The sequence below is a fragment of the Micromonospora sp. NPDC049275 genome, from assembly GCF_043197115.1.
Taxonomy (GTDB): Bacteria; Actinomycetota; Actinomycetes; order Mycobacteriales; family Micromonosporaceae; genus Micromonospora.
Genome location: NZ_JBICSN010000017.1, coordinates 57,672 through 114,716, shown reverse-complemented (window position 1 = coordinate 114,716; position 57,045 = coordinate 57,672). Strand labels below are relative to the sequence as shown.

Genomic DNA, 57,045 nt, shown 5'->3' with positions numbered 1-57,045 from the left:
CCTCGACGACGTACAACGAGCCGTTCAACCTGGCCCGCCGGTTCGCGTCGCTGGACCACGTCAGCGGTGGCCGGGCCGGCTGGAACATCGTCACCACGGCCGGCGAACAGGCGGCCCGCAACTTCAACCTGGACGCGCTGCCCGCCCACCGGGAGCGGTACGAGCGGGCCGCCGAGTTCATCGAGGTGTCGCGCAAGCTCTGGGACAGCTGGGACGACCGCGCGCCGCTCGGCGACAAGGAGGCCGGGCGGTGGGGCGACGACGACCTGCTCTATCCGCCGGAGCACGTGGGACGGCACTTCCGGGTCGCCGGCGCGCTCAACGTCCCCCGCTCACCGCAGGGCTACCCGCTGCTGGTGCAGGCCGGGTCGTCCGAGGACGGCAAGGAGTTGGCGGCCCGCTACGCCGAGGCCGTCTTCACCGCCCAGCAGACCCTCGCCGAGGCGCAGACCTTCTACCGCGACCTCAAGCAACGCGCCGCCCAGGCGGGCCGCGATCCGCAGACCATCAAGATCCTTCCCGGCATCGTGCCGGCGATCGGGTCCACCGAGGCGGAGGCCCGCGCGCTGGAGGACGAGCTGGACCGGCTGATCAAACCCGAGTACGCCCGGCAGCAGCTCGCCACCACCCTGCGGGTCACGCCGGAGGACCTCGACCTGGACAAGGAACTCCCCGCCGACCTGCCCAGCGAGGACGAGATCGAGGGCGCGAAGAGCCGGTACACGCTCATCGTCGGCCTGGCCCGACGGGAGCGGCTGACCGTACGCCAGTTGATCGGTCGGCTCGGCGGCGGACGCGGTCACCGCACCTTCGCCGGCACTCCCGAGCAGGTCGCCGATGCCATCGAGGAGTGGTACCGCGCCGGCGCTGCGGACGGCTTCAACATCATGCCGCCGGTGCTGCCGTCCGGGCTGGAGGTCTTCGTCGACCACGTCGTGCCCCTCCTGCAGCGGCGCGGGCTGTTCCGTACCGAGTACACCGGCACGACCCTGCGGGATCACTACGGCCTGCCCCGCCCGGCCAACCAGCACGCGCGGCAACTCGCCGCGACCGCTCGCTGAATTTCCTGGAGAGGACAATCGATGGTGGACCACAGGCCCTTCGGGCACACCGGCGTACGGGTCAGCGCGCTCACGCTGGGCGCGATGAACTTCGGTCAACGGGGCAACCCGGACCACGAGGACAGTATCCGGATCATCCACCGGGCACTCGACGAGGGCATCACCTCGATCGACACCGCGGACGTCTACTCCGACGGCGAGTCGGAGGAGATCGTGGGCAAGGCGCTCGCCGGTGGGCGACGCGAGGACGTCTTCCTCGCCACCAAGTTCCACGGCCAGGTCGGCGACAATCCGCAGCACCGGGGCAACTCTCGCCGCTGGATCGTCCGCGCGGTGGACAACAGCCTGCGCCGCCTGCGCACCGACTGGATCGACCTGTATCAGGCGCACCGGCCGGAGCCGGGCACGGACTTCGACGAGACGCTGGGCGCCCTCACCGACCTGGTACGCCAGGGCAAGATCCGCTACCTCGGCACCTCCACGTTCGAGCCGTCGGCCATCGTGGAGGGTCAGTGGATCGCGCAGCGGCGCGGCCGGGAGCGGGTGGTCAGCGAACAGCCCCCGTACTCCATCCTGGCCCGTGGTGTGGAACGCGAGGTCCTGCCCGTGGCCCAGCGCCACGGCCTGGCCGTGATCCCGTGGAGCCCACTGGCCGGCGGCTGGCTGTCCGGGCGCTACCACGCGGGGCTCGACGCCCCGATCTCCCGCCGGGCCGACCGGCTCCCGGCCCGGTTCGATCCGCGACTGCCGGCCAACGCGGCCAAGCTGGTCGCCGTCGAGAAGCTGTCCGCCCTCGCCGACGAGGCGGGGCTGTCCCTGATCCACCTGGCGATCGCGTTCGTCCTGGAGCACCCGGCGGTCACGTCGGCGATCATCGGGCCCCGCACCCTGGCGCACCTGGAGTCCCAGCTCGGCGCCACGAAGGTGACGCTGTCCGCGGACGTGCTGGACCGCATCGACGCCATCGTCGCACCCGGCACCACGCTCAACCCGGCCGACGCCGGCTACCAGCCGCCCGCGCTCACCGATCCGGCGTACCGCCGTCGCGGCGGGTCGTCGACGCCGCCGGCCCGGGTGACCCCGTGAGCGACGGACCGGCACAAACCACGCCGACCCCGCACCGAACCTCCGAAAGGAAAACCCCCACCATGGCCCTGCTCACCCGTCGTGGCTGGCGCCGCGGCGCGGCCGGGATCGCCGCCGCCGCGCTGACCGCCGGCATCTCCCTCGCCGCGCCGGCCACCGCCGCCACCGCCGCGATCGACACCACCCTCGAGTGGTACGACGTCACCGCGACCGCCGTCGCGACCGGCACCCGACCGCAGGTGACAAACAACCGCGCGTGGGCGATCAGCTGGCTCGCCGCGGCCCGCGCGGTCCGGACCGCGCCCGCCTCGCCTGCCTACCAGGACGCCGCGCTGGCGTCCGCCGTGCACACCGCGCTGAGCGCCCTGATCCCGGACGCCACGCCCACGCTCGACGCGGCGCTGCGCACCACGCTCGACCGGATCCCCGACGGCCGCGCCAAGGACCGTGGGCACGCCGCCGGCCAGCGCGAAGCCCTCTCGCTGGTCGCCGAGCGGTCCGGCGACGGGCTCGACCCCGCCTCCGTCAACACGCCCTACCCCGCTCCCCCGGCCGCACCGGGGATCTGGCAGCCCACCCCACCGAGCTTCACGGCCGCCCAACAGGCCGGAAACCGGTTCGCCACGCCGTTCCTGCTCGACCGCGCGGACCGGTACCGCCTCGGGCCGCCGCCGACGCTGGGATCGGCGCGCTACCGCGCCGACATCGCCGAGGTCCGGGCCTACGGCGCGGCCGACAGCACGGTACGCACACCGCGGCAGACCGACACGGCGACGTTCTGGCTCGGCTCCTCGCTGACCCTCTACACAGGCATCCTCCGCGCCGCGCTCGCCCAGTCCCCCCGATCGACCGCCGGGCGGGCGGCTCTCGTGGCCGTCTTCCACGTCGCCCTCGTCGACACCCAGATCGCGACCTCCGACACCAAGTACGCCTACCTGCGCTGGCGGCCGGTCACCGCGATCCGGGCCGACGGCGACCCCGGCTGGACGCCGCTGCACGACACCCCCGCTCACCCGGACTATCCCAGCGGGCACAACACCTACGCCGGGGCCGCCGAAGGGGTGCTCACCGCCCTGACCGGGGCGCGGGCACGGGAGGCGTACACCATCTCCAGCCCCACCCAACCCGGCGTCACCCGCACCTACACCGACTGGCATCGGCCCACGCAGGACAACGTCGACGCCCGCGTGTGGTCGGGCATCCACACCCGTACGGCCGACGAGGCCGGCGTCCGGCTCGGTCGGGACGTCGCCGCGCACACCGTCCGCACCGCGGCCCGCCTGTTCGCCTGATCCTGCGCACCGGCGGGGCGGCACGTCGCCGCCCCGCCGGCCACGCCCGGTTCCACCTCCAGGAAGGCCGTCGCTGATGAGCGCTCAATTCCTCTGGTACATCCCGAATCAGGTCGAGCCCGGCCATCGCGGCGACGACGTCGTCGAGCACCACAACAGCCTGCAGACCCTCACCAGCCACGCCCGAGCCCTGGAGGAACACGGGTGGGACGGCGCGCTCCTCGGCACCGGCTGGGGACGACCCGACACCTTCACCGTCGCCACCGCGCTGGCCGCCCGGACGACGACGTTCCAGCCGCTGATCGCGATCCGCCCGGGCTACTGGCGGCCGGCCAACTTCGCCTCCGCCGCCGCGACGCTCGATCACCTCAGCGGCGGCCGCGTCCTGATCAACATCGTCTCGGGCAAGGACAACCTGGCGGCGTACGGCGACGGCGAGGGCGACCAGGCCCACCGCTACGCCCGCACCCGCGAGTTCCTCCAGCTCGTGCGCAGACTCTGGACCGAGGAGAACGTCACCTACCAGGGCGAGCACTTCCGCGTCACCGGCTCCACCGTGGCGCTGCGTCCGGTCGTCCGAGGCGATCGCCGGCACCCCCGGCTCTACTTCGGTGGCGCCTCCCCCGCCGCCGAGGAGGTGGCCGCCACCGAGGCCGACGTCCAACTCTTCTGGGGCGAGCCGCTCGACGGCGTTGCCGAGCGGATCGAGCGCCTCAGACTGCTCGGCGAGAAGCTGGGGCGCGAGCACGCCCCGCTGGAGTTCGGGCTACGGATCACCACTGTGGTGCGCGACACCACCGAACAGGCGTGGGCCGACGCCGAGGCCAAGGTGGCGCAGATGGCGGCGGGCCACGGCGTCGCCGGGCGAGACCGGACCTGGCGGGCCGCCGTCGGTCAGCAGCGGCTGCTCGACCTCGCCGCCCGCGGTGACGTGCTCGACGACAACCTCTACACCGCACCCGGCAGGTACGGCGGCGGCGGCGCGGGCACCACCTGGCTGGTCGGCTCCGCCGAGGATGTGGCGAGGTCGCTGCGGAGGTACCAGGCGCTGGGCGTCAGCCACTTCGTGCTCTCCGACACGCCCTACCTTCCGGAGATCGGACGCCAGGGCGACCACCTGCTGCCGCTGCTGCGCGACTGAGCCGGGCTGCCCGCGGGCCGGAAACGTTGGACGCGGTGCGGGGACGCCGGATCACTGTCACCCCACCGCCGCCGCGTCCGACGCACCGGCCGGCTCACGCACCGCGGCGAAGCGCAGCCGGTGGTAATCGGCGTACCAGCGGCCGTCGCGCAGCAGCGTCGGCGCGGCCAAATCGTTGATCCGCGCCAGGACGGCCTCGCGCCGGTCCGCCGGCACATGGCCGATCAGGGACGCGCCGAACATGACAACCCAGTCGGCGACGCCGCGCGGACAGTCGGTCAGCTCGGTGGGCCGAGCGAAGTAGTCCATCCGCAGCACCTGGAAGCCGTGCTCCTCCAGCAGGGTGGCGTACTGTCCGGGGCTCGGGAAGTACCAGGGCATCCGGGCGCCCTCGGTCAGGCCCAGCTCGGCAAGGGCGGCGCGGACGGCGGCGAGGATCCCGGCCACGTTGTGTGCGCCGCCGAACTCGGCGACGAAACGCCCACCCGGACGCAGCGCGCGACGGACCGCGGCGACGACCTCCGCCGGACGGGTCATCCAGTGCAGCGCGGCGTTGGAGAACACCGCGTCGACCTGCTCGTCGATCCGGAAGTCGTGGCCGTCGGCGAGCAGCACGCCCGATCCCAACCGGCCGGTGGCCGCGGCGACCATGGCGGGGTCACCGTCGACAGCGATCACCCGGGCACCGCGCGCCGCGATCGTGGCGGCCAGCTCACCGGTGCCGCACCCCAGGTCGAGGACGGTCTCGCCGGGCAGCGGGGCGAGCAGGTCGACGACACCGCCGGCCAGCGCGGACACGTAGCCGAACTGACTGTCGTAGCGGTCGGCGTCCCACCCGGCTGAGGGCTGGGACTCGTGGACGGAGTGCTGTGTCATCGCGTCATCCTCGATCGATCTGCTGAAGGCTCTGCCCGGCCATCGCCCACACCCCCTGGACGTCGGCGTCGAGCCGGGCGAGCGTGAACCGGCTTCACCTCGCTCCGCTCACGGTAAGCCCACCGGCCGCCCCGGCGCGCGGACGCGACCGGGTGGCTGAACGTGAATCTCGCCTGAGCCGACGGTTCTCCCCCTAGGTTCGGTGCGCAGGACGCAGTCGAACCGGGGAGAGACGTGGACAGCTATCCGGCGATCGAGGATCACGGACTCATCGGCGACCTGCAGACCGCCGCGCTGGTGACGTGTGACGGCACGGTCGACTGGTTCTGCGCGCCACGCTTCGACTCGCCGAGCATCTTCGCGGCCCTGCTGGACAAGGACAAGGGCGGCTACTTCCGCATCGCGCCACACGACGTCCGGTACGTCACCAAACAGCTCTACCTCCCCGGCACCCCCATCCTGATCACCCGGTTCATCAGCGCCGACGGCGTGGCCGAGGTGATGGACTTCATGCCTGTCACGGGCGAGCGGGCCACCGACGCGCACCGCCTGGTCCGCATCGTCACCATGGTCCGGGGCAGCATGCGCTTCCGGGTGGAGTGCCGGCCCCGGTTCGACTACGCCCGGGAGGAGCATCAGCTGGAGCGCCACCGCAACGGCTACGTCTTCCGCGGCCGAACGGCATCGCTGACCTTCAACCCGGTCGACCCCACACGGCGGTTGATCTCCGAACATGGAGACATCCGCCTGGAGGGCGGCGACCTCGTGGCGTACGGCACCCTGAACGAGGGCGACACCGGCGGCGTGGTCCTGGAGACGGGCGCCACCGAGCCGCGGGTCATCCCGGCGGACGAGATCCAGGGCATGTTCGAGTGGACCCGGGACTACTGGCGGCGCTGGCTGGAACGCTCCCGCTACACCGGCCGCTGGCGGGAGATGGTCGAGCGTTCCGCCATCACGTTGAAACTCATGACGTACGCACCGACCGGCGCGATGATCGCCGCGCCCACCGCCGCGCTGCCCGAGCTGGTCGGTGGCACCCGCAACTGGGACTACCGCTACACCTGGGTCCGCGACACGTCGTTCTCGGTGCACGCGCTGCTCGGCCTCGGCTTCACCGAGGAGGTCAGCCGGTACATGGACTGGTTGGACGAGCGGATCCGCGAGGCCGGCGACCTCCAGGATCCACTGAAGATCATGTACCGGGTGGACGGCTCCTCCGACCTGCACGAGGAGGTCCTCGATCACCTGGAGGGCTACCGCGGCTCGTCGCCTGTGCGGATCGGCAACGGCGCGGCCGACCAACTTCAGCTCGACATCCACGGCGAGGCGCTCTACGCCATGCATCTGGCCGACGAGCAGGGCATCCGCGTCTCGCACCAGGTGTGGAAGAGCACCGTCCGGCTTGTCGACTGGCTCTGCACCCACTGGGATCAGGCCGACGCCGGCATCTGGGAGAGCCGTCACCACCCCCGCAACTACACCTTCGGGCGGGTGATGTCCTGGGTCGCCCTGGACCGGGCCGTCCGCCTCGCCATGCGGACCGGCCGGCCCGGCGACACCGCGGGCTGGACGGCGCAACGCAACCGCATCTACGACCAGGTCATGGCCCGCGGCTACGACCGGGGTCGGGGGACCTTCGTGCAGGCGTACGGCGAGACCGTGCTGGACGCGGCGTTGCTCGCCATGCCGTCGGTAGGCTTCGTCACGCCGAGTGACCCACTGTGGCAGTCGACCCTGCACGCGATCGAGCGCGAGCTGGTCTCCGACAGCCTGGTCCACAGGTACGACCCGGTCCACTCCCCCGACGGCCTCCCCGGCCACGAGGGCACCTTCAACATGTGCACCTTCTGGTACGTCGAGGCGCTGGCCCGTTCCGGCCGCCTCGACGACGCCCGACTCACGTTCGAGAAGATGTTCACCTTCAGCAACCACCTCGGCCTCTACGCCGAGGAGATCGCCGCGACCGGGGAGCAGATCGGCAACTATCCCCAGGCGTTCAGCCACCTCTCGTTGATCAACTCAGCGCTGACGCTCAACGACCTGCTCGACACCGAGGCCGACGCCCGCAGGCGCCGGTAGCACGAGCACCGCGGCCGACGTGACCTCTCAGGCGACGGCGAGGGCCATTCGGCGGACCGCCTCGGTGATCAGCTCCGGCGCGGTGGCCAGGTTCAGCCGGACGTGACCGCCACCGCCGGTGCCGAAGGTCGCACCGGGGTTGAGCGCCACCCGGCCGCGGTCGAGGAACACGGCTGCGGGGTCGTCGCCGAGGCCCAGGGCGCGGCAGTCGAGCCAGGCGAGATACGTGGCCTGACCGGGCTGGTAGCGGATGGCCGGCAGGTGTTCGGCGAGCAGCGCGGCGAGGAGCCGACGGTTGTCGTCCAGGCCGGTCAACAGGGCGTCGAGCCACTCGCCGCCGTCGCGGAAGGCGGCGGTGTGGGCGATCACGCCGAGGTGGCTGGTGCCGATGCTGACCCCGATGGGGACGCGGCTGAGCTCCTCGGCCGCGGCCGGTCCGGCAACGAGGAGTCCACCGCGCAGGCCGGCCAGGTTCCACCCCTTGGAGGCGGACATCAGCGACAGGCCGTTCTCCGCGCCGGGCACCGAGAGGTACGGCACGAACCGCGCACCACCGGCCACCACCGGAGCGTGGATCTCGTCGGCGACCACTCGCACCCCGTGCCGTTGGGCCAGACGGGCGACGGCTGTCAACTCGTTCGCGCTGTGCACGACACCTGTCGGGTTGTGCGGGCTGCACAGCAGGTACGCTGCCGGCCGTCCACCGGCGCGAGCCCGCCGGAACGCATCCTGCAGCGTGCCGAAGTCGATCCGCAGGTTCTCGCCGAGCGGCGCCTCCACGATCCGGCGGTCGGCGTGCGCCACGGACTCGTAGAACGGCGGGTAGACCGGGCAGTTGACGACCACCGCATCCCCCGGCTCGGTGACCAGTCGCAACGCCTCGACGACGCCGTGCATCACGTCGGGTACCAGCGCGGTGCGCTCCACGGCCAGCCCGTCCCAACCCCACCGCCGCCTGGCGAACTCCGCCAGGGCCTGCGGGTACGCCGTCCCGGCGGTGTAACCGGTGTCGCCGCGCGCGACGGCGTCGGTGATCGCGCGCGCGACCGGCTCGGCCAGCGGCACGTCCATCTCGGCCACCCAGAGCGGCAGCACGTCGTCGGGGTACTCCCGCCACTTGAGGCTCGTTCGTTGCCGGAGCTGGTCGATCGTGAGCTGGCGAAGGGGATTCACCGCGTTTCGAGCACCACTCAGCACACCACTCATGGCCGAAGCCTATTCGGCGAGCCTTCGTCGCGTCGGACGCCCTGCACGCCGCAGTCGACTACGCGGTGTCGCGCGTGGACCTCGTTCGCGCCTCGAGGGCGGTGATCACGCCGATCATGTCGATCGCGCCGTGGCCGCCCTCGACCGCTTCCTGATACAGCTCCCGACTCGCCCGCAGGAGGGGATGCGCCGTCCCCGTGGCCACGGCGGCGTCCTCGATGAGGCGAGCGTTCCTGAGGACGTCGGCGATCGCCGCCTGGGGGGCGAGGTCACCTTCGGTGAGCTTCAGCGCCTTGCCTCGGGAGACGACGGACGCCATCGGCCCGGATTCGAGCACGGCGCGCAGCACCTCCGTGTCCGCGCCGGTCTGCGCCGCGAAGTGGAACGTCTCGGCCAGACCCGTCACCATGGTGATCAGGAACGTGTTGACGGCGAGCTTCATCGACAGCGCCGCCGGCACTGGGCCGCACCGGAACCGTTGCGCACACATCGCGTCGATGAGGGGTTCGACCTGCTCGATCGCCTCGTCGTCGCCGGCGAGCATGGCCACGAGCGTTCCCTCCGTGGCGGGTCCGCGCGACCCCGACACCGGCGCCTCGACGTACCGTCCGCCGGACTCGCCGACCTCCACGGCGAGCCCTTGGGAGTACGCGGTCGTGAAGGTGCCCATCCCGACGATGGTGTGCGCGCGTACCCGACGGACGAACTCGTCGGTCCCCCGCCCGAGCACGGCGTCGACGGCCGCCTCGTCGCGCAGCATCAGGATGACTGTCTCCGCCGCGTCGAACACGCCCGCGAGGTCGTCGGCCGCGCGCGCTCCGGCGGCGACGAGTTCCGCGACGGGCCCGGGCGTACGTGCCCAGACGATCACGTCGACGCCCGCGTTGACGAGGTTCGTCGCCATGGGCACACCCATGATGCCGAGCCCGACGAATCCCACCGTGCGAGCGCTCATCCCGGCTACCTGCTTCCCGTCGCGCTGTCGGTCACGCTAGTGTCCACGTCCCACAACCGCGATGCCACGTTCGCCCTGGTGAGAAATCAGGCTGCCGGCTGTTTGTCACGAACGACCTTGGGTAGGCGCGCCCGATGAGCGGGCCAGACACGAACCTGAGCACTCGGTCGGACACCAGCCGCGCCGTGGCGTTCAGCGATGCCATCTTCGCCATCATCATCACGCTGCTGGTCCTGGACCTCCGGGTGCCCGACGTTCCACCCGGCCGCCTCCTGTCCGGCCTGCTCGACCAGTGGCCGTCGTACGTCGCGTATCTCGCGTCCTACTCGTACGTGGCCGTCGTCTGGCTCAACCACAAGGCGGCGTTCAACCGCATTCGAGAGGCCGATCGCGGCCTGCACTGGGTGAACCTGTTCGTGCTGTTCACCACGGCGCTGCTGCCGTTTCCGACGATTGTCGTGTCGCACGCGCTGCAGGAGCACAACAACGCAGACCAGCGGGTGGCCATCGCCTTCTACGCGCTGATCGGCGCGTTGCTGTGCGCGACGTGGCTTGCGTTCTACCACTACCTGGCCCGCAACCCCGATCTGTTGAAGGACCAGGGCAAGGGCGGCTTCTTCCACGTCGAGCGGTTCCGTGCCCTCGCCGGGGTGGTCCTGTACGTGCTCGCGGGGCTGGTCGGCTACCTGGTGGCGCCCTTGATCGGCCTGGTCATCTTCCTCCTCCTACCCGTCTTCTACGCCATCACCAGCGCCGGCCTGTACCAGTTTCCAGTGGCCCGCCGGATCACCCACCGCCCTCCGCCAACCGACTGAGGGCGAGCAGATCACCGTTCCACCCCGTGAACGCCCGGTACCTACAGCATCTCGAGTGGTTGCGGGCCGGCCGGCGGCGGGAACGCCGTGTCGAGTGCCGCCAGGTCCTCCTCGGTCAGCTGCACGTCGTGCGCTTCGGCGTTCTCCCGGGTGTGTTCGGCCTTGGACGATCGGGGGATGGCCGCGACCATCTCTTGGCGCAGCAGCCAGGCCAACGCGACCTGGGCGGCCGTGGCCTCGTGCCGCGCGGCGACCTCCGCGACCTGGGGGTGGCCGAGCAGTCGACCCTGCTCGATCGGGGAGTACGCCATCACCGGGATGCGGTGCTCGCGTAGCCACGGCAGCAGGTCGTACTCGGGACCGCGGCGGGTGAGGTTGTAGAGGATCTGATTCGTCGCGCAGGCGCTTCCGCCCGCATCGAGGAGATCGGTCATGTCCGAGAGATCGAAGTTGCTCACACCCCACTGCCCGATGTCGCCGGCGTCGACGAGTTCGGCGAACGCCTCGATCGTCTCCGCGAGTGGATGCGAGCCGCGCCAGTGCAGCAGGTAGAGGCCGATGTGGTCGACGCCGAGTCGTTGCAGGCTGCGACGGCAGGCCTGCACCGTTCCCCGTCGACTGGCGTTGGACGGCACCACCTTGTCGACGAGAAAGACGTCGGCGCGTCGTCCGGCGATCGCCTCGCCGACGAGTTCCTCGGAAGCGCCGTCACCGTACATCTCCGCGGTGTCGATCATGGTCATGCCCAGGTCGAGCCCGGCGCGCAGGGCGGCCATCTCGTCCTGTCGTCTCTCGGGGCGATCGCCGAGGTACCAGGTTCCCTGGCCCAGCGCGGGCATGGTCTGACCGGAGGGCAGCTCGATCGCGCCGATAGCGAGAGTCATGTCGACCTTTCCGGAGGCTCGAATGCCGTCAGGTGCCTGCGTTACCCGCTGGGACAGGCAGAACACCCTCGCAGCCGCCACCTTTCGCGCGCCAACGCGGGCAGGTGAGCGCCCTGGTGCGGCATTCGGTGGCCGTTTGCTGCTGCCCGTACCCGGGAAGGCGACCGCGAGCGAGACGCCGCCGACGGGGCGGCGCCGCGAAGGGAGGCCGCACACGATGGCACAGAGCCAGCAGCCGTTGACCGGCAAGCGAGTCGCTTGCCTCGCCGCCGACGGGGTCGAGGACGTGGAGTACACCCAGTCCCGGGCCGCCGCGGAGCAGGCAGGGGCCGAGGTTCACCTGATCTCGTTGCAGTCCGGCGAGATCCAGTCGATGAACCAGGACATCAATCCGGCCAACCACTATCGGGTGGACCGGACCGTGGACGAGGCCAATGCGGCCGACTACGACGCCCTGTTGCTACCGGGCGGGACGGTCAACCCCGACCGGCTCCGGATGAACCCGCAGGCGATGGACTTCGTCCGGGCGTTCTTCCAGCAACAGAAGCCGGTGGCGGCGATCTGCCACGGCCCCTGGTCGTTGGTCGAGACTGGCATGGTCAACGGCCGGACCGTCACCTCGTTCCCCAGCCTGCGCACCGACATCCGCAATGCGGGCGGCAACTGGGTGGACCAACAGGTGCAGGTCGACAACGGCCTGGTCACCAGCCGCAACCCCAGCGACCTTCCGGCCTTCTGCGCCAGGATGGTCGAGGAGTTCGCCCAGGGGGAACAGGTACGCCAGATGGCGACAGCCTGATCCGCTGGGGCTCAGGGCCGGGAGGAGCAGGCCGAGCGCCAGAATCAGGCCTGCGCGGGCCACCCTTTATGAAAGGGTTTGTACCTGACGGTGCCAATCATCGGTGGCACTCACCGGAGCAGGTCAAGCGACAGGGGCGGACATGAGGTGGCTGATCGGCGGAGCGGTCGTGGTTGGCGGCGTGCTGGTCGCCCGGCGCCTGCTGGGCGGGAGTGGCCGGAGCGACGAGCACTGGCAACAGGGTCCGGCACGGCGCCGCGGGCCGCAGTGGCACGTGGCGACGGTGAACCGACCAGCCAGTGACGTCGCCCCGGGCGGGCGCCTCCCCGAGCCGCTGGCCGGGCTTGGCGACGCCGTCGAGGTCCAGCTCCGGCCCGCCGCCGGCGACCGGGGGACAGAGATCGCCGTACGGCTGCGCGACGGTGCCCGACTCCCTGTCGCCACCGCGGCCCGACGGGTCACCGGCCGAGATCCCGAGCAGGCGATCCGGGCCGCGCTGCGCGAGTCGAAGCAGTTGATCGAGACCAGTGAGGTCCTGCACCCGGACTATCCACCCACCACCGAGCCGACTCCGATGAACAAGCCACTGCGGATGGCCACCCAACAGGGTCGGCGGGAGGGACGACTGTGAAGGCGCTGGTCTGGGAGGGAGCAAACGAGCTCGCGGTGCGACAGGTTCCGGACCCGCAGATGCGCAACGAGCAGGACATCATTGTCCGGGTCCGTCGGACGGTGACCTGTGGTTCGGACCTGCACCTGCTCGGGGGGTACATCCCGTTCATGGAACGTGGCGATGTCCTCGGGCACGAGTTCCTCGGCGACGTCGTCGAGGTCGGTCCGCAGGTACGCAAGCACAAGGTGGGCGACCGGGTCGTCGTCTGCTCGTTCGTCTCCTGCGGCAAGTGCTGGTACTGCCAGCACCAACAGTTCTCGTTGTGCGACAACGGCAACACGAACCCGATGATCACCGAGAACGTCTGGGGTGCCGCGCCCGGCGGCTGCTACGGCTATTCGCACGCGCTCGGGGGCTTCGCCGGCAGCCACGCCGAATACATTCGCGTTCCGTACGCCGACCAGGGCGCCTTCACCGTCCCGGACGAGGTGCCCAGGCGCCGGGTTGGCCACCAGACAGAACGCGGTCAGGCCCTGGTTGCAGTTGGCGCAGAACCCGCATGAGACGTTGAACGGCAGGCACACCATGTCGCCGACCTTGACCAGATCGACCCCATCGCCGACCTCGATCACTTCGCCCATGTTCTCGTGGCCGAGCACCCGGCCCGGCTCCATGTCCGTGCGTCCGTCGTACATGTGCAGGTCGGAGCCGCAGATGTTCGTCGTCGTAATCCGGATCAGGGCATCCGTCGGTCGCTCGATCTTCGCGTCCGGAACTTCCTTGACGCTGACCGTCCTGGGGCCCTCGTACACAACAGCCTTCATCTGCTCCCCCGTGAAGAATCCGCCCACCGCGTGAGCACCGCCCTTGCTGGCGTTCACATCCTCGCAGAGCAATCCGACCCTTAAGACCGGTTTACACCACCCGGTCCGGCCCAGCCAGTTGGCCCAGGTGAGCGACTGGCGTTCCCGATATTCGCCTCTTTGGACCGGATCCGATGACACCCTGTACCGGTGAACGGCCTCTGATGCATACCGCGTTGATCGTGTTGGCTGCGCTGGCGGCGGCAGTGCTCGTGGACCTGGTCGCCGGCGTGCTGATCCGCCGAGTGGCCCGCGGCCGCTACCGGTGGTTGCTGGAACCGTTGCGGGACGCGTGTCGCCGCCCGGCGGCCGCGGTCCTGCTGTTCGGCGCGCTGCACTACGCGCTACCGCCCGGACCGGCCGATTGGCAGCGTCATCTGCGGCACGCCAGCCTGCTGGTGCTGATCGCCGCCAGCGCGTGGCTGCTGATCAGAACGTTGAGCGTCATCGAGACGGTGTCGTTCAGCAAGCTGCCGAGCGATCTGGTCACCAGCCGGCGCATCCGACGGGCCCGCACGCAGATCCGCCCCGTGCGGCGGCTCACCGTCGCCGTGGTCACGATCGTCGCGATCGGCCTGATCCTGATCACCTTTCGGCCGGTACGCCTCTTCGGCATCTCGGTGCTCACGTCGGCGGGCGTGGTCGGGGCGCTGATCGGCCTCTCCGCCCGAACGGCGCTCGGCAACGCGTTCGCCGGCGTCCAGGTCGCCTTCGCCGACGGTCTGCACGTCGGTGACGTGCTGGTGGTGGACGGCGAGTGGGGCCGGGTCGAGGAGGTGAAGCTGACCAACGTGGTGATCCGACTCTGGGACGAGCGGATGCTCATCCTGCCGACCACCTACTTCACCGAGCGGCCGTTTCAGAACTGGACGCGGAACGAGTCCCGAGTCGTCGGCAAGGTTCAGATCCATGTCGACCACACCGCCGACCTGGATGACCTGCGCCGGGAGGCGCGCCGGCTGGTCGAGTCCTCACCGCTGTGGGATCGCCGCCAGTGGGTGCTCCAGATGGTCGACTCCACCCCGCAGACGGTGGTCATCCAGGTACAGGCCTCGGCCGCCGACGGCGCCAGCGCCTGGGACCTGCGCTGCGACCTGCGCGAGGGACTGGTTCGCTACCTGCGCGACAGTCATCCGCAGTGGCTGCCCCGCGCCCGCAACCAGTACCAACCCTGACCGAGCGCCGCATCACCCGAGCACATCGAGGGGCTGTCAGCACGAACCCGCTACAGGCGCGGCCCAGCTCGGGAAAGGCGGCCACCTATCGGCCCGCGCACCCCTGAGCCAGCTGAACGACGGTGGCCCCGCCCCGTTCGGGCGCGCTCGCTCGGGTCGCGTCCGCACACGCCCGAGGTGCGCGAATCCGGCATGGCGGCTTCCCGGCGTATCGCTCAACGACCTAATGCCTCCGGTCGGACTGTCGCGGACCGCTGGATGCGGCGATGCGCCACTGGACGGACCTGCTCTACCGCGACTTCGCCGCCGTTCACCACTGGGACGTGCCGTCCGGCTCGACTGTGTATCGGGTGTTCCTGCTTCCCGACATGCTCGAAGTGGACCTCGGGTTCACTCCGGCCGCCGAGTTCGGGCCCCACGGCCCGACCTGGCGCACCGTCTTCGGGCAACCCGCAGAGGCGACGGAGGAGCCCACCCCCTCTCTGCGGACCCTTGCCGGGTTGGGATGGCACCACGCCCTGCACGCGCGGACATCCATCAAGCGTCACCGCCGCTGGCAGGCCGAGCAGTGGATCGGCGCCCTCCGCGGCCAGGTTCTCGCCCTGGCCTGCCTGCGCCTCGGTCATCCCACCAGCTACGCGAAGGGCGTACACCTGCTTCCCCCGGAGGTGACCGCGCCGCTGGACGCCACCCTGGTCCGTGCGCTCGACGACGCCGAACTCACCCGCGCCCTCGCCGCCGCGACGGCGGCGCTGATCGCGGAACTCACGCTCGCGGACGCGGCCCTGGCAGCCCGACTCGCCGCCACCCTCAGCGGCCGTACGCCTCCAACAGCCGCAACCACACCTCGCTGACCGTCGGGTACGCCGGAACCGCATGCCACAAACGGTCCAGCGGGACCTCACCGACGATGGCGATCGTCGCGGCGTGGATCAGTTCCGCCACGTCCGGCCCGACGAGAGTGAGTCCGACGATCACCTTCCGGTCCTCGTCGACGACCATCCGGGCGTGTCCCTGGTAGCCATCCGCGTGCAGAGCGGACCCGGCGACGGCACCCAGGTCGTAGTCCACGACCCGGATGCGCAGCCCCGCCGCCTCGGCCGCAGCCGCCGTCAGGCCCACCGACGCGACCTCCGGGTCGGTGAACACCACCTGCGGCACCGCGCGCTCGTCCGCCGTCGCCACGTGCCGGCCCCAGGGACCGTCCTCGACCGTGGCGCCCGTCGCCCGGGCCACGATCACGTCGCCCACCGCCCGCGCCTGATACTTGCCCTGATGGGTCAGCAGCACTCGCCGGTTCACGTCGCCCGCGGCGTACAGCCACTCTCCCCCGCCGACGACGCGCAAGGTGTCGTCGACCGCTAGCCACGCACCGGGGGCAAGCCCGATGCGGTCGAGGCCGATGTCCTGTGTGTTAGGTGTACGACCAACAGCCACCAGCACCTCGTCGGCCTCGATCTCCTCGCCGGAGGTGGTCTCGATGCGGACGGTTCCGCCGTCGTCGCGCCGGACGGACGCGGCCTCCGCGCCGAGGCGTACCGAGACACCGGCCTCGCGCAGCGAAGCCGTGACCCGCTCACCGGCGAACGGCTCCGCCGACGGCAACACGCCATCGCGCACCAGCATCGTCACCGCCGATCCGAGTGCGGCGAACGCGGTCGCCATCTCGGCCGCCACCACACCGCCGCCGATGATCGCCAGTCGACGGGGAACCAACCGGGCCGAAGCGGCCTCACGGCTGGACCACGGGGCCGCCGCACGCAGACCCGGGATGTCCGGCACCAGAGCGCTGCTGCCGGTCGCGACGACCACCGCGTGCCGCGCGGTCAGCCTCGTCGTGACGCCGTCGACGCCTGTCACCTCGACAACCCGGGCGGAGCTGATCCGTCCATGACCACGGTGCAGCGCGATGCCTGCCGACTCCAGCCAGGACACCTGCCCGTCGTCCTGCCAGTGCGACGCGAAGGAGTCCCGCCGGGCCAGCACCGCAGCCGCGTCCAGGTCTCCCGTCACCGCCTCACGCGCACCCGGCAGTTGGCGAGCCGCCCGCAACGCGGACGCGCTGCGCAGCAACGCCTTGGTCGGCATGCAGGCCCAGTACGAGCACTCGCCACCGACCAACTCCCGCTCGACGATGGCAGCGGTCAGCCCACCCCGCACGACCCGGTCGGCGACGTTCTCCCCGACCGGACCGGCACCAATCACCACGACGTCGTACTCGATGGCTGTCATGTCAGTTGCCCTTCGCCGCACGGCCGAGCCGGACCGCCGCGATGAGGAAGAAGATCGCGCCGGGAATCGCGTAGCCGGCCGCGTTTGTCAGCGACGGGTGATCCGCGGAGGCGCCGACGAGAAAGGACCCACCGGCCAGAACCGAGATGCCACCGCTGATGATCATCGGCCACTGGCCGCCCATCCTCCGGCGGGTGACCCCGACGATCAACTGCACCAGACCGGCGACGATCGCCCAGGCGCCCCAGACGCGGAGGACAGCGGGTACGCCGGACGCGGCCGCGACACCCACTCCGACCGCCGCGATCAGGCTCACCGCGATGTTCACGTACAGCAGGGTCGGCGAGCCGGTGGTCCGCGACGAACGAAGGTCGTAGATTGCCGCGCCCACGTCGAACAGCGGGTAGAGCACGAACAGCGTCACCGCGAGCGGGCCGATCTCCTTGGCGGTGGCGATCGTCACGAGTGCCCACACGATGGCGAACGCGAAGCGGACGAAGTACAGCCGCCGCAGTGCGGACGCGGTCCGGGAGATACCGGGCGAAGCAGCAATGGTGGTCACGGGTGACCCTTTCCACGGAGAGGTGGTAGACCGAACGTTCTGTCCACCAAGCATGCCAGCACCGAACCTCTCCGTCAAGACCGACCGTTCTACCCACCTGGCCGTTAGGATGGGGGTATGACGCGCGACAAACCCGACACTCGGCCCTCCGAGGCGCGAGCCCGGCTTCTCGCCACGGCGACCCGGATCTTCTACTCGGAGGGCATCCATTCCGTCGGCATCGACCGGATCATCGCCGAGGCGAAAGTGACCCGCGCGACCTTTTACCGACACTTTCCCAGCAAAGACGATCTCATCCTCGCCTACCTGCGTGAGGTCCATGGAATGGAGCGCGACGCGTTCGACGTCGCCATCGCCGACAACTCGTCGCCCGTCGACCCACTCCTGGCCATTGCCGGCTCGATCGCCCAGAACATCCAGTCCCCCGGGTTCCGGGGATGTGCGTTCCTGAACGCCGCGGCAGAATATCCCGGAGTGGAACATCCCGTACGCCAGGAGATCCTCGCCCACCGGCAATGGTTCCTCGACACGCTCAGCACGCTGATGGCGCAGGTCGACAAGGAAACGGCCGACCCCGCCGCGCGCCATTTCGTCATGCTCCGCGACGGCGCCATGGCCGCCGGATGCCTCTTCGACCCCGCGCTGGTGTCCGAGACCTTTCTGCGCGGCGTCGAAGGACTTCTTCGGGTCAATACCGAGCGCCAGTCGACCGGATCCGCCGGCTAGCACCACCGCATCTCCGCGTGGCCGCAGGTCCGCCACGGCCGCCTGGTCACGCCTCGGAGTCGCGGACGTCGGCTGCCTCCCGCCCGATCGGCGAGGCGGGAAGCTCCGGCGGCTGCCCCCGGCTCCGCAGCGCGTCGAGGAACGCGACCAGGGCCAGCACTCCGGCCACCACGCTCAACCCGACCATCGGCGTCCACCGCGCCAGCGCCGGCGTGCTCAGCAGCAGGGCCGCCAATCCGATGATGCGGGAGCGGGAAAGCCGGCCGAAGACCTCGTGCTCCAGCCGCAGGCGGGCGACCAGGAAGAGCATCGGACCGCCCACCACGAACAGGAGCCAACCGGGCCGCGGCTGCCCGAACGGATGGTCGATCACCAACTCGTAGCCGACCGCCGTGACGAGCACGCTGAGCACGATCAGCAGATGCGTCCGTTCCGACACCGCGCCCAGCCGGCCGGGCATGGACGCCCGATCCAACGCGTCGGTCAGCAGCAGACCGGCCCGGTGAAAGTAGATCCGCCAGAGCAGCGCGCTGGTGGTGAACGCGACAGTGAAGGCGGCTGCCCGCTCGGCGGAATAGTCCGTACCGCTGAACACCACGCCGATGACCAGAATCGACTCACCGAGCGCGATGAGAAACACTTGCTGGTAGCGGTCGGCGAGATGAGTCCCCGCGATCCGCCAGCGGCCCACCTTCGAGGCGCCGAGCCATGGCAGCGGCCAGCCCAGGGTCCAGGCAAGGTAGTCGACGGCGAGCGCGGCGGCCCACAGCGGCAAGCGCAGCCGGTCCGGACCCAGGGCGCCGGTCAGCCACAGGGGCGCGCTCGCCGACGCCCACACGGCAAGCCGGAACGGCACCAGCCGTCGCGGGTGGCCCCGCAGCGCGGCCGCGACCACCAGCGGCCGCACCACCATCACCATCAGGTACGCGGCCGCGAACGGCAGCGCTCGCTCCTCCATGGCGCGCGGCAACGTCACCGCCATGATCAGGCCGGCGAACATGGTGCCGACCACGACTGCCTGAATGAGCGGCTGCTCTGGTTCGTAGCGACTCGTGATCCAGGCGGTGTGCGACCAGATCAGCCAGAGCGCCAGGAAGAGCAGCAGGGTACGTCCGAACCCGCTGATGAGCGGCCAGCCGGCGTCATCGCCCAGGCCGGCGAACCGTTGCGAGACCCGGGTGAGGGCCACCACGAACGCCAGATCGAAGAACAGCTCCAGGAACGTCGCCCGGCCCGAACTGGTGAGAGGACGCAGCAGTTCGGCACCCCGACCCGCCGCCATCGTCCGCCTCCGTCCGCCCCTGTCACCAACGAGCCGGCCGCCAGAGGAGTTGCGTCAACCCGTATCCCCCCGCACGACACCTGGTGTAGGTGAACGCGCCTGGGCGAGCAGGCCAGGGCACTCGCAGATCAGATAAGGATCGGACTGTCAATGAGCGAATCGCGATTTATTGAGGCCACGAACGACCCGGAACTGCAAGATATTGAGATTGCCGTCTCTGCTGGGGGAATTACTGGCCGACGAGGGAAACCCGTCTCTATGCTTGCCGCCGACCACACTGCGGCTCGTTCGGGCCGAGGGACACCAATACGAGGATTTGCGAATGCGCCGAAAGTCTGCCCCGAGCAACGGCACTGCCAGCGTCAGTGACGTGACAGAGGAGGGCCAACCGACGGCCTCCACCCCGGAGGACGTCGCGCGCCGGTCCGCGGTCGCCGAGGAACAGGCGTTTCTCGAGGTGGCCACGGCCCGCCGCGACAGGCTGGTCGAGCACCTACAGGTCGAGCTTGCGGCAGAGGCCCTGGACGCGTTGGAGCAGGCCCGGCAGCGCATGCTCCGCCAGCAGTACGACGAGCTCCGGCGGGCAGGGGAAGGGCTGGTCTTCGGCCGCCTGGACGGTCTTGATGGCACCGTGCGTCACGTGGGCCGTGTCGGTCTCCGCGACGACGCCGAGGACGGTGAGCCACTGCTTGTGGATTGGCGCGCTCCCGCAGCCCGGCCGTTCTACACCGCGACGGCCGTCGACCCACAGGGCCAGGCACGACGCCGGCACATACGTACCACGGGATCCGCAGTCGTCGGCGTGGACGACGAGCCACTGGACGGAACCGCGACTGCGGAACTCGTCGGCGAGGGCGCTCTCCTGGCCGCCCTCGACCAGCGGCGCACCGGCCGGATGTCGACCGCGATCTCCACCCTGCAACGCGAGCAGGACGAGATCATCCGGGCGGAGGCGACCGGCCCACTGATCGTTCAGGGCGGTCCCGGCACCGGCAAGACCGTGGTCGCTCTGCACCGCGTGGCGTACCTGCTGTTCACGTACCGAAAGATGGCCGAGCAGGCGGTCCTGGTCCTCGGCCCCTCGTCGCGGTTCCTCCAGTACATCGCCCAGGTGCTGCCCGCGCTCGGTGAGACCGCCGTCGTCTCGGCGACCTGTGACACCCTGCTGGCCGACGTTCAGGTGGGCCGCGACGAGAGCCGGCTCCTCGCCGAGATCAAGGGCCGCGCCCTCTGGCAGCCCGCGCTCGAAAGCTACGTCGCGTCACTGCTCCCCCGGCCGCGCGAGCTGAAGGTGCGCTGGGAGGGCGAGTTCTACGTCATCCCCGCCACAACTGTGGCGCAGGCGCTCGCGTCGGCGGTGCAGGGACGCCCGTACCACCGCGCACGCGCGGCGTTCGCCGAGCAGGTGCACCACCTCCTCGCCGATGTGGTCGCCGAGCAGCGCGAGGCGCTGATGGACGAGATGGAGGAGGGCTTCGAGGACATCCTCGCCCGCGTCGACAGGGGCATGGGGCATGATCCCCACTCCACCCGGAGGTCCACCGGCAGCGACATCGACGGTTTGCTCTCCGAGGAGGAGATCGACCAGCTGCGCTGCCGTATCGCCGAGAACGCCACCATCGCCCGTTTCATCGAGGCATGGTGGCCCACCCTCCACCCCGAAACCCTGCTGGACGATCTCCTGACCGACCGCACCCTGCTGGGCCGCTTCGCCCCGCAGCTCTCCCCCGAAGAGATCACCGCCGTCGCCGCCGAGCCCGCCGGATGGGCATCCAGCGACATCCCTCTGCTCGACGCGCTCGCCGAGCTGCTCGGCGAGGTCGACGCCCCGCAACCACAGGGCGAGTTCGTCGCCGACCGCGCACGCCGACAGCGTGGCTGGGTGTACGGCCACGTCGTCATCGACGAGGCGCAGGAGCTGTCCGAAATGCAGTGGCAGATGGTTCTCCGGCGCTGTCCCAGTCGCTCCATCACCGCCGTCGGCGACATCGACCAGGCGGAGGCGGCCCACCGGCACACCAGCTGGGCACAGGCGGTGCAGGCCGCTTTCGGAGACCGTTGGACCGCAGCGGAACTCACCATCTGCTACCGGACGCCGCGTGAGGTCATGGACCTCACCGGACCGGTCCTTGCGAAGGCTGGCAGCCACAACGCACCACCGCGGGCGGTACGCTCCGCCGGCATCGCCCCCTGGGAACGCATGGTCGCACCCGCCGAGCTTGTCGGTGCTGCCGCCGAAGCAGTGCGACAGCTACGGCAACGGTGGCACGGCGGCACCGTCGGCGTCATCGCCCCCGCCGACCGCATCGCCGAACTCCACGCCGTGCTGAGTGATGTGCCAGTGCTCACCGCGACCCAGTCCAAGGGATTGGAATGGGACGCGACGCTCCTCATCGACCCCGCGGGAATCGCCGCCGAGCCGCGCGGTTGGAACGGGCTCTACGTCGCGCTCACCCGATGCACCCAGGAACTCGGACAGCTCATACTCACGCCGCACTAGTCACTCAGCCGAGCGTCCTGCGGGGCACCCCGTCCCCGCTTCTGTCTGGCTAGCTTGGCTGGCATGGGGCCATAATGATCATGTGGGCGAGGATTCTGAGGTAGCGATCGCCGCGGTACGACGCTACGCCGCCGTTTTGCGGCGCATCCGCTCGCGCTTGTTCGATGCTTACCCCGATCTCGGCGACGTCACGGGCCTGATGGCGGCGGTGCGGCACACGAAGATGCTCCCGCGCGAGGGCACGTCGAGCACAGGCGTGAGGTACTCCGTCCACGGCGCCGGTTGTCTCATGATCGATGAACAGGGTCGGACGGTCGACGTCGACCTGGTCGGTGGTGTCGAGGCGTTCGAGGCCTGGCGGATCAGATGGTTCCTCGACGAACAGCCGGACGCCCGACCCTCGATCGAGGAGCTGCGCACAGCCTGCGCTCACCTCGCCCACACCGGCGAACTGCTGGAGGTGCAGGCAGGCAGCTGGTACGCCCTCCCCGATCGTTGAGCATCGGGCGGCTGAACGCTAGCTCGAAAGGTGCCTCACCTCAGCGGTCGGGCGACAGGAACCATTGCCCCGCCACCTCCCACCGGCGGCACGAGCGGGAACAGCGTAGGGCGCGTGCAAAGCGCTGACGCCGACAGCATCGTCCAATTGTCGGGATGCGGCAATGAGGGGGGGTGACAATCGTCGGATCCCCACCTGCCGCAGCCGTAGAGGTGCGGCAGCGCCGCTCGGGTGGTGCCCAGGGCGACGACCCCGACGTTTCGCCGGGTTCGGATCCATCGGCCACTTCACAGGTCGGACCACCAGCGCGCCGCCCGGAGCCGGCACCGCCGGACGCATCCGCAGTTGCGGGTCGCTGCGGTGGAGATCAGGTTTTGTCGCGGAGAGGGCGAGCTTCGATGTCGCGCAGCACATCGGGGTCCCACTGGCCGGCGTTCCAGTCTTCGCTTGTCGGAGTGGGCGACAGCGGCCACGCCGGATCTTGCCCGGCAACCGGCGAGTAGTGCCCGGCGACGACTCGGTCGACGTGGGCCATCAGCCGCAGGACTCGCGCCCGGCTGTGCAACATGCCCCCGATCAGCGCGGCAGCTCCAAGGGTGCGTAGGGCCGCCTGACCGAACAGGACGGCCGGGGCGGTTCGGTCGGTGGCCAACCAGGCGATGACGGCGCTGAGGATGAGGCACGAGGTGAAAACGCGCGTGCCCCAGTGCCGGCTGTACGAGCGGCCCGACGAGCCGTGCAACTGGGCGAGCTGGCGGGTGCCGCGGCCCCAGATCAGCCCGCTGACAACCAGGCCGATGATGGCGGCGAACAGGGTCAGGTTGGCCAGGACGAAGCCGATCGCTTCGGCAGTGCCGGACGCTGTCAAAGGCCGGGCGCTGTCGCTCCGGATGCTGCCGAAGACTGCCGCGGCGATCGCGGCCAGGACGTAGAGGATGGCGAACCCGATTGTGAACCAGGCCGCGACGTTCCAGCCTGCTGTCCTGGGTTCGGGTGGAGGTGTTGTAGACCGGCACGTGTGGCCTTGGCCGAGGTGTTCGAGTTCGACTCCGCATGTCGTGCAGTGCAAAGTGTTCTCCTGACCGGCGCGGCCGAGACTTCGCTAGGCCAAAGGATCCACAGGCTTGACGCGTAGAGGATCATGCCCGCTCGGTGCCGATCGGGCGACCCCGCCTCCCCTTGTCGTAGGGGACCGCTGTGCCGTTCCGCGAATGTCCGCCCGGCCTCGGACTCTCCGGGAGGGCCAGGGTCGGGGCACGTGGGCCAGGGCGGTCATGCCGGCGAGGCATGTCAGCGGCGTCATCCTGCCTGTCGTGTCCCAGAACGCCGACATTCGAACGGCCGCCCCGAGGATTGAATCGCCTTCGACGACAACCGGTGAGTCAGTCACGCGATCGCGAGCCGAAAACAGGTCGCCTACTCCGGCGGCAGGCTTGGCAGATAGAAGTGCGGCAGGGGTCGGCTCAGCATTCGCCCGGGGCTCTCCCCGGTCAGACGACGAAACTCGTTGATGAAGTGGCTCTGGTCGTAGTAGCCGGCGGCAAACGCGACGGGGGCGACGCTTCCTGGCGCGCCCAGCAGCATCGTCCGGATCACTCGTTGGAATCGAACCAGCCGCTGGAACTCCTTGGGTGACACTCCGGCGGCGGCTGCGAACCCTCGACGGAGGTGCCTGGCGCTGATGCCCAGCGTTGGCGCCAGGTCCTGCAGAGAAGTCGAGGCCGGGTGACGGTACAGCTGCTGGACCGCGACCATGATGCGCGGGTCTGTACGCCGGATCGGCTGGCGTTGTAGTAGTCGTTCGGCCCTGGCCGCCTGTACCGCGAAGTCATCGGCGCCGTCGAGAACAGACGCGAGCTGGCGGCCGACCGGACCCAGAAGGTCACCGATGTCGACTACCCGGTCGATCAGGTCTTCCGCTGGAATGTCGGTCAGATGGGCAAGAGCGCCGGCTCGCAGGCGGACAGCAGTGAAGGCAACGATTCCATCAGCCGCCAGACGCCACCGCCTCCGGCGCATACACAGCAGGTGGGCCCGGGGTAGCAGGACCGAACCTTCGGTGTCGTGCGCGGTGATCGGCGCGCCTCGGTGGACGATCAACTCCGCGCCGGTGCCCGGAAGGAGCGCCGGCAACTCACTCGGTGCGCCTTCCCAGGTCCAGATCCGATCGACGTACCGTGCGAGCTGCCGTCCAACCGGCACAAAAGCCCTGCGCACGATACGTATCGTAGCTGGTTCGCCGGCTCGGCCGGAATGTGCTGCGTCGGCGTGCCAGCATGCAGTGGATGGCCGTTTTTTCCTATCGGTTCGCCTGGCGGACGACAACCATGACCGTCATGACGGTTGTATTCGCCACCCTGAAGGCGCGTCCGGAGCGCGTGGACGAGGTACGGAACGAGCTGCTGGAACTCAAGCGGTTGACGAATAGGGAGCCGGGTGCGCTCGGCTACGCGGTCTACGGTGGGGCCGACGCGGTCTTCGTGGTCTTCGAACGTTACGTCGACCAGGCCGCCTGCGATGCCCACTTCGCCGCCCCGTACGTGAACGCGTTCTTCGCCCGCGTTCCGGAACTGCTGACCGGCGAGCCGCAGGTCCAGTTCGTCGACGAAGTGTCGACTTCTGACGCGTGAGGAGGTGAGCGGGATGCAGGACCGTGTGCTGGGCGAGGGCCTCGTCGTTTCCGCTGTCGGTCTGGGCTGTATGGGGATGACCTTCGGCTACGGCACCGTCGCGCGCGAGCGGGCTGTCGCCACGATAGATCGGGCGCTGGAACGCGGGATCACGTTCTTTGATACCTCCGACCACTATGGCTCCGGCACCAATGAGTCGTTGGTCGGCGAGGCACTCGCCGGTCGGTGGGGTGAGGTGCGGATCGCCACCAAGTTCGGGTCGATGCCGGTCCTCGATCCGGGACGTGTTCCCGACGGCAGGCCCGAGCAGGTGCGTCTCGCGGTGGAGGGTTCACTGCGCCGGCTGGGCGTGAACACCATCGACCTCTACTATCTGCACCGGGTAGATCCACTTGTGCCGATCGAGGAGACCGTCGGCGCAATGGCGGAACTGGTGGTGGAGGGCAAGATCCGGCACCTGGGTCTCAGCGAGGCCTCGGCGGAAACAACCCGTCGCGCCCATGCGACACACCCGATCACGGCAGTCCAGAGCGAGTACTCGCTGTGGAGTCGCGACGTGGAGGCCGAGGTGCTGCCCACGTTGCGGGAGCTCGGCATCGGGTTCGTGCCGTACAGCCCGCTGGGCAGGGGCTTCCTGACGGACGCGATCACGTCGGTGGAGCAGCTCGCGGCGGACGACTTCCGGAGGGTCAGTCCTCGTTTCCAGGGTGACAACTTCCTCCACAACCGCCGCCTGTTGGATCCGTTGCGCAGCGTCGCCACACGCATCGGTACGACGCCGGCTCAAGTCGCGCTGGCCTGGGTGATGACGATGTGCACCGCGGCCGTGCCGATTCCCGGCACCACCAGGCCCGAGCGGGTCGACGAGAATGTGAACGCGCTGCGGGTGAAGCTCAGCGACGCGGACCTGGCCGACCTGGACTCCGCCTTTCCGCCTGGAGCGTCCGCCGGAACGCGCTGGCCCGAACACATGATGGGCCTACTGAACGGCTGACGATGGCGCCGCGCCCACCGGCGTCCGTCGGGACCGCACTCGGTCAGTCACCCATCTCCACCAGAGGCGGGTGGACCGCTCGGTTTCCGCACCGCTGCCGCGCAGCTGAGCAGGGCCCTGGCCAACTCTTCGGCCCGGTCCGCCGACAACCACAACGACCCATGGGGCACATCGTCATCAGGACCAGCCAACCCAGCCGTCAGGGTCTCTGCTGGCACTTCGACGTCGAGTCGAACGAAATGACGCCCTCTGCTGTAGCCGACGAAGGCATCCAGATACCGGTCATCATCGAATGTCACCGCTGCATGCTGCCACAGCCGGTCGCCATGCAACGGATCTTCGACGTCGAGGCGTGGTCACTCGGGGTCCTGGCCCACCCGATACCGGCCTGACACAGGGCCGTACCCCACGCTGTGCTGTCGTGACCGGGGCGAGGCACGGGACCGCGCCCCGCCCCGGATCGGATCAGAGTTCCCGGTAGTAGACGGCGACCGGCAGTGGCGTGCAACCAAGTGTTTCGTACAGGGCTCGGGCGGGCGCGTGGAACTCGTCGCCGCCCGTGCCGATCGTGACGACCTCGGCGCCGAGTTCCCGCATCGCGGCGAACGCGTGCTCGCACAGTACGGTGCCCGCGCCGAGCCGGCGGTGCTGCGCGGACACGGCGAGGATCGTGACGCTGCCATTTCGGTGCTCAGGCTCTACCGCCCAGGCCACATAGCCGGCGATGACGCCGTCGATCTCGGCGACCGCGACGTACCGGTGCTCGGCGGGGTTGTGGAACTCGGCAACCTGCTTGACGTAGTCGTCGCGCCACCTGCCGTGCTGGTTGGCGAAGACGACCTCGCCCACGAGGGGGCGGAAGGAGTCTTCGTAGAACGGCCCGAACGTCTCGATGGTCAGTTCGGTGAGCCGGGTCAGGTCATGCTGAAGAAGCGAACGGATACGCATATGAGTGTGCCTCTCGAGCTGAGGTTCTGAAAGCCAACAGACCGGGCATCAGATGGTCAGCAAGCGGCCGGATCGACGGCGAGCCGACCCTCAGCGGCGGGTCCGCCAGGCGGCGAAGCAACTCATGCTCGGAATCCTACCGGGCGGTGCAATCGCACCAGAGGCTGTCAGAGTCGCTGTGCCGAGGCGTCAGGCGGCTGCTCACCGCGTCGGGCGGACCGGACCGGGGCGACGCGGGGTCGCCCGACCCGAAACACCGCGAGCGGTTGGCCTGCGACCCGCTCGGCGAGCCGACCGGCGGTCGTGGGGCAGTCGATGAGCTGGCTGAGCGGATGGACCGCCAGACCGTGCCGTGCGAGAGCCAGCCACGTCCGCAGCAGACGTCGGCCCACGCTGATCCGGTCGTCGTCGGCGGCGAGGAGGACCAGGACGCTGCCGTCGTAGCGCAACAGGCCGCGACCGCTGGCGGCCAGCAGCGCCGGCAGGCCCAGTCGGCGGGTGACCGGGTACGCGCGCAGCGCTGCGGACAGGACGCGCGCTTCGATCCGGGACAGGCTTAGCGCTCGATCCGTGAGTCCATCGAGGTGATAGCGAGGGTGGCGTGGGCTCAGGCGCAGCCAGTCCCGCAACTCGACCGCGACGGCGGGTGTGCCGAACATCCACCTGTCGGCGACGACCAGGTCCGATACGAGATCCCGGGTCGGAATGTGTGCGATACCCGGCTCGAGATCGGCGAGGACGGCGTCGTCGACGTACCCCGGTTCATATGGACCACGGGCGACCCGGCGGGCCTCGATGTCGGCGATCGTGAACGGAGTCGTGTACCGATGTGCCGCGGGGACCAGCCGTGGACCGGGCGCCACGGTCACGGTGAGGCCGAGTTCGGCGGAGACGATGAGGCAGGTCTCGACGAAAGCGCCGATGCCGAGGGTCAGGTCGCGCCCGGTCGGGTCGGAGTCGGGCAGGCGGCAGGCGGGATCGACGTCGATGGTGATCTCGTCGGTGCGATACTCCGGTCGCCACGGCTGCGTGTTGTGGGCGCTCGGTGCCCGGCGGCAGATCGCCTCGGCGGCCCGCAACCGCTCGACCCAGCTCACACTGCTCCTCGCTCGTAGAAGGTGTACCCGTGCAGTGGCCGCCCGCCCGCGCGCCGGTACTGAGCGGCCGAGGCGACGTTCGTCCGCTCGACGAAGGTGCTGCGCAGCGTCCGGTAGCCGTTGCGGGCGAGGTTGCGGTGCAACTCCCGGGACAGCAGCGTCAGGTACCCGTTGCCCTGCTCCTCGGGAACGGTGCCCTTGATGATGAGGACCGCGTCCCGCCGGTATCGGCCGCGGGTGGCGAGAAGCCGAAGCTGATTGAGTACGCCGAGACGGCCGCCGACGCGCATGAGGTATTCGGAGATGTCCGGCACGGTGACGACGAACGCGACGGGTCGGCCGGCCTTCTCCAGCCAGAGGAGCAGCCCCTCGTCGAGCAGGAACGCCAGGCCGTCGGTCTGCTCCGCCAGCTGCTCGGCGGAGATGTCGGTGTAGTAGCCCAACTGCGCGAAGCTCGCGTTGAGCATCTCGCGCAGGATCGGCAGCTGGCTGCGCAGGTGCCACCGGGAGCCGTGCCTGATGACGAGCCGTTCGGCGGCCATCCGGGAATCGTCGAAGGCGAACCCGTGGTCAGCGTGGGCGGGCAGCGGCGCACCCGTGGCCGTACCGTCGAGGTCGACGAGCCAGGTGTCGGCCTCGAAGCGACGGTGGAAGCCGTGCCGCTCGTACATGTCCGGGTAGTAGGCGGGGTTCCACGCCGAGTCCACGAAGCCACGCTCGGCGAAGCCGGAAGTGATCACCCCGCCGGTCTGGTTGGGCAGCAGGGCCACCGGTCCGAACAGTTGTCGACCGTCGGCCCGGCTCTCGACCGCGTCCATGATGGCGGTGAAGACGTCGTCGTCATCGACGAACTCGGTGTGCCCGAACAACTGCCGTGGGCCGACCTTGGCGTCGAAGGGCGCACTGCGGTGCATGCTGGTGCGTCCGACGACCTCGCCGCGTCGGTCGCGGACCACGAACAGCTCGGCGGCGCCGCGGTGGGCCGCGATGACCGAGGACAACAGGGGTACGTACCGGTCGGTCGGGTGCAGCCGGAGCGGGAAGTCGACGAATGCCCGCAGGTCGGCCCACGACCGCACGGGATCCAGTCTCATGCGCGGTGCACCGGCGGGCCGGACGTCTCACGCGAGAGCGGGGTGAAGGTCGGTATGTGGGCCATGCCGTCGGACTCGGCGCGCCAGATGCCGTTGCTGTAGCCCTCGGGCTCGGCGTTGTAGAGGCGGATGTAGCCGCCTGTCGCGTTCGTCGTGCCGTGATCGGTCACCCAGCACATGAGGTCACGGTGATGGCGGCTGCGGGCGAACGTCAGGAGCGCGTCACGGTCGCTGAAGAAGGCGATGGTGCCGAGTGTGAACGGAAACTGGTAGTAGACGGTGTGCCACCGGTATCCGTCCATCCGCCGCATCTGCCGGACCATCTTGAACCAGCTCCGGGTGAGCGTGAGGATCGAGCGCGGCCCCCGGTAACGGGTGGCGCCGACGAACATGGCTGTGGCCTGGCCCACCGCCGGCGCGGCGGAGAAGTCGGTGGTCCTCATGCCGGCACGCCCTTCACCAGGTAGACGTTCTTGATCTTGGAAGCGGCGTCCGTGAACGGGCCGGTGCCGTAGTCGTGGACCTCCACCCGCAGGTCCGCCGCGGACGGGTCCTCGGCGAGGGACTCGGCGAAGTCCCGGCTGACCTCGGCGAGGTGGCGCAACACTCCCGTGCGGCAGGTGTCGGTGAGGGTTCGCCGCTGCACCGGGTCGAGCGTCAGGCCCTCGCGGAGTTGCAGGTTGACGACCGGTCGGCTCTCCAGGTCGGCCTGCTCGGTCACGGCGAGGCAGAAGCTCTGCAGCAGGTGCGCCTGGGGATTGCCGGCATAGAGGCCGTACTCGACGTCCTGCGGGTAGATGTTGGCGCCCATGTACGAGATCGTGCTGTCCTTGCGGCCGTACAGGAACAGCAGTGGTAGGCGCATCCGGTCGACCTGCCAGGCGCGGTCCGCGTCGGCCCGCGCGGCGGGGCCGACGATCGCGGCCAGGACATCCGGGTACGACATCAGCCGGCCCTCGTCGCCGATGTTGTAGCGGACGCGGGGATTGAGCACCGCCGTCGAGTTGATGGTGCAGAGCACCTCGTGGTCCGCTGTGGTCTCCAGGTACGTCTCCAGCGGGTTGTACTGAAAGACCATCGGGAGGCGGTGCTCGTCGGCGCCGAGCAGGGCGGTCCGCAGTGCGGCGTCGGTACGCAGTCGTCGGCGGATCCAGACGCTGAAGTCGCTCTCCCCGGCCATGCCGATGGTGAGGTCGCTGGCCCCGTACCCGGAGCGCACCTTGACGAAGCGTTCCTCCAGGTAGTCGCGCAGCGCCTCGGTCATCCCCTCACCGCCGACAAGTCCACTGATGCGGTACTCGGCCCAGGGGAAGCCCTCGGCGTCGAGCTTGTCGCGTAGGTGCTTCAGGAACGGTGGGTAGGCGGTGACGATGTAGTCGAAGCCGGGGCCGAAGTACACCAGGGTGTCGACGATCTTCCGCAGGTCGGGCCCCGTGTTCTTGACCATCGCGATCTTCGACATGGCGATGCCGGTGTTGGTCCCGGTCGCCCAGGCGCCCATCGAGTACGCGTTGATGACGAACCGCCGCTTCGACGGGAACACCATTGTCGCGTAGCCGGCCAGGTTCTTGTGCACCGAGCGCAGCTCGCGGCGGCTGCGGATCCAGTTGAACGGCTGGCCGGACGAGCCCGACGACTCGTCGACCACGCTGCCGGCGATCTCGATCTCCCCGTGCCGACAACGCTGCGCCTCGGGGTACGCCTGCACGTACGACCGCTTGTCGGTGGGCGGGTACGACGACAGGTCGAACCAGCGGAACCGCCATTGGTGGCGGCGCAGGAAATCGCCGTACGCGGGAACGTCGATCGCGGCGAACTGGCAGGTCATCCAGGCGTGCAGCCGGGCGAAGCGCCCCATGTAGGGACGGTACTGACGTGCGGTGAGCCGCCACACCGCCGGATGGATCCGGTAGAGGGTGTAGAGCCAGGTCAGGGCGAAGCTCGAGGCCCGCAGGGTCCACCGACGCAGGAATGTCACCACGCGGCAACACTATTGGTAGGTCGAGCCGGCCACCTGATGGCGGGTACTCAGCTGTCCTGAGTATGCGAACGACGCCGTTTCGGCGCTTCCCGCGAGCACCCCGACGTCGGCACACCCGACGCCACGAGATGGCGGACGGAGGCGTCGGGGTGCTCGAGGCAACGCCCTCGAACCCAGGCGCCGACCAGCTCGAAGACCTCCGCGCTCTCGGCTGACGGCACCTGCACGTCTCCGCTGCCGTGGACGGCGAAATCCGTTTGGGCCAACGGCGTCGCCGCATCGACCTGCTGCTCGTCAGAAAGTTGATCGTCCCTTGAACCCGTTTTGCCTCTGCTACGTCGGTGTTGTGGACGCGCCTGGAGGCCGAGTCCCGACCGACCACATTGGAGGCCAAGAGACGGCATTCGAGCTGCACCAATCGTCAGCCCTCCAAGTCGGAGACCCTGCGCTGCATCCGATTCGCGGTGGCAGAGCAACGGCGGACCGCCCCATCGGGTGGTTCGACGTTCGACGGCGAGAGCAGCCCACACCCTGAGGCTGTTCGCCACGACCTCACCGCACGCGATTGCCTTGCTATTTGACCAATTTGCCGGTGGTTTCGATCTGGGACGGCCGGCGGTAGTGGAAGGAAGCGTATGCCCTCTCGTGCCACGAAACCGCGCCTCGCGCTTGCGTCGGTCGGCGTTATCGGCCTGACCCTCATCATCGCCGGGTGTAGCGGCGGCACCGAGCCAGACGATCGGGCCGCAAACATGCCCAAGGTTGACTGCGCCCAGTTCGGCCAGTATGGCGATCTGAAGGGCAAGACCGTCAGCATTTATGCGGGCATCGTCACGCCCGAGGACAAGGCTTACACCGACTCGTACAAGCCGTTCGAGGAGTGCACCGGCGCCACTATCAAGTACGAGGGCGACAAGTCCTTCGAGACGCAGATCCTCGTCCGCGCCAAGGCCGGCAACCCGCCGGACCTCGCCATCGTGCCGCAGCCAGGCCTGCTCCGGCAGCTCGTCGGCACCGGTCGTGTCAAGGAGGCGCCGACCGAGGTCGCGGCAAACGTCGACAAGTTCTGGGACAAGGAATGGAAGACGTACGGGACCGTCGACGGCAAGTTCTACGGCGCCCCGTCAGGCGCGAGCATCAAGTCGCTGGTCTGGTACTCCCCGAAGGAGTTCAAGGACAACGGCTACCAGGTGCCCAAGACGCTCGACGAGCTGATGCAGCTGACCGACAAGATGGCGACCAAGGGCAGGAAGCCCTGGTGCGCGGGCATCGCCAGCGGCGAGGCCACCGGGTGGCCGATCACCGACTGGATGGAGGACATGATGCTCCGGCTCAATGGGCCGGAGTCCTACGACAAGTGGGTCAGCCATCAGATCGCCTTCAACTCGCCCGAGGCGGCAGCGGCACTCGATGAGGCCGGCAAGATCCTCAAGAACCCGAAGTACGTCAACGGCGGTCTCGGCGACGTCAAGAGCGTCGCTACCACGACCTTCCAGGACGCCGGCCTGCCGATCCTCGACGGCACCTGCTCCCTGCACCGACAGGCCAGCTTCTACGCGGCCAACTTCCCGCCGGGCACGAAGGTGGCCGAGGACGGCGACGTCTTCGCCTTCTACCTGCCCGGCAAGGACGCCAGCGCCAAGCCCCTGCTCGGCGGCGGTGAGTTCAACATCGCGTTCAGCGATCGACCCGAGGTCAAGGCCTTCCAGACCTACCTCTCCACGGACACCTGGGCCAATGTCAAGGCCTCCGTCTCCCAGGGCTGGGTGAGCGCCAACAAGGGCCTGGACGTGACCAAGGTCAGCAGCCCGATCGACAAGCTCGCCGCGGACCTGCTGCAGGACCCGCAGGCAGTGTTCCGCTTCGACGGCTCGGACCGGATGCCGGGCGCGGTGGGTTCCAACGCGTTCTGGAAACAGGCCACGAGCTGGATCACCGGGCAGAGCACCCAGCAGACGGTGGACAACATCGAATCCGCCTGGCCCAAGTGAGCTGAAGCAATGGGGCCGGTCGGCGCGAACCGCGTCGACCGGCCCCGAACTATCGAGGGAGGTGAGCTCTGTGAATACTGCTGGCAAACTACTTTTGATGGCGAGCGCGGTCCTGCTCTTCTTGGCGGTGGTCGGCGTCATCCTCTTCGTGGCTGGGCGCTTCAGCGGCCGCCGCAGCGACCGCCGCGTTGCGTTCCTGTATCTGGCTCCAGCCCTTGCCCTGCTCGCCGTCGGGCTGGTGTACCCGGCAGCACGCACCATCTACCAGTCATTCTTCGACGCCGCCGGCGAAACATTCATCGGCGTCGACAACTACCGTACGATCTTCACCTCGAGCGATCAGCTGACGGTGCTCCGCAACACGGTGCTCTGGGTGCTCGTGACCCCGTTCGTCGCCACTGGCGTCGGGCTGCTCTACGCGATTCTGGTGGACAAAGCTCGACTTGAGTCGTTCGCCAAGGCGCTGATCTTCCTGCCGATGTCAATCTCCTTCGTCGGTGCCTCGATCATCTGGAAGTTCATCTACGAGTACCGGCCCGACCAGGCCGGGGTCAAACAGATCGGTCTGCTGAACCAGGTGATCGTCTGGGCCCACGGCACTCCGCAACAGTGGCTGGTCAGCCCACCCTGGAACACTCTCTTCCTCATCCTGGTGATGATCTGGATCCAGGCTGGCTTCGCCATGACAGTCCTCTCGGCGGCGATCAAGGCCATCCCGGACGACGTGGTGGAGGCCGCCCGGCTCGACGGGGTCAGCGCGCTGGGCATGTTCCGGTTCGTGACTCTGCCGAGCATCCGGCCCGCCGTGGTGGTCGTGCTCACCACGATCGGTATCGGCACGCTGAAGGTCTTCGACATCGTCCGGACCATGACCGGCGGTCAGTTCGACACCAGCGTCGTCGCCAACGAGTTCTACAGCCAGAGCTTCCGAAGCGGCAACGAGGGTCTTGGCGCGGCGCTGGCGGTGCTGCTCTTCGTCCTGGTCGTCCCGATCGTCGTCTACAACGTCCGACAACTGCGCGCAGCGGAGGCACGATGACCGTGACCAGCACTCCCCTGAGCACGACCCCACCGATCGACCCCGTCAGGCAGGCGCCGGCAAGCGCCAAGAAGAAGCTCACCTCCTCCTGGGCCTCGCTGGCGGCCGTGCTTCTCGCCGTGCTCTGGACGCTGCCCACCTTCGGTCTCGGGATCTCCTCGCTCCGGCCGGAGCGGGCGATCAAAACCACCGGCTGGTGGACGTTCTTCAGCGATCCGACGGTGACCCTGGACAACTACCGGGCGGTGCTCAGCCCCGAGGGGTCCGAAGGGTTGGGCAGCTTCTTCGTCAACTCGTTCGTGATCACCATTCCGTCGGTGATCATCCCGCTCTGTCTGGCGTCGTTGGCCGCGTACGCCTTTGCCTGGATCAACTTCCCGGGGCGCAACGTGCTCTTCGTCGGGGTCTTCGCGCTGCAGATCGTGCCCATCCAGGTCACCCTCATCCCACTACTCACGCTCTACGTGAAAATGGGAATCGCAGGCTCTTTCTGGACCATCTGGCTGTCTCACTCGATCTTCGCGCTGCCCCTGGCGATATTCCTGTTGCACAACTTCATGAAGGAGATTCCGGCCGGTCTCCTCGAGGCAGCGCGCATGGACGGCGCCGGGCACGTGCAGATCTTCTTCAAGGTGCTGCTGCCGCTGCTCACGCCGGCCCTTGCCGCGTTCGGCATCTTCCAGTTCCTCTGGGTCTGGAACGACCTGCTGGTCGCGCTCACCTTCGCCGGCGGGGGCAACGCGGTCGCTCCGATCACGGTGGCACTTGCAAACCTCACCGGCACGCGGGGCACGGCCTGGCACCTGCTGTCGGCGGGCGCCTTCGTCTCCATCATCGTGCCCGTCACCGTGTTCCTGCTCCTGCAGCGCTATTTCGTCCGCGGCCTGCTTTCTGGGGGACTCAAGGGCTGACAGTAATCACCACGACACATTCACTCCTCGAAGGGCTCGGCCAGGCTGAGTCGCTGCGAGTGATGATGAATGGGCTTCTCCAGGCCACGGCGACGGAGGCGTCCGGCTACGAGCACAAGCTCGCGATCGTCAGCCGGAGGCCTCCGTCGCCGCGCTCGCGGTGCCCGAGACAGGGTCTGCCGTTGATAGCCATCGGCGAAAGGGGGTACGTCGCCGAGGACAGGTCGCCCGACTTCGACGGGAAGGCGGATCGCGTGGAGAAGTACAGCCTGGACGCGCAGGCGCGGGAGCATCTGGAGCGCGCCCTCGCGGGGAGCGCGGGCCGCAGTGCGGCGACGGTGTACGGCGGCCACGAGCACACGCTGCGGCAGACCATCATCGCCCTGCGCACGGGGACCGAACTCAGTGATCACGAAAACCCGGGAGAGGCGACGGTCCTCGTACTACGCGGGCGGGTCGAGCTCATCGACGCCACGACGAGCTGGACTGGTCGACAGGGAGATCTGCTCGTCGTCCCGCAGCGGCGACATCGGCTCAGCGCGCACGAGGACTCGGTGGTGTTGTTGACCGTGGCGAAGGTTGCTCCCCCGCCCGCCGACGTGCCGTGATCGGACCGGGTCACGGGCGTACCGTCAACACCGTCTTCCCCGGTCGATGTCCGTCGTTGCCCGCGTATGCCTGTCGCCCGTCGGTGAGCGGAAAGGTCCGCGCCACGAGTACGCGCAACGCGCCGTCGTCCACCAGTTGCGCGAGCCGCGCCGACTGACTTCTGCTGGGGGTGACGACGAAGAACATCAGTGTGGCTTTGCGCTCCTCTCCCAGGCCGGCGGGGGGCGGCGCAGAGAGCGTGACCAGCCGACCTCCCGGGCGCAGGACGGCCACGGAACGAACGAGCGTCTCCCCGCCAACGGTATCGATCACCACATCGACGTCGCTCACCTCGGCCTCGAACGGCCCCTTGGTGTAGTCGACGACCCGGGTGGCGCCGAGCTCACCGAGCAGCACGGCGTCGGCTTGTCGAGCAGTCGCGGTGACCCGCGCGCCGTGCAGGGCGGCGAGCTGGACCGCGAAGGCGCCCACTCCTCCGGCACCCCCATGGATCAGGACGTGCTCCCCCGAGGCTATGCGCGCGTGATCGTGCAGGGCCTGCCAGGCGGTCAACGCCGCGAGCGGTAGGGCGGCGGTCTCGACGTGCCCGATCCGGCGGGGACGGTGGGCGAGGGCACTCGCGTCGACGGTGACGAACTCGGCGGCTGCGCCGTTCCTGTTGAAGTCGATCAACCCGTACACCTCGTCGCCCACCGCGAGGTCGGTGACCGCTTCACCGGTCGCGGCCACCACCCCGGAGACTTCGTGCGACGGGATCATCGGAATCCGGTCACCGCCGTCGGCGGTCCGCCAACTCTGCTCCCAACCAAGCTCGGCGAAGGTGATCCCCGCCGCGGACACAGCGACGAGCACTTCACCGCGGACAGGAGTCGGCACCGGTGCATCCTCGTAGACCAATGTGTCCGGGGCGTCGCGCTCGTAGGCGCGTAGGGCCTTCATCATCGCCACCTGAATCTCCCGGCTGTCGAGAACGTCCCCAGGACAGCATCCTATTTCAACGCCAATTCACATTCAGGCTCTTGGCGATCAGAAGCGGACCCGACGGCATCAGGATGCTTCCCGGGGCGGTGGACCGGCAGTGCCGGACAGCGGCACCACCGGTTCACCGATCGTGCGGTCAGGCGTGGCCAGACAGCGAACGGGAGGCGGTCCATTGATCGGAGCCGAACACCTCATAGCGGATGCGCTCACTCGGCAGACCACGTCGGCGCAACTCGGAGCGGACCATACGCATGAAGGGCAGCGGACCGCAGAGGTAGGCCTCCGCGTCGGAGGGAAGCGGAATCGCCTCGGGCTCGATCAGACCGGCCCGAACTTCCGCGCCGGCTGGTCCTTCTCCCTGCGGCTGCTCGTACCACACCAGGTGCCGGAAGGTCCGCAAACGCGCGCCACTGCTGGTGATGTCGCCCTGCAGCGGATGCCGCAGAGGGCTGCTCTCCGCGTGCGCCGCGGTGACCTCCCGCTGCGGCTGGGTCCGCGCGACGTGCTCGAGGATCGCCGCCATCGGAGTGATGCCGACGCCGGCGCTGATCAACACCAGTGGATGGGTGCCGGCACTGAGGGTCAGGTCGCCGTACGGCGCGCTGAGGGTCAACTGATCCCCGACCCTGACGTGGTCGTGCAGGTGAGACGAGACCAGGCCGTCCGGAGCACCGCCGCGTCCGCGGACGCGCCGAACCGTGATGCGAAGCGCGCCGGAGGAAGAAGCCTGCGAGAGGGAGTACTGGCGCATCTGCTGTCCGCCATCGCGCAGAGGCACCAGCACCGACACATACTGTCCTGGCAGGAAGGTGGGCGCCGCCATTCCGTCGGCGGGCGCCAGGACCAGCGAGACGGTGTCGTGGGCCTCCTCGCGCCGGGCCACGACTGTGAACGGGCGCCATGGCCGGCCAGCGGTGACTCCCGCGGTCGCATAGAGCCGCGCCTCCGCGCCGACCAGCCGTACGGCGAACAGCCAGTAGACCTCGTCCCAGGCTGCCGCGATCTCTGGGGTGACCGCTGCGCCCAACACCGACCCGATCGCGTCCATCAGGTAACGACCGACCAGTGTGTACTGCTCGGGACGAACACCGAGCGCCGCGTGCCGGTGCGCGATGCGGTCGACGATCAGATCGAACGGCGGAGCGTCCGGGCCGTCCTGGCCGATCAGATGTGTGGCGAAGGCGGCAATGGAGGCAGCGAGGGCACTGCGCTGCGCACCCGTGGCTTGAGCGCTCCGGCTGAAAACGTTCAGAAGTTCCGGGTGGTCGGCGAGCATGGTGTCGTAGAAGGTCCCCGTTATTGCGTCCAAATGCTCACCGACGACTGGCAGGGTTGCTGCGATGACCGGTGCGTGAGCTACGGACAACATGGTGCCTCCGTTGAATCATCGTTCGGAAAAGGTGAAGAAGGGCAGCTAGTGGGAGGCGAGGATCGAGGGCGCCGCGAGTAGCACCGACGTGGGCGCGGCGATCAAGTCATCGATGCTGACGCGATCCAGGCTCGCGTAGAAGGCCTCCTGCGCGACACGGAGCTCGGCGCGGAGTCGGCAGCCCGCCAACAGTGGGCAGGCCGGTTCGTCGCAGGAAACGACTTCGGATTCCCCCTCCAGGTCTCGCAACAGTTGGCCCACCGTGACTGTTGATGTGCCACTGATCAGCCGCACCCCACCACCGCGACCACGGGTGGTTTCCAGTACGCCCAGGTGCTGCAACCGCTGCACCACCTTCGCCAGATGGGTGCGGGGCACGGCCAACGCAACGGCCAACTCGTCAATGGTGCTTCGACCGCCACGGCTCGCACCCAACATGACTATGCGAAGTGCGATGTCGCTGGAGCGGTTGATGCGCATGAGCAGAAAGCTAGACGAAAACAGGAGTCTCATACTCCTGTTTGTGCGAAGCCTCACAGCTGTTCAGATGACCTGAACTCGCGGGCCTCGGCAGCCGTTGTGCGGTCACTGGCACAGGTAAGGAGAACGACCAGTTGAGCCCAAGACCCGGGTCGGCGACGGCCGACGAGCATGCCCCGCACGTCATGTCAGGAGAACGCGCCATGCTCGGCTGGCCCACACCATGAACATCGACGGACTGAGGCGCAGTTGGTCGCTACTGGTGGAGCAGGGGGATCAGGCGCCGCTCTATTTCTACTCCACCCTGTTCGCGGCCAGTCCGGAAATTCGAGAGATGTTTCCGACGAACATGGCGGGGCAGCGGGAGCGGCTTTTCACCGCGCTTGGACACACTGTCGCGAACATCGACCAGCTGCCGCGAATCACCGAATATCTCAGGAGCCTTGGCCGCGATCACCGCAAGTTCGCGGTGCGAGCGGACCAGTACCCGTTACTGGGCAGAGCGTTGGCCGCCACGTTTCAGCACTTCCTCGGACCCGAGTGGACCAGGGAACTCGCCGACGACTGGAGCAGCGCCTTTGCCATGATCGCCCAGATCATGATTGACGCGGCCGCAGAGTCGGAGCGGACCAGCCCGCCGTGGTGGGTCGGCGAGGTCGTCGCCCACGAGCGGCGTACGTTCGACGTCGCGGTGCTGACCCTGCGGCCGTCCTACCTCTTGCCCTTCACGCCTGGGCAGTCGATCAGTCTGTCCCCCTCGGCGAGCCGCGCCTGGCGCTACTACTCGCCTGCCAACGCGCCGAGGCCCGACGGCACCATCGAGTTGCACGTCCGCGCCACTCCAGGCGGACTTGTCAGCTCGCGGCTGGTCTACGGCACCACCGTCGGCGACCAGCTCCACCTCGCCGCTCCCGTCGGCGAACGGCTCGCCCTGACACAGGCAGGCGATCGGGATCTCGTCCTTGTCGCGGGGGGCACTGGTTGGGCGCCGCTGAAGGCACTGGTCGAGCAGGTCGCCGCCGAGGGCGGCCAGCGCCAGGTCAGCCTGTACGTGACAGCCCGATCCCGCGGCGACCTCTACGACTCGGCGTACCTGACCGAGGCGGCAACTCGGCACCACTGGCTGACGGTCCGGCATCTCATGGAGCCGCGGACGGGCGGAAACGGCCCGGGCGGCCTGGTCGACACTCTGGCGGCGGCCAGCGGCGGCTGGCGGGATCGCCACGTCTACCTCTGCGGCGGGGATTCGATGGTGAGGGCAACCCTCGACAGTCTTCGCGATGCCGGCTTCCACGAGGGTCAACTCCACCACGAGGGCCTGAGCACCGGGTGGTACGGGGCCGACTGGCGGACGCAGGTCGGGTCGAGCGATCAACGATCTCACGCGAAGGTGACACATGAGCGCTGAACCCCTCGCCCACTACGACGGCGGCGACATCTCCGGTGGTGTCGCGCCGAGGGCGCGGCTCACCGCGGACAGGGTCCGGCGCTGGACCTTCAGCCCGGCGCCGCTGACCCGGCGTGGCTACGATGCCCGCTCGGCCGAAGCGTTCCGCGTTCAGGTCGCCGACGAACTCGATGTGCTGGCATCCCAACTCGCCAACCTGAGGGCGGAGAATCAGCGACTCAATGATCATGTCGAGCTGCATCGCCACGGGGTGATTCCCAGTGCCCGCCTCGACCACATACCTGGCGCACGGGAGGTGAATCTCTTGTCCTCCGCCCAGCGCGAGGCCGAGAGCATCATCGGCCAGGCGCACGAGTACGCCCGGCAGGTCGCCGAATACGCTCGCCAGCAGTACGAGGGCTACTTGGAAGCAGCGGCGGAGGATGCTCGGCGCGAAGCCGAGCGGACAGTTCACGAGCACCGATCGATCGCCGGGGCCGACGTCGACAACGGTGCGGCCATGAGAGAAGCCCTGCGCGCGTACGGCCACCTGATGATCTCGCACCTCCGGGCGGCGGCGCAGCACCTCCATGACGGAAGCGACCAACTCTCGGCGACGATGGAAAGGATCACCGCGGAGGCTGTGCCCGGCACGACTTCCGCCAGCCGTCCGGCACTGCCGCCACAGCCATAATCCGACTAGCGCCCGTGCCAAAGCCCCTCGCCGCAGGCCGGTCAGGGGCTTGGCACGGCCCCAGGTCCGTGCACGTCCCGTCGGCGGGGAAACAACGGAGCGGAAGCGAAGCGGCGCTCGGCCGACCCCTCGGAGGAGAAGTACGGCCCGCCCGGCCGCCAGACACGACGGGCCGACCGTGCTGCCGGTTCACCGGCTCGTGGACCGGCCTCTGCGGAGGGGCGCCCTCGTCGCTTGCTCGCCGGCCCGTCACGCCCGTGTCGACTTCTGACCGACGTCTAGCAATGCCACAAATGAGACGAGCGATATGTTTTGTGCGCGGCACGGCAACCCTCAGACGCTCAGGGCGATCTGGCCACCGACCCCATCTGCACCATTTGCCAGGCCGCCCCGACGGGCCGCACAGACCCGACTGCGAGGGCTACTGTGCAGTAGCGCTCTCGGAACGACTGCTGGCGGTGGACAAAGATCGATGACATGTGACCAAGCCCGGCAAGGCCGGGTGTCGATGTATCTGTTGGGCCTGTTGGACAGCCCAACGGAGGAAGAATTCGAGCGACACCTCGGCTCCTGCGCCACGTGCCTGCAGGAGAGCGAGGATCTGCACTCGGTGACAACCGCGATGCTGCAGGCGATGCGAGCCGAGCAGTGTGCCACCGCGCAGGTCCCGCGCCAGCGGACCGGGCGGGACAACGACCCGAGCGAACCAGGACAGCCCTAGCCCGCCAGGGCAGGGGCCATTGCGGCTCTCCGAAGGATTGAGCCGGACGTTCGGGACAGCAACGTGTCAGGCGGTGGTCAGGCCGGCATCGGCCAGCGACCATCCGTTGCCGCCGACCAGCCGCCAACCCCGCCCGCCGGTGACGATCCGATCCCGACCGATCCGGCAGCGCAACTGATGGACGATGACGCCGACCGTACCGGCAGCGGACGGCCGCTGGGGCGGTGGGATCGAGGAGAAGATCCGCTGCCCGTTCCGCGGTGCTCCCTCCGCTTCGACCAGCGCCCTCAGCACGGCACATTCCTGCGGCCCGAGACGATGCCCCGCACGTGAGCCGGTCACTCCGGGCTGCGCGTCAAGCCACACGTACTGTCGCCGGACATCGAGGTGCACATCCGCGTACGAGACGATATGGGGGGCGGCAGCGGACGGTGACTCAGTGGGATCGTGCAGCCACCAACCGCCGGCGCCGGTGAGGATGCGATCGCTGCCGATCTTGTGGCGGATGTGCGAGATCACCACTCCGACCTGTCCGGCGGCGGGTGGACGGCATCCCCGTGGCATGGCCTGCATTATCTCGCCCCGGTTGAGTGGTCTGCCAGCTGCGACCATCAGGACGGCCAGCACGGCTGCCTGCTGACCGCTGAGTACCGCGGCGGTGTACTCGGGACGCAGCCGGACCATGCCGGTCGAGACCTGCAGCTCAACGCCCGCGAACGTGAGCGGAGGCTGGAGGACGGGCAGATCCGCCCGGGACCCCACCATGACTGACATCTGCACCTCCACCGATCTCGGACCTTCGATGGCGGGTGGGCGGAGCCGGATCAACGTGCCCGGTGTCTCTCGCCTCTCGCCGATCTGTGGTGGCAGGCGTGCCGCGACGAGCCTGCGCGCTTCCAAGGGGTCGATCCGCGGCCGGCGCAGCCCGCTCGCCGACCGGCGCCAGGCCCTACGACGCGGATCCCGGCGGGGCTCCGATGACGCGAGGACGGACCGACCCGGACGGCCGGCGGTCGACCCGGACGTGGTTCGTCACGACTCGCACACCTACCTGGACGACGGGCCGTCCCCGGCGTCGGCCTCGGGCCCGGCCGCGGGCTCAGGATGCGGCGCCGTCGGCTGCGGTATGAGCACCCGCCCGACTGATGGCGTTGCCGAAAGGTCGCCTACCAAGCCGCGATCCGGGGCCGCCGTCAGGCCGGCAGCCGACGGCGCTTTGCGGAGGCGCCAGGCCAGCAGGCCCACCGCGCCGAATCCGATCACGACCACCAGTCCGATCATGAACCGGCGCCATGGCTCGCTCCCGCCGTCGTCATCCGCGCCGACGGGCCTCGCCTCGGCGGAGATGTCCGTCGACACCGCCGCCACCGGGCTGATCATTCCCCACCCGCTCATCGGATGCGGCACCCGATCCACCAGCGGATTCGCCGTGGCACGGAGACGCTCGGCGACCTGCGCGGCGTCGAGATTCGGGAACGCGGACCGGACGAGCGCCGCGGTGCCCGCCACAAAGGCCACCGCGTACGCCGTTCCGCTACCGGCGCGTAGGCCACCGCCGGCTCCGCCGTAGCTGGCGACGTCTACGCCCGGCCCGACGACATCCACTCCGCCGGAGAGATAGCTCGCCGCGAACTGCCCGTCGGGCCCCACGCCAGCGACCCGCACCACGCCGTCCGGCGCGGACGACCTGGAGGCCGTGCCCGGCGTGGCGCTGGCGCCGTCGCCGGTCAGCGCCGGTGCCACCACCACGACGTCGTGCGAGAGAGCCTTGGTCACCGCATCCCGCACGCTCTGGTCCTCGACGTCGACGTAGCCGCCCAACGCGATCACCTTCGCGCCCGCCGAGACGGCAACCTCGATGCCGGTCGCGACGTCGACCGGACGTGCCGGCGGCTTCGTCTTGATGACCCGGACCGGCAGGATGCTCGCTTCCGGGGCGATCCCCACGACCCGGGCGGACAGCGAGCCGGCGCTCCCGCTCTGTCGACCCGCGATGATCCCTGCCATCGCCGTGCCGGAGCCGACGCAATCCACGTCACCCCGGCCGTTACCCGCCGTGATGTCGGCGCCGACAGCCACGCGCTCGGAAAGTTCCGGAAGCTGGCCGTCCACTCCGGAGTCGACCACCGCGACCAGAACCCCCTCTCCCTGCGCGCGCTCCCATGCCTGTTGGGGAGCCACCCGCTGGTACGCCCAGACCGACTCCTCCCCCGCCTGCACCGACGGAGCGCACATCGAACGCTGAGGCCGCGGCGGCCTGCTCGGTGCCGGCGTGGGCCGGGTCGTCTTCCCCGGATCCGGGTGGGCACCACCGCGGGTCGGCCCGGGTGAGGGTGTGCCGTTCGGCGGCGGGGCGGACGGCGTAGGCAGCAGGCCGTACTGGATGCCTTCGCCGAAGGCGTCCCACGGCAGCACGAGCTGCCAGCCGGGGCGCAGCTGCCCATTCCCGGTCAAGGCTGCGCCATCGGGCTGCCTGCGGCCGAGGTTGAGATTGAGGATGTCGTCGGCGCGGCTGACGTCGTCGAGGAACCGTTCGGCGACGTCGGTCAACGTCTCGGGCTTGCCCTGCGACGCCGCGGGCACCGTGTAGTACTTGACGAACTGACCGTCGCCCTCAGGCGCGGCATACCCCACGCCCGGCAGCCCCACGAGCAGCATTGCCAGCACGGCCACCAGCGCCAGTAGCGCCGGCGCACCGGAACACGCCCGTTTCACCGTCACCAGAGCCCTCCCCCTACGCCACCGCGCCCGCGACGACGCCTGCACTACGCGGCGCGCGACGACGAGGTTCAACAGTCGGCGAGGATTCTGACCGAACGTCCTCGGGAGCGGCTCGTGCGTCGTCGCACGAACGCCGACCCTCCTCCCGCGGATGCCGACCGCGCTTTTCGGGCGGGCGATTGAACCACCGCAACGTCACAGCCGTCGTGGGGACGACCACCACACGAGGGAGCGCGAGCTGTGTCACTGAAAGCAGGTTCCAGCCCGGCGCGCCGTCGCCGCGACGGTGCCACCCGGGCCTCGCACCGAGCCGAGAAGCAGGCGCCCACACGCGCACCCGTGCGGCTGTGGGGCGCGTCGGCGCGTCGTGTGGTGATTGCCGGCGCCGCGCTGACGGCCACCGCTCTCCTCGGGGTCGCCGCATTCGCCGGCTTCGGCGCAGCCACCGCCGAGGACTCGGCACTGCCTGGACGGCCCGTCCCTGGTGAGTACGAGCCCCTGATCGCGGCGGCGTCGCTGTCCTGCCCAGCGCTGACGCCGGCGCGGCTGTCCGGGCAGCTCATGGCCGAGTCCCACTTCGATCCCAGCGCGCGGACCAGTTCCGGCGGTAGCGGCCTCGGGGGTCTCAGCGACGACCTCTGGCAGAAGTGGAAGCCGTCACCGCAGGCGCAGCGGCTCGATCCCGCGGCGAACATTCTCGCGCTCGCGCACCGCATGTGCGACCTCGTCGGCCAGGTCCGCAGTGCCGGTGGGCACGGCAACCTCTGGCAGTTGGCGCTCGGGGCGCACCATTCGAGCGCGACCAGTGCCGCCGCCCTCGCCCGTGCCGTACCCGACAACGCGCGTGGCTATGTCGACCGGGTCAGCCGATACGTGGCCTGGTACGACAAGCGTGCGCAGGGCGGCGGCACCCCGGCACCCGGCGCGACCGCACCGGTCACCGGAGGCGAACCCCGGCCGGTGCCGGCCGCGTACCTGGCCTCGGTGCAGGCCGCGGGCCGGATCTGTCCCGAGGTGACGCCGCCACGGGTGGCCGCACAGCTGATGGCGAGCTCGGCGTTCAACCCCAACCTGCTCGGCGCGGACGGCGCCCAGGGCATCGCGCAGTTCCGTCCGCAGTTGTGGAGCCGCTTCGGCCCGAACGTGGGCGCGGCGTCGGTGTGGGACCCCAGCATCGCCATTCCCGCTCTCGGACAGGCCATGTGCGGCCTGACCAAGGAGATGGGCAAGTTGAGCAAGGAGCCCTACCAGGCGGCCCTGGCGGCGTTCCGGTGGGGAGTGGACCCGGTACAGCAGGCCGGTGGTGCCCCGCAGACGCCAGCACTGCGCTCGTTCGTCGACGCGGTCGCCGCGTACACGGCCTTCTACGCTCAGGAGCCGGCGTTCGGCGGCAAGCCGGGAGCCACCGCAAGCCCTGGCACGCCGGTGAGCCCGGGAAGGCCCGGCCCGAGTGCGACCGGTAGCCCCGGAAGCAACACCGAGTCGGACGTGAGCGTGCCGGGCGGCCCGACTCGTGGCGCGGACCCGTCGACGTCAGCGCCAACGTCGGCGCCGACGTCAGCGCCAGCGCCCCCGCCACCACCGCCGGCGGGCGTCAGCGGACCCGTGGTACGGATTCGCGGCCACGAGAGCGACCGCTGCATCGACGTCACCGACGGCTCCTACAACAACAACCCGGTACTGCAGATCTGGACCTGCAACACCGGTAGCAACCAACGCTGGACCCTCGGTTCCGACGGCACCGTGCGCGCGTTCGGCAGGTGCATGACGGTTGCCGGCGGCTCCACGACGAGCGGTGCGGACATCGTGCTGAGCACCTGCAACGGCAGCGCCTCCCAGCGGTTCGATCTGAACGGCTCCCACGACCTGGTCAACCCGCGCGCAGACAAGTGTGTCGAGGCCAGGGGTAGCGGAAGCGGGTCGAGGCTTCGACTTGCCTGGTGCGCCGGCTCCGACGACCAGAAGTGGAGCCGCAACTAGGTGGACGCCCCGACCGCTGGCTGTGTCGGCCGTCTCGCGTGCAGCACGCGGAACGCGCTGCTGAGAACGATGATCTGCCTGGGGGTGGCCGCCCTGACGGCGGTCACCCCCGTGACGGCTCTCCAGGCGACCGCCGGCGCGGCCCGCCCGCCTTCGGCCGCGCCTACCGCACCGTCGACGCCTGGGGGCAACCCGAAGTACTACGTCGTCGGAGATGCAGCTGGCGTACAGCGCGAGTATCTGTACCAGATCGCCGTCCGGACCCTGGGCGACGGCAACCGGTACGGCGAGATTTTTGCGCTCAACCGGGACCGGCCGCAGCCCGACGGCGGCCGGCTCACCGATCCGCTGGAGTTGCGGCCCGGCTGGCGGCTTCTCCTGCCGGCGGATGCCAAGGGGCCGGGAGTGCACGTGGGCCCGCTTCCGGAGCCCACCGCAGCGAGCCCATCGGCCGTACCACACTCTCCTGCCGCGGCTACCGCCCCGTCCCGCACGGGCGGCGCGGCCCCCTGGCTCCTGGCCGCCGCGGCGCTCGTGGTCATGACCCTGCTGCTGGCCGTGAGCTTGCGTGTTCTGCGGCGGGGTCGCGGTGGTGGCCAGTTGGCTCTGCCCGCCCCGCGGGCCTGGATCGCGTTACCCGGGGCGCGGCGACTCTCCCTCACCGCCGCTCCGCACGCACGCGGTTCCCTCGACCCCGGTCCCGTGCTGGTGAACGCGGAGAGCCAGCAGGGGGAGGTGACTTCTCCCCCGGGCGACACCGCAGCCCCGGCGCAGGATGCCGCGCGTGATGGTGCGGAGGCCGTGGAAGCTGCCACCCGTTCCCCGATCGACGCAGCCGCCGCTCCACGTCCGCTCGACCCGCCTCAGGTGGCCACGGCAGCCGTGCCGACAGCGACGACTGGCCAGCGCGCCGACGTCCGCACCGAAACGGCGCCGACCGTCCCGACACCACCCGCGGCGGTCGAGCGGCCCACCACCCGTCGTCCTCGGCCGATCGAAGAGAGCGGCGCGCTGGGACTGACGCTGACCAGCGCTGGCCGATCGCTACGGGTGCGGCTGATCGGCCGGGGGCAGGGCGAAGAGGAGCCGAGCGCCTGGCTCGACCGGAGTGAGGCGCCCACCGGGATGACGCTCCCCGTGCTGCTCGGAGTTCGCGACGGTTGGCAGCTCTGCGTCAACCTGGCCGCAGCCTCCGACGTACTGACCATCTGCGGCCCGATCGACGACTGCAGGGCTGTCGCCCAGTCGATCGTCGAGCAGGTCCAGGTTGCGGGCCATGAAGTGAACGTCATCGGTGACGTGCTGGGAGCAGATCTGCAGCCCGCCTACCACCGCGCCGCCGCGCTGACCGAGCTGTCGTTCCCGTGGACAGAGCAGGAGCCGCCGCGGGTTGGAGTGGTGATCAGCGGCGGTCTCGTCGGCCAGGAGCTTGCGGCAGCCAAGCGGCTCGTGGCAAGCCAACACCGGGTCGTACCCATCGTGCTGGGCAAGGTCTTGCGTTCCCCGTGGTCGATCATGCTCGACTTCGAGGCCGACGACGAGTGAACCGCGGGCGTGGCCCGCCAGAGCGTCGATGCCGTGGCGGCGTCCTCGCGCGTCCCCGCGACCCGTTCAGGTCTCCGAGGTCAGTACACCGAACCGTCGAGCCCGCAGGGCCGCCTCGGTACGGCTCGTCGCACCCAGCTTGCGAAACAGTCGCGCCGCGTGGGTCTTGACGGTCTCGACCCCCACTCCCAGCTCATGAGCGATCTCGGGATTCGTCGCCCCCGCCGACAGGAGCCGCAGCACCTCCATCTCCCGGGTCGTCAACACCTCGTTGGTGCCCGACAGGGGCCGCGCGGGTTCCGCTCCGGTCAGCCTGGTGAGCAGATCAGCGGCAAAAGCCGCGTGCGGACCGCGTACCGCCGCCAGCCGGAGGACGGGCACCGCCGCGGCTCTCTCGAAGAGGATCAGTCCCGGCGATCCGTCGGCCAGGCACCGTCGCAGTGCCGGCTCGGCGACTCGGAGGGCGTCGGCCAGGCGCCGCCGTCGAACGTAGTGTGCGGCGAGCCGGATGCGTGCGCTGCCGTACACGTCTACCATCTCCAGGCGGTCCTCGGCCTCGACCGCCGCCCGCAGCAGTCGTTCCGCCTCACGGTGCTCCCCGGCGGTACTGGCCAGCATCCCCGCCAACGACAACCGGTTGACCACGGCGGGGTTGTCGGCGGGTGCGTCGGTCAGGTGGGCCGGTATGCGGGCCAGTGCCTCGCGCGCCTGATCCAGGTGACCCAGTGACCACCGCACTCTCCCGACCAGGAACCAGGCACCGGGCTGAGCGAACCACAGGTGCGGCAACATCTCGGCCCGGCTGGTCATCTGCGACAGTTTGCGGTCGATCTCCGCTGCGGTCTCGTCGCCCTTGAGGAGGAGCACCTCGGTGAAGGCCAACGCGAGGCCGATCAGCGGTGGCGCGCCCCCGTACCGCGCGTATTCGGCGTCTATCCGCAGCACCTGCGCCCGGGCCTTGTCGTGCCGGCCACGAAGCGCGTCGACGAAGACCGCGAGTGCGTCGACCTGGAGCCGGGGTAACCCCTCGGCGAGGCACCGTCGGGCGGTCTCGACGAAGCGGTCCAAATCTCCCAGCACACCCGGCGTGAGGCAGAACGTCGGCAGGACGTGCGTGGCGGCGACGACCATCGTGTGTCCAGCGTCGACGACCTCCAGGACGGCCCGCAGAGACCGCCGAGCCTGCTCGGCGTCACCCGCGAGTTGCGCGAGTTGTGTCCTGATCAGCCCAACCCGCACCGTCATGTCGGGCTCCAGAGTCGACCGCAGCGCACGATCCAGCAGGACGCGGCTCGCCTCGCGGTCGCCCTGCAGGTAAAGGCACTCCGCCTGCCGGGCGAGCACCGGCCCCGAAAGGCCGGACGCGGCGAAGGCGGCGCGCGCGGCGGCCAGGTCGCCGGACAGGAACGCCAGCTCGCCCCGCAACCGGAGCAGCTGGGGGCGGTGCAGGACGTCTTCCGGAAGCTTGCCCAACAGTTCCCCGAGCGAGACCGCCCGACCCTCGCTGAGCAGGCTCAGACCCTCGGTCTCCAACAGGTCGACGGCGGCCGCCTGGTCGCCGCCACGCAGCAGGTGGCCGATGACGGCCACGGTGTCGCGCTCCGCCGCCGCGGCCCGCCGGTGGAGCCTTTGGCGCGCATCGACCGACCAGCGTTCCACCTTGCGGCGTAGGAACTCCGCGACCAGGGCGTGGAACCGGTAGACCTCCCCTCCGGTGCGCTGGAGGAGGAAGAGACCTCGGTCGGCAAGGTGCTCGAGGAGGTCAGCTGCGTCCGTTCGGCCGGTCACCGCCACGCAGGCCGGGACGGAGATCTCCGACAGGACCGCGATCGCGGCGAGGAATCGCCGCACCTCCGGCGGCTGGGCATCGAAGACCTGCCGTGTGAAGAAGGCGTAGAGCTCGGCTTCGGAGCGGGGCGATCCCGCCACCGTCCGCTCGCCGGCCAGCATTCTGACCCCTGCGGGCCAGCCCTCGGTCCGCTGCATCAGCCGTTCGACGGCCCCCGGCGACAGCGTGAGCCCCAGGCGTCGGTTGACCAGTTCCTCCACCTCGCCGGGCGAGAAGCGGAGGTCTTCCGGCCCACGCTCGGCCAGCAGACCTCGCAGGCGCCACCGAGCCAGCGGAATGTCCGGCACCGCGCGGGACGCGAGGAGCAGATGAAGGTTGTCCGGCACCCTGAGCACCAGGTTGCGGAACAGCTCGATCGCCGGGGAGGACCGCAGCTTCTCACCGTCGTCGAGGATGATCAGCAATTGCTCGGGGTGCTGCGACACCGCGTTGAGCATCGCGCTGAGGGCGAGCAGCACGCCGTCGGTGTTGGGGTGTGAGTCGAGCACGGCCGGCACCGCCCGGCCGATGAACGGCACCCGACGGCCCAGGGCCGTGGCGACAGCGGCGATCAATCGCCGAGGTTCGTTGTCATCCTCGTCGAGGGTCAACCAGATCGCCTGCCCCCGGAGCTGTCGCGCCAGCTGGGCGGCCAGGGTGCTCTTGCCGTAGCCCGCGGGCGCGACGAGCAGTGTCAGAGCGGCGGCGAACGCGTCGTCCCCGAGGGATTCCCGCAGGGCGACCCGGTCGAGAGCGGTCGTCTGCACATGGGGTAGCGCGAACTTTCCCGCCGGAAACGCCATGGTTACATTCTAGGAACCCGCGCGGAAACCGATGGAGTGGGGACGAGGGCCGCGGACCGCGCCGAGCAGCGGGAAAGCCCGGTCTGCCATGTCGTTCAGGACAGCAACCCGAGCGCCTCCGCGCGGGCTGCCAGACCGGCTCGCGAGCGGGCGTCCAGCTTACGAAGAAGCCGTCGCACATGGGTCTTCACCGTCTCCACGCCGACACCGAGGCGTTCCGCGATCTCGCGGTTCGTCGCGCCGGCCACCAGCAGGCGCAACACCTCAGCTTCACGCGCCGTGATCGACCCAGCACTGCCCGGAATGGGTACGGAGGCTCGGGCCTTCGTGGTCGCGCGTTGCAACAGCGCTGTGGCGTAGGCGGTGTACGGGCTGCTGGCAGCGGCGAGCGTGAGGACGGGCAGGGCCATCGCGCCATCGGACAGCACCACTCCGCCGGCGTTGCGCGCCGCACACTCGCGAAGCAGCGGATTCACGGCGCTCAGCGCCTCCTCGTTGCGCCCCTGCTGCTCGTAGAGCCACGCAAGCCGCGTTCGCGCACTCCCGTACACCTGCATGGTGAGGTGGCGGGTCTGATCCTCCTCCCGTACTGCCGCTCGGAGCAGCGACTCGGCCAGGCGGTGATTGCCCTCGGTGTACGCGAGCAGTCCCTCCAACGAGAGCCGGTGGGTGGTGAGCAGTGTCATCGGCTCGTCGGCGTGCACGGGTATCTGCGCGAGCGCGGCGTGGGCGGCATCGAACTGCCCGTTGAGCCAGCGCGCCCGGCCGGAGAGGAACCAGGCGCAGCCCCGCAGGGTGGCTGTCATCCGACTCATCACCGAGGTTCGGCGGTGCAGGTCGTCCACGACACGGTCGAGTTCGGGGGTGGTGTAGGACCCGTGTTGCAGTCGGGCCACCGCCAGGGCGAAAGCGGTCATGGGTGGCGGGCCGCCGAACTGTTCGTAGTCGGCCAGCACCCGGTCGACCTCGGCCGGCACGGACGCCGTCGCGCCCCGAACGGCGTCCACGACAACTGCCAGCGAGTCGACCTGTAGCCGTGGCAACCCCTCGGTCAGCACCCCCCGCGCCACCTGGACCAGCTGCTCCATGTGATCGACAGCGCCACGGGTGTAGGCAAGCGACGGCGGCAGATACGTCACCGCCGTGGCGATCGCCTGTCCCTGGGACACGATGCGTAGCGCCGCGGTCAGGGAATCCTCCGCACGGTCGAAGGTGCGCCGCAGCTGGGCCACCTGAGCGCGGATCAGTAGCAGGCGTACCTGTTCGTCAGGCCCCGGCGTCTTGACCAGCGCCCGGTCGAGCAGTCGGTCACTGTCGACCAACTCGCCCTGGAGGTAGCGGCACTCCGCGAGCCGGGCCAGTACCGGTCCGTCCGTCCCCGCCTTCTCGAAGGCCCGCCGTGCCGGTGCCAGATCACCGGCCGCGTATGCCAGCTCACCGGCGAGGCGCATCAGCTCTGGCCGATCAAGGGCCTGCTCGTCGAGCCCGCCGAAAATTTCCCGCAACGAAGCGGCTCGACCGAGTTGGAGGAGTTCCATGCCGTTGGTCTCGATCACGTCGGCCGCCGCCGACCGATCGCCGGCGGCAAGCAGGTGGCGCGCGACGGCAATCGGATCGCGCTCGGCGGCAGCGGCACGTCGGTGCAGGGCCGCCCGCTCCGCCGCCGGCCACCGCGCCAGCCGCGCGCCGAGGAAGTCCCGGAACAGGCCGTGATACCGGTAGGCGGCATCCTCCTCCTGCTGGATCAGGAACATTCCCCGACTCACCACCTGCCTCAGCAGGTCGGAGCAGTCGTCGCGGCCGGTGACGATCGCACAGGACCGGGCGGACATGTGCGCCAGCACGGAAGTTTCGATGAGGAAACGCTGCATGGCAGGGTGCTGTCGATCGAACACCTCCTCCCCGACGAAGGCCGTGAGTTCGGCATTGGCGGCGGAGGTACGACGTGCCACGTCCGGGCCGGCCGACGACAACAGCCGGACGGCGGCGGGCCACCCCTCCGTTCGGAGGTACGTCTGCTCGATCGCATCCTCCGAAAGTCCCAGTTTCAGGTGGATGTTGAGCAGGGCTGCGACCTCGTCACGGGTGAATCGCAGGTCCTCCGCTCCCCGCTCGGACACCAGCCGTTTCAGGCGTAGCCGAGCCAACGGAAGGGGGGGCCGGTATCGCGTGGTCACCACGAAGTGCACGTTGCTGGGGACACGTTCGACGAGGGCGGAGAATTGGTCCTGCACCGAGGGATTGACGATCAACTCCCACTCGTCGAGGACGAAGACGACGTCGTCTGCCGACAATCGGGAGACCCCGTTGATGAGGGTTGTTGTCGCCCGTCGCACCGAATCTTCCGGAGAAGTTTCGGTCAAGACGGTGGTAACCGCGCGGTCAATTGCCGGATCGTGCCGTCCGAAACCGGCGGCGAGGGCGGCGAGGAAGCGGCGGGGGTCATTGTCGTCATCATCGACGGACAGCCAGATGGGCTGCAATGTCGTCAGCGCGGCAAGCAACTGGGTGACCAGCGTCGTCTTGCCATAGCCCGCCGGAGCACTGATCAAGGTCAGCGGAACGGTCAACACGTCGCCGGCCAGAGCTGCCACCAGTCTGTCGCGATTGACGAGTTCGGCCGGAGTTCGTGGCGGCGCGAACTTGGTGACCGGGAACAGCATGGGGGTGACCCTAACGCCCGGCTCCGAGACCTCTCGGAGAGAGGTGTCAGGCACGGTGAGTCACCACCACCCGCGTTGACGAAAACGGTTTCGCGACAGTCGGGCCGCGTACCCCATCTGGGGGACGACAATGTTGCTCGGCCCACGCTTGGCTGGCGACATGACGAAGAGCCGGACCGGTTGCCTGCTCCGGGAGCCAGTGGCGTCCCACAGACGCCGCAGTGGCAGCGGTAGCGCCTTCGGCGTTCGGGCCCAGGCGGAGAGAGGCAGAACCTCCATCGATCGCATCGGCGCGCTGTCCGCTTGGAAGAAACACTGAGTAAGAAGGACCGGTGAGGCGATCTTGACCCGGACCGCCAGCCGCAGCGTCCGTTGGAGTATTCGGTTCCGCTGCCACCGCAGCATCGATCTCTGAGGCCAGTGAGTGAACAACAACGCCGTCCCGTCCCCGGTCAGCGACGAAAGCCACGATTCCTGGATGCGTGATCTGCACGGCACGCACGCGGATCCGCTCCGTCGTTACCTGATCCGGCTCACCCTGGGCGAGCCGCACCTCGCGGAGGATCTTCTTCAGGAAACGATGCTCCGCGCGTGGCGGCACCGCGCGCATCTGCCGACCGACCACGAAGGGCTTCGGCGGTGGTTGTTCACCGTCGCGAAACGGATCGCGATCGATGCGCTCCGCGCCAAGCAGGCCCGCCCGACCGAAATCGGCACCGCCGACATCAGCCTTCTGTCTGCCGCCAGTTCGGCCATGGACGACGTCGTCAGTGCCGTCCAGACCGTCCGGCAGGCAATGCCGAAACTGACCCCGGCGCACCGTGCCGTATTGATCGAGCTTTACCTGCTGGGGCGTTCGGTCGAGGAGGCCGCCGTGCAGCTCGGGATTCCGGAGGGCACCGTCAAGTCCCGCGCCCACTACGCGTTGCGGTCTCTTCGGGACGTCATCGGCCCGATCGACGAGTGAGACCGCCCTGCGCGTTCCGTTCGACGGGCCGGCCGGCGAACCACCCAGGTGCGGCCCCATCGACCGACCCCGCGGCATCGACAAGCTCCCGAACGCTCGACTCGTCATGTGCCAGCCACCACGTCGGCGGCGGTCAGCGTACGGAGCTGGGTGATGCTGGGCGACGGGATTCGCCGCAGTCGACCGGCCTGGCGAGTCACCGCCTCGTCGAAGACCTGACGGGCGTAGCGGCCGTTGCCGAACGCCTTGCCCTTCGGCGTGGCCTCGAAGAAGCCCTCCAGGGCGGCGAGCGCCTCCGGCCCACATTCATAACCGTTCGACTGTGCGAACTGCCGGAAGATGGCCACCAGCTCGGCAGCGCGATAGTTCTCGAAGTGGATGCGACGCGAGAAACGGGAGGCCAGTCCCACGTTGGCCGCCAGAAACCGCTCCATGTCCTCGTCGTACCCGGCCGCGATGACTACCACGTCGTCGCGATGGTCCTCCATGAGCTTCACGAGGGTGTCGATCGCCTCGCGGCCGAAGTCGGCGCGGCCGTCCACCGGCGAGAGCGTGTACGCCTCGTCGATGAACAGCACACCCCCACGGGCTCGGCCGAACGCCTCCCGTGTGCGTTGCGCGGTGTGCCCGATGTACTCCCCGACCAGATCCGCTCGGGCCACCTCGACGAGTTGCCCACCGCGCAACACGCCGAGCGCGTTGAGCAGTTGACCGTAGAGTCGCGCCACCGTGGTCTTGCCCGTCCCCGGCGGGCCGGAGAAGACGAGGTGCCGCGACACCGTCGGCGCCTTCAGGCCGGCCTCGACCCGAGCACGGATGGTCATCAACAGATCGACGAGCTCGGACACCTCGCGCTTGACCGCCGACAGACCGATCATCTCGTTCAGCGAACCCAGCAGTTCGTCGAGTTGTCCGCTCGGTTTACCTCGGGTGGCCGTGTTCGCTTCGCTCTCCGGGGCGCCCAGATCCTGCGGCAGGAGCTGGGTCAGTTCCGCACCTGACGTCGTGCGTCCGGGGTCGGAGAGGCGGTACGCCTGACGTCCCGCCATCTCCTCGAAGATCTTGCGGGCCACCCGGGCGTTGCCGAACGAGGCGTCTCGCGGTATCCGATCGAAATGCGCGGTGAGGGCGTGCCTGGTGTCGTACTCGAGCACGTAGTGGTGCGTGCTGCACAACTGCTCGACGAGCGTGACCAGTTCCTCGGTCTCGTAGCTGGAGAACTCGACGGTACGGGAGAACCGTGAGGCGAGCCCCGGGTTGGCCTCCAGGAAGGCGGTCATCTGCGCCGAGTAGCCGGCAGCGATCACCACCACCTCGTCCCGGTGATCCTCCATGAGCTTGACCAGGGTGTCGACGGCCTCCCGACCGAAGTCGTCGCCCGACGATCCGCCCCCCGAGGTCAGCGTGTACGCCTCATCGATGAACAGCACCCCACCGCGCGCCTCGTTGAAGCGCGCGGTCGTCTTGGGCGCCGTCGATCCGAGGTACTCACCGACCAGGTCGGCCCGGGCCACCTCGATCATCTGGCCGCCGCTGATGACGCCGAGCGCGCCGAGGATCCGTCCGTAGAGGCGGGCGACTGTCGTCTTGCCGGTCCCGGGAGGTCCGGCGAAGATCAGGTGACGCGACATCGGAGGTGCGGACAGGCCGGCCGTCGCTCGTCGCTGGGCGATGCGGTGCAGGCCGACGAGCGTGGCCACCTCGCGCTTCACGTCCGCCAACCCGACCAGGGCGTCGAGTTCGGCCAGCAGCGGCGTCGCGGCATCGGAGGTGCCCTCACCGCGCGACTCCCCGCGTGGACCCTCCGAGGGCGCGACGACGCCCTCCCTGCGGCGCGACGACGGAAGGCCACTGTCGGTCACCATGTTTCCGGACATCGTGACCGACTCGGGAGACTCCACCAGCAGGCCGACTCCCGGATGGTCGAGGATCTCGCAGCCCACGACCGTGCCGGTCGAGCCCGCCGCGTAACGGACGCCGTCGGCACCCCCGCCGTGTACTCGGCACTGCGACAGCGCCAGCTCGGCCTGCGCTTCGGCAAGCACCGCCATCCGCCGGGCACCGCTGATGTCGCAGCTGGTCAGCTGGGCCTGCGCGGTGGCAGCCACCACCACACCGACGTCGCCACCGCGGATCGAGGTCCCCGTGGCGGCCAGAAAGCCTCCCGGACCAACCCGAACGCCCACCGCGTTCTCGGCGCCGATTCGTCCATCGTCGGCGCGCAGCCGACTCTCGCCGTCGACCTGCACCCCGTACGCGCGACAGCCCTCGACGACGAGATTCGCCACCGTGGCGTCCGCGGCGCCGCGGAGCAGGAGGCCGGTCTCCCGTCCCCGGATCGACACGCCGGACATCGCCACCCGTGCCGTCTCCTCCAGGATCATCCCCTCGCCGGATCCGGGGCTGATCTCCACGTCCCGCAGCGCCGGCGCGGCCGACCCACCGATGAGCAGCGGGGCGGCGCCACTACCCTCGATTCGAAGCCGGTCGAGCTGGCCGGACGCCTCGCCCAGTGCCACCACGCCGTGCCCTGCCACCTTGGTGACGTGCCAACCGTCCACCACAGGCGCGGCCGTACCGGTCAGCACCAGACCGTGCTCCGCAGCACCCTCCAGACGGCAGTCGCGCAGTGTCGCGGTCCCTCCGGCGAGCAGCACAGCCGACCGGCCGATGCCCCGCAGGACGACCTTCGTCACTGTGGGTCTCCCGTCGTTCTCCACCAGCACGCCCACGCCGTCAACGTCGCTGAGGACGCAGGATTCCAGCGTCCCGAGGCCGCCTCGGGTGCTGAAGAAGCCTGCGCCTCTGATATTGCGGACGGTGCAGTCGCGAATGGTCGGGTCGGCGCCGTCCATCACGACGATGGCCGCCCCGCTGGTGGCGCTCACCGTCGTCGTGGCAACCTCGCCACCCCCACCGGCGTCAAAGAGGAAGCCCACCCCGGAACCCTCGCCCACCGTGCA

The 57,045-nt window shown here is 69.4% G+C and carries 49 protein-coding genes and 1 pseudogene (2 of these 50 running past the window's edge); 27 read left to right on the top strand and 23 right to left on the bottom strand.

Going from position 1 to position 57,045, the window contains the following annotated elements; translation table 11 throughout:
- The 4 genes from ACGFIE_RS30735 to ACGFIE_RS30720 form a co-directional block, all read left to right on the top strand.
- Positions 1–1,061: the 3' portion of an LLM class flavin-dependent oxidoreductase gene (locus ACGFIE_RS30735; protein ID WP_393301251.1), read on the top strand. 271 nt of this gene lie to the left of the window's left edge; 1,061 of the gene's 1,332 nt are visible here — the last part of the coding sequence; its start codon lies beyond the left edge, outside the window; the stop codon is at positions 1,059–1,061.
- A 21-nt stretch (positions 1,062–1,082) separates the two neighbouring features.
- A complete protein-coding gene (locus tag ACGFIE_RS30730; protein WP_393301248.1) occupies positions 1,083–2,147 on the top strand; it encodes an aldo/keto reductase in 1,065 nt (354 codons plus the stop codon).
- Between the two features lie 62 nt (positions 2,148–2,209).
- Complete coding sequence (locus ACGFIE_RS30725) at positions 2,210–3,439, top strand: vanadium-dependent haloperoxidase (protein ID WP_393301245.1); 1,230 nt, start codon at positions 2,210–2,212, stop codon at positions 3,437–3,439.
- A 76-nt stretch (positions 3,440–3,515) separates the two neighbouring features.
- On the top strand, positions 3,516–4,580 hold the full coding sequence (locus tag ACGFIE_RS30720; protein ID WP_393301242.1) for an LLM class flavin-dependent oxidoreductase: 1,065 nt from the start codon (positions 3,516–3,518) through the stop codon (positions 4,578–4,580).
- 57 nt (positions 4,581–4,637) lie between these two features.
- Here the strand turns inward: ACGFIE_RS30720 and ACGFIE_RS30715 are convergent, their stop codons facing one another.
- Positions 4,638–5,456 carry a class I SAM-dependent methyltransferase gene (locus tag ACGFIE_RS30715; RefSeq protein WP_393301239.1) on the bottom strand — a complete coding sequence of 273 codons (819 nt, stop codon included), beginning with the start codon at positions 5,454–5,456 and terminating at the stop codon, positions 4,638–4,640.
- A gap of 234 nt (positions 5,457–5,690) precedes the next feature.
- Between ACGFIE_RS30715 and ACGFIE_RS30710 the strand changes: the two genes are divergently transcribed.
- Positions 5,691–7,538, top strand: coding sequence for a glycoside hydrolase family 15 protein (locus tag ACGFIE_RS30710; RefSeq protein WP_393301236.1), 1,848 nt, complete (start codon positions 5,691–5,693; stop codon positions 7,536–7,538).
- Positions 7,539–7,565: 27 nt separating this feature from the next.
- On the opposite strand, the gene ACGFIE_RS30705 is transcribed toward ACGFIE_RS30710, so the two are convergent.
- The gene (locus ACGFIE_RS30705) at positions 7,566–8,744 is read right to left on the bottom strand and encodes a MalY/PatB family protein (RefSeq protein WP_393301233.1); all 1,179 of its coding nucleotides are present in this window, start codon (positions 8,742–8,744) and stop codon (positions 7,566–7,568) included.
- Positions 8,745–8,802: 58 nt separating this feature from the next.
- The gene (locus ACGFIE_RS30700; protein WP_363687372.1) at positions 8,803–9,699 is read right to left on the bottom strand and encodes an NAD(P)-dependent oxidoreductase; all 897 of its coding nucleotides are present in this window, start codon (positions 9,697–9,699) and stop codon (positions 8,803–8,805) included.
- A gap of 134 nt (positions 9,700–9,833) precedes the next feature.
- Here ACGFIE_RS30700 and ACGFIE_RS30695 point away from each other — a divergent pair, with 134 nt between their 5' ends.
- On the top strand, positions 9,834–10,514 hold the full coding sequence (locus ACGFIE_RS30695) for a TMEM175 family protein (protein WP_358157344.1): 681 nt from the start codon (positions 9,834–9,836) through the stop codon (positions 10,512–10,514).
- A 41-nt stretch (positions 10,515–10,555) separates the two neighbouring features.
- On the opposite strand, the gene ACGFIE_RS30690 is transcribed toward ACGFIE_RS30695, so the two are convergent.
- A complete protein-coding gene (locus tag ACGFIE_RS30690; protein ID WP_393301228.1) occupies positions 10,556–11,398 on the bottom strand; it encodes an aldo/keto reductase in 843 nt (280 codons plus the stop codon).
- Between the two features lie 217 nt (positions 11,399–11,615).
- On the opposite strand from ACGFIE_RS30690, the gene ACGFIE_RS30685 reads away from it, so the two are divergent.
- The 3 genes from ACGFIE_RS30685 (at position 11,616) to ACGFIE_RS30675 (ending at position 13,373) form a co-directional block, all read left to right on the top strand.
- Complete coding sequence (locus ACGFIE_RS30685; protein ID WP_393301226.1) at positions 11,616–12,197, top strand: type 1 glutamine amidotransferase domain-containing protein; 582 nt, start codon at positions 11,616–11,618, stop codon at positions 12,195–12,197.
- A 142-nt stretch (positions 12,198–12,339) separates the two neighbouring features.
- The gene (locus ACGFIE_RS30680) at positions 12,340–12,828 is read left to right on the top strand and encodes a hypothetical protein (protein WP_393301223.1); all 489 of its coding nucleotides are present in this window, start codon (positions 12,340–12,342) and stop codon (positions 12,826–12,828) included.
- Positions 12,829–12,887: 59 nt separating this feature from the next.
- Positions 12,888–13,373 (top strand): alcohol dehydrogenase catalytic domain-containing protein, encoded by a 486-nt coding sequence (locus tag ACGFIE_RS30675; RefSeq protein ID WP_393301284.1) that lies wholly within the window; start codon positions 12,888–12,890, stop codon positions 13,371–13,373.
- Here ACGFIE_RS30675 and ACGFIE_RS30670 read toward each other — a convergent pair.
- Positions 13,371–13,505, bottom strand: a pseudogene (locus tag ACGFIE_RS30670) (alcohol dehydrogenase catalytic domain-containing protein); the annotation flags it as partial. The gene ACGFIE_RS30675 and the pseudogene ACGFIE_RS30670 sit on opposite strands and share 3 nt — an antisense overlap.
- 332 nt (positions 13,506–13,837) lie before the next feature.
- Between ACGFIE_RS30670 and ACGFIE_RS30665 the strand changes: the two are divergent.
- Both ACGFIE_RS30665 and ACGFIE_RS30660 read left to right on the top strand, forming a co-directional pair.
- Positions 13,838–14,848 carry a mechanosensitive ion channel family protein gene (locus ACGFIE_RS30665; protein ID WP_393301220.1) on the top strand — a complete coding sequence of 337 codons (1,011 nt, stop codon included), beginning with the start codon at positions 13,838–13,840 and terminating at the stop codon, positions 14,846–14,848.
- 266 nt (positions 14,849–15,114) lie between these two features.
- Complete coding sequence (locus ACGFIE_RS30660; RefSeq protein WP_393301217.1) at positions 15,115–15,702, top strand: hypothetical protein; 588 nt, start codon at positions 15,115–15,117, stop codon at positions 15,700–15,702.
- Here the strand turns inward: ACGFIE_RS30660 and ACGFIE_RS30655 are convergent.
- The gene (locus tag ACGFIE_RS30655) at positions 15,659–17,080 is read right to left on the bottom strand and encodes a dihydrolipoyl dehydrogenase family protein (RefSeq protein WP_393301214.1); all 1,422 of its coding nucleotides are present in this window, start codon (positions 17,078–17,080) and stop codon (positions 15,659–15,661) included. The genes ACGFIE_RS30660 and ACGFIE_RS30655 overlap by 44 nt on opposite strands.
- Before the next feature lies 1 nt (position 17,081).
- Positions 17,082–17,642 carry a hypothetical protein gene (locus tag ACGFIE_RS30650; RefSeq protein ID WP_393301212.1) on the bottom strand — a complete coding sequence of 187 codons (561 nt, stop codon included), beginning with the start codon at positions 17,640–17,642 and terminating at the stop codon, positions 17,082–17,084.
- A 117-nt stretch (positions 17,643–17,759) separates the two neighbouring features.
- Between ACGFIE_RS30650 and ACGFIE_RS30645 the strand changes: the two genes are divergently transcribed.
- Positions 17,760–18,368 (top strand): TetR/AcrR family transcriptional regulator, encoded by a 609-nt coding sequence (locus ACGFIE_RS30645; protein WP_363687389.1) that lies wholly within the window; start codon positions 17,760–17,762, stop codon positions 18,366–18,368.
- A 46-nt stretch (positions 18,369–18,414) separates the two neighbouring features.
- Here ACGFIE_RS30645 and ACGFIE_RS30640 read toward each other — a convergent pair whose 3' ends face one another.
- Complete coding sequence (locus ACGFIE_RS30640; protein WP_393301209.1) at positions 18,415–19,650, bottom strand: low temperature requirement protein A; 1,236 nt, start codon at positions 19,648–19,650, stop codon at positions 18,415–18,417.
- Between the two features lie 370 nt (positions 19,651–20,020).
- Between ACGFIE_RS30640 and ACGFIE_RS30635 the strand changes: the two genes are divergently transcribed.
- Both ACGFIE_RS30635 and ACGFIE_RS30630 read left to right on the top strand, forming a co-directional pair.
- The gene (locus ACGFIE_RS30635) at positions 20,021–22,150 is read left to right on the top strand and encodes a HelD family protein (RefSeq protein WP_393301207.1); all 2,130 of its coding nucleotides are present in this window, start codon (positions 20,021–20,023) and stop codon (positions 22,148–22,150) included.
- An 82-nt stretch (positions 22,151–22,232) separates the two neighbouring features.
- Entirely contained in the window at positions 22,233–22,649 is a 417-nt protein-coding gene (locus tag ACGFIE_RS30630; RefSeq protein WP_393301204.1) for a DUF6896 domain-containing protein, read from the top strand.
- 367 nt (positions 22,650–23,016) lie between these two features.
- Here ACGFIE_RS30630 and ACGFIE_RS30625 read toward each other — a convergent pair whose 3' ends face one another.
- Both ACGFIE_RS30625 and ACGFIE_RS30620 read right to left on the bottom strand, forming a co-directional pair.
- Complete coding sequence (locus tag ACGFIE_RS30625; RefSeq protein ID WP_393301201.1) at positions 23,017–23,517, bottom strand: hypothetical protein; 501 nt, start codon at positions 23,515–23,517, stop codon at positions 23,017–23,019.
- A gap of 548 nt (positions 23,518–24,065) precedes the next feature.
- Positions 24,066–24,866 (bottom strand): helix-turn-helix domain-containing protein, encoded by an 801-nt coding sequence (locus ACGFIE_RS30620; RefSeq protein WP_393301198.1) that lies wholly within the window; start codon positions 24,864–24,866, stop codon positions 24,066–24,068.
- 119 nt (positions 24,867–24,985) lie between these two features.
- On the opposite strand from ACGFIE_RS30620, the gene ACGFIE_RS30615 reads away from it, so the two are divergent.
- The 3 genes from ACGFIE_RS30615 (at position 24,986) to ACGFIE_RS30605 (ending at position 26,665) form a co-directional block, all read left to right on the top strand.
- Positions 24,986–25,279: a putative quinol monooxygenase gene (locus ACGFIE_RS30615; protein WP_393301195.1), complete on the top strand. Its 294-nt coding sequence runs from the start codon at positions 24,986–24,988 to the stop codon at positions 25,277–25,279.
- A 25-nt stretch (positions 25,280–25,304) separates the two neighbouring features.
- Complete coding sequence (locus ACGFIE_RS30610) at positions 25,305–26,273, top strand: aldo/keto reductase (RefSeq protein ID WP_393301192.1); 969 nt, start codon at positions 25,305–25,307, stop codon at positions 26,271–26,273.
- Positions 26,274–26,434: 161 nt separating this feature from the next.
- A complete protein-coding gene (locus ACGFIE_RS30605; RefSeq protein ID WP_363687402.1) occupies positions 26,435–26,665 on the top strand; it encodes a hypothetical protein in 231 nt (76 codons plus the stop codon).
- A gap of 73 nt (positions 26,666–26,738) precedes the next feature.
- Here ACGFIE_RS30605 and ACGFIE_RS30600 read toward each other — a convergent pair whose 3' ends face one another.
- From ACGFIE_RS30600 to ACGFIE_RS30580, 5 genes are all read right to left on the bottom strand, one after another.
- Positions 26,739–27,221: a GNAT family N-acetyltransferase gene (locus ACGFIE_RS30600; RefSeq protein ID WP_393301189.1), complete on the bottom strand. Its 483-nt coding sequence runs from the start codon at positions 27,219–27,221 to the stop codon at positions 26,739–26,741.
- A gap of 167 nt (positions 27,222–27,388) precedes the next feature.
- Positions 27,389–28,318 carry a hypothetical protein gene (locus ACGFIE_RS30595; RefSeq protein WP_393301186.1) on the bottom strand — a complete coding sequence of 310 codons (930 nt, stop codon included), beginning with the start codon at positions 28,316–28,318 and terminating at the stop codon, positions 27,389–27,391.
- Positions 28,315–29,412 (bottom strand): hypothetical protein, encoded by a 1,098-nt coding sequence (locus ACGFIE_RS30590; protein WP_393301183.1) that lies wholly within the window; start codon positions 29,410–29,412, stop codon positions 28,315–28,317. Before ACGFIE_RS30590 ends, ACGFIE_RS30595 begins: the two co-directional genes overlap by 4 nt.
- Complete coding sequence (locus tag ACGFIE_RS30585; protein WP_393301180.1) at positions 29,409–29,855, bottom strand: DUF4188 domain-containing protein; 447 nt, start codon at positions 29,853–29,855, stop codon at positions 29,409–29,411. Before ACGFIE_RS30585 ends, ACGFIE_RS30590 begins: the two co-directional genes overlap by 4 nt.
- Positions 29,852–31,393, bottom strand: coding sequence for a phenylacetate--CoA ligase family protein (locus ACGFIE_RS30580; protein WP_393301177.1), 1,542 nt, complete (start codon positions 31,391–31,393; stop codon positions 29,852–29,854). The genes ACGFIE_RS30585 and ACGFIE_RS30580 overlap by 4 nt, the downstream gene beginning before the upstream one ends.
- 635 nt (positions 31,394–32,028) lie before the next feature.
- Here ACGFIE_RS30580 and ACGFIE_RS30575 point away from each other — a divergent pair.
- The 4 genes from ACGFIE_RS30575 to ACGFIE_RS30560 all read left to right on the top strand — a co-directional run bounded on the left by ACGFIE_RS30575 (position 32,029) and on the right by ACGFIE_RS30560 (position 35,942).
- Entirely contained in the window at positions 32,029–33,384 is a 1,356-nt protein-coding gene (locus ACGFIE_RS30575; protein ID WP_393301174.1) for an ABC transporter substrate-binding protein, read from the top strand.
- Between the two features lie 97 nt (positions 33,385–33,481).
- Entirely contained in the window at positions 33,482–34,423 is a 942-nt protein-coding gene (locus ACGFIE_RS30570; protein WP_393301281.1) for a carbohydrate ABC transporter permease, read from the top strand.
- Positions 34,420–35,334, top strand: a complete 915-nt coding sequence (locus tag ACGFIE_RS30565) for a carbohydrate ABC transporter permease (protein ID WP_393301171.1) — start codon at positions 34,420–34,422, stop codon at positions 35,332–35,334. Before ACGFIE_RS30570 ends, ACGFIE_RS30565 begins: the two co-directional genes overlap by 4 nt.
- Before the next feature lie 182 nt (positions 35,335–35,516).
- On the top strand, positions 35,517–35,942 hold the full coding sequence (locus ACGFIE_RS30560) for a cupin domain-containing protein (RefSeq protein ID WP_393301168.1): 426 nt from the start codon (positions 35,517–35,519) through the stop codon (positions 35,940–35,942).
- Between the two features lie 10 nt (positions 35,943–35,952).
- On the opposite strand, the gene ACGFIE_RS30555 is transcribed toward ACGFIE_RS30560, so the two are convergent.
- The 3 genes from ACGFIE_RS30555 to ACGFIE_RS30545 form a co-directional block, all read right to left on the bottom strand.
- A complete protein-coding gene (locus ACGFIE_RS30555) occupies positions 35,953–36,819 on the bottom strand; it encodes an NADP-dependent oxidoreductase (protein ID WP_393301165.1) in 867 nt (288 codons plus the stop codon).
- Positions 36,820–37,060: 241 nt separating this feature from the next.
- Positions 37,061–38,293 carry an FAD-binding oxidoreductase gene (locus tag ACGFIE_RS30550; protein WP_393301162.1) on the bottom strand — a complete coding sequence of 411 codons (1,233 nt, stop codon included), beginning with the start codon at positions 38,291–38,293 and terminating at the stop codon, positions 37,061–37,063.
- Between the two features lie 45 nt (positions 38,294–38,338).
- Complete coding sequence (locus ACGFIE_RS30545; RefSeq protein ID WP_393301159.1) at positions 38,339–38,773, bottom strand: RrF2 family transcriptional regulator; 435 nt, start codon at positions 38,771–38,773, stop codon at positions 38,339–38,341.
- Between the two features lie 223 nt (positions 38,774–38,996).
- Between ACGFIE_RS30545 and ACGFIE_RS30540 the strand changes: the two genes are divergently transcribed.
- From ACGFIE_RS30540 to ACGFIE_RS30530, 3 genes are all read left to right on the top strand, one after another.
- On the top strand, positions 38,997–40,181 hold the full coding sequence (locus tag ACGFIE_RS30540) for a globin domain-containing protein (protein ID WP_393301156.1): 1,185 nt from the start codon (positions 38,997–38,999) through the stop codon (positions 40,179–40,181).
- A complete protein-coding gene (locus tag ACGFIE_RS30535) occupies positions 40,171–40,854 on the top strand; it encodes a cell division protein DivIVA (protein ID WP_393301153.1) in 684 nt (227 codons plus the stop codon). The genes ACGFIE_RS30540 and ACGFIE_RS30535 overlap by 11 nt, the downstream gene beginning before the upstream one ends.
- 307 nt (positions 40,855–41,161) lie before the next feature.
- Entirely contained in the window at positions 41,162–41,575 is a 414-nt protein-coding gene (locus ACGFIE_RS30530) for an anti-sigma factor family protein (protein WP_393301150.1), read from the top strand.
- 66 nt (positions 41,576–41,641) lie between these two features.
- On the opposite strand, the gene ACGFIE_RS30525 is transcribed toward ACGFIE_RS30530, so the two are convergent.
- Together ACGFIE_RS30525 and ACGFIE_RS30520 are read right to left on the bottom strand one after the other, a co-directional pair.
- Positions 41,642–42,349: a hypothetical protein gene (locus ACGFIE_RS30525; RefSeq protein WP_393301147.1), complete on the bottom strand. Its 708-nt coding sequence runs from the start codon at positions 42,347–42,349 to the stop codon at positions 41,642–41,644.
- A gap of 273 nt (positions 42,350–42,622) precedes the next feature.
- Positions 42,623–44,368 carry a S8 family serine peptidase gene (locus tag ACGFIE_RS30520; protein ID WP_393301145.1) on the bottom strand — a complete coding sequence of 582 codons (1,746 nt, stop codon included), beginning with the start codon at positions 44,366–44,368 and terminating at the stop codon, positions 42,623–42,625.
- Positions 44,369–44,536: 168 nt separating this feature from the next.
- On the opposite strand from ACGFIE_RS30520, the gene ACGFIE_RS30515 reads away from it, so the two are divergent.
- Together ACGFIE_RS30515 and ACGFIE_RS30510 are read left to right on the top strand one after the other, a co-directional pair.
- Positions 44,537–46,276, top strand: a complete 1,740-nt coding sequence (locus ACGFIE_RS30515; protein ID WP_393301142.1) for a ricin-type beta-trefoil lectin domain protein — start codon at positions 44,537–44,539, stop codon at positions 46,274–46,276.
- A 540-nt stretch (positions 46,277–46,816) separates the two neighbouring features.
- The gene (locus ACGFIE_RS30510; protein WP_393301140.1) at positions 46,817–47,821 is read left to right on the top strand and encodes a hypothetical protein; all 1,005 of its coding nucleotides are present in this window, start codon (positions 46,817–46,819) and stop codon (positions 47,819–47,821) included.
- 66 nt (positions 47,822–47,887) lie between these two features.
- Here ACGFIE_RS30510 and ACGFIE_RS30505 read toward each other — a convergent pair whose 3' ends face one another.
- Positions 47,888–50,452 (bottom strand): LuxR C-terminal-related transcriptional regulator, encoded by a 2,565-nt coding sequence (locus tag ACGFIE_RS30505; protein ID WP_393301137.1) that lies wholly within the window; start codon positions 50,450–50,452, stop codon positions 47,888–47,890.
- Positions 50,453–50,547: 95 nt separating this feature from the next.
- Positions 50,548–53,115, bottom strand: a complete 2,568-nt coding sequence (locus tag ACGFIE_RS30500; protein WP_393301135.1) for a LuxR C-terminal-related transcriptional regulator — start codon at positions 53,113–53,115, stop codon at positions 50,548–50,550.
- A gap of 424 nt (positions 53,116–53,539) precedes the next feature.
- Here ACGFIE_RS30500 and ACGFIE_RS30495 point away from each other — a divergent pair, with 424 nt between their 5' ends.
- On the top strand, positions 53,540–54,082 hold the full coding sequence (locus ACGFIE_RS30495; protein ID WP_393301132.1) for a sigma-70 family RNA polymerase sigma factor: 543 nt from the start codon (positions 53,540–53,542) through the stop codon (positions 54,080–54,082).
- Between the two features lie 104 nt (positions 54,083–54,186).
- Here the strand turns inward: ACGFIE_RS30495 and ACGFIE_RS30490 are convergent, their stop codons facing one another.
- Positions 54,187–57,045: the 3' portion of an AAA family ATPase gene (locus ACGFIE_RS30490; RefSeq protein WP_393301129.1), read on the bottom strand. The gene runs 384 nt beyond the window's last position; the window shows 2,859 of its 3,243 coding nt (coding positions 385–3,243); the start codon falls outside the window, past its right edge — the gene reads right to left on this strand; its stop codon occupies positions 54,187–54,189.

What these genes read in the sequence shown, in the direction of transcription:
- ACGFIE_RS30730 (WP_393301248.1), top strand. Translation starts at nt 1,083, where the DNA reads ATGGTGGACCACAGGCCCTTCGGGCACACCGGCGTACGGGTCAGCGCG.
- ACGFIE_RS30725 (WP_393301245.1), top strand. Translation starts at nt 2,210, where the DNA reads ATGGCCCTGCTCACCCGTCGTGGCTGGCGCCGCGGCGCGGCCGGGATC.
- ACGFIE_RS30720 (WP_393301242.1), top strand. Translation starts at nt 3,516, where the DNA reads ATGAGCGCTCAATTCCTCTGGTACATCCCGAATCAGGTCGAGCCCGGC.
- ACGFIE_RS30715 (WP_393301239.1), bottom strand. Translation starts at nt 5,456, where the DNA reads ATGACACAGCACTCCGTCCACGAGTCCCAGCCCTCAGCCGGGTGGGAC.
- ACGFIE_RS30705 (WP_393301233.1), bottom strand. Translation starts at nt 8,744, where the DNA reads ATGAGTGGTGTGCTGAGTGGTGCTCGAAACGCGGTGAATCCCCTTCGC.
- ACGFIE_RS30700 (WP_363687372.1), bottom strand. Translation starts at nt 9,699, where the DNA reads ATGAGCGCTCGCACGGTGGGATTCGTCGGGCTCGGCATCATGGGTGTG.
- ACGFIE_RS30695 (WP_358157344.1), top strand. Translation starts at nt 9,834, where the DNA reads ATGAGCGGGCCAGACACGAACCTGAGCACTCGGTCGGACACCAGCCGC.
- ACGFIE_RS30690 (WP_393301228.1), bottom strand. Translation starts at nt 11,398, where the DNA reads ATGACTCTCGCTATCGGCGCGATCGAGCTGCCCTCCGGTCAGACCATG.
- ACGFIE_RS30685 (WP_393301226.1), top strand. Translation starts at nt 11,616, where the DNA reads ATGGCACAGAGCCAGCAGCCGTTGACCGGCAAGCGAGTCGCTTGCCTC.
- ACGFIE_RS30680 (WP_393301223.1), top strand. Translation starts at nt 12,340, where the DNA reads ATGAGGTGGCTGATCGGCGGAGCGGTCGTGGTTGGCGGCGTGCTGGTC.
- ACGFIE_RS30675 (WP_393301284.1), top strand. Translation starts at nt 12,888, where the DNA reads ATGCGCAACGAGCAGGACATCATTGTCCGGGTCCGTCGGACGGTGACC.
- ACGFIE_RS30665 (WP_393301220.1), top strand. Translation starts at nt 13,838, where the DNA reads ATGCATACCGCGTTGATCGTGTTGGCTGCGCTGGCGGCGGCAGTGCTC.
- ACGFIE_RS30660 (WP_393301217.1), top strand. Translation starts at nt 15,115, where the DNA reads ATGCGCCACTGGACGGACCTGCTCTACCGCGACTTCGCCGCCGTTCAC.
- ACGFIE_RS30655 (WP_393301214.1), bottom strand. Translation starts at nt 17,080, where the DNA reads ATGACAGCCATCGAGTACGACGTCGTGGTGATTGGTGCCGGTCCGGTC.
- ACGFIE_RS30645 (WP_363687389.1), top strand. Translation starts at nt 17,760, where the DNA reads ATGACGCGCGACAAACCCGACACTCGGCCCTCCGAGGCGCGAGCCCGG.
- ACGFIE_RS30640 (WP_393301209.1), bottom strand. Translation starts at nt 19,650, where the DNA reads ATGGCGGCGGGTCGGGGTGCCGAACTGCTGCGTCCTCTCACCAGTTCG.
- ACGFIE_RS30615 (WP_393301195.1), top strand. Translation starts at nt 24,986, where the DNA reads ATGACGGTTGTATTCGCCACCCTGAAGGCGCGTCCGGAGCGCGTGGAC.
- ACGFIE_RS30605 (WP_363687402.1), top strand. Translation starts at nt 26,435, where the DNA reads ATGGGGCACATCGTCATCAGGACCAGCCAACCCAGCCGTCAGGGTCTC.
- ACGFIE_RS30600 (WP_393301189.1), bottom strand. Translation starts at nt 27,221, where the DNA reads ATGCGTATCCGTTCGCTTCTTCAGCATGACCTGACCCGGCTCACCGAA.
- ACGFIE_RS30590 (WP_393301183.1), bottom strand. Translation starts at nt 29,412, where the DNA reads ATGAGACTGGATCCCGTGCGGTCGTGGGCCGACCTGCGGGCATTCGTC.
- ACGFIE_RS30585 (WP_393301180.1), bottom strand. Translation starts at nt 29,855, where the DNA reads ATGAGGACCACCGACTTCTCCGCCGCGCCGGCGGTGGGCCAGGCCACA.
- ACGFIE_RS30575 (WP_393301174.1), top strand. Translation starts at nt 32,029, where the DNA reads ATGCCCTCTCGTGCCACGAAACCGCGCCTCGCGCTTGCGTCGGTCGGC.
- ACGFIE_RS30570 (WP_393301281.1), top strand. Translation starts at nt 33,482, where the DNA reads ATGGCGAGCGCGGTCCTGCTCTTCTTGGCGGTGGTCGGCGTCATCCTC.
- ACGFIE_RS30565 (WP_393301171.1), top strand. Translation starts at nt 34,420, where the DNA reads ATGACCGTGACCAGCACTCCCCTGAGCACGACCCCACCGATCGACCCC.
- ACGFIE_RS30550 (WP_393301162.1), bottom strand. Translation starts at nt 38,293, where the DNA reads ATGTTGTCCGTAGCTCACGCACCGGTCATCGCAGCAACCCTGCCAGTC.
- ACGFIE_RS30545 (WP_393301159.1), bottom strand. Translation starts at nt 38,773, where the DNA reads ATGCGCATCAACCGCTCCAGCGACATCGCACTTCGCATAGTCATGTTG.
- ACGFIE_RS30540 (WP_393301156.1), top strand. Translation starts at nt 38,997, where the DNA reads ATGAACATCGACGGACTGAGGCGCAGTTGGTCGCTACTGGTGGAGCAG.
- ACGFIE_RS30535 (WP_393301153.1), top strand. Translation starts at nt 40,171, where the DNA reads ATGAGCGCTGAACCCCTCGCCCACTACGACGGCGGCGACATCTCCGGT.
- ACGFIE_RS30530 (WP_393301150.1), top strand. Translation starts at nt 41,162, where the DNA reads ATGTTTTGTGCGCGGCACGGCAACCCTCAGACGCTCAGGGCGATCTGG.
- ACGFIE_RS30525 (WP_393301147.1), bottom strand. Translation starts at nt 42,349, where the DNA reads ATGTCAGTCATGGTGGGGTCCCGGGCGGATCTGCCCGTCCTCCAGCCT.
- ACGFIE_RS30510 (WP_393301140.1), top strand. Translation starts at nt 46,817, where the DNA reads ATGACCCTGCTGCTGGCCGTGAGCTTGCGTGTTCTGCGGCGGGGTCGC.
- ACGFIE_RS30505 (WP_393301137.1), bottom strand. Translation starts at nt 50,452, where the DNA reads ATGGCGTTTCCGGCGGGAAAGTTCGCGCTACCCCATGTGCAGACGACC.
- ACGFIE_RS30500 (WP_393301135.1), bottom strand. Translation starts at nt 53,115, where the DNA reads ATGCTGTTCCCGGTCACCAAGTTCGCGCCGCCACGAACTCCGGCCGAA.